Origin of the sequence: Acidisphaera sp. L21, assembly GCF_009765685.1 — a bacterium.
Lineage (GTDB): Bacteria > Pseudomonadota > Alphaproteobacteria > Acetobacterales > Acetobacteraceae > LMUY01.
Map to the genome: position 1 here is coordinate 26,201 of NZ_LMUY01000158.1, position 57,327 is coordinate 83,527.

Genomic DNA, 57,327 nt, shown 5'->3' on the forward strand with positions numbered 1-57,327 from the left:
GTTGAGGCTGGCCATCACGCAATCCCCGCCCGCCTGCGCGACCAGGTCGGCGTGGCGGCGCATGGCGTCGGTTTCGTCGGTGATGTTGAACGCGACCATCACCCGGCGCCCCGTGCGGTCGGCGTAGCGCCGCACCTGGCGCATCACGGCGGGGATGCGTTGCGCCAGCGGGGCGTAGTCGGGGTCGGCGCTGATCTCGTCATCCTTGATGAAATCCAGCCCGGTCTCGCATAGGCGGCCAACGAGACCGGCCGTTTCCTCCGACGACAAACCCACGTTCGGCTTGATGATCGAGCCGATGAGCGGGCCGTTCGCCACCCCCGTCAGCCGCCGGGTGCCCGCCACGCCCTGTACCGGCATTGGGAAACGGGCGCGGTAGGTTGCGGGCAGGCGAATGCGTTCCAGGCGCATCCCGGTGACCTCGCCGAGGTCGTACAGGTTGCCAGCCAGGGTCGCGGCCAGGGTCGACAAATTGGCGCCGACATTGGCCACCGGGAACGCCAGCGTCACCAGCGCCCGGTGCCATGGGCCACCGATGCCGCGGCGGTCCAGCCAGGCATTTGGCAGGCTCGGCGCCGCGGCGTCCGGCAGCGCGGTGATGCGTTCGATCGTGGCGCGGGCACGCTCGCGCAGCGCATCGGTCTCACCCTCGACGCGGGTGAAAGTGCCGCAGGATTGTTCCCCGGCCATGATCTCGGCGATCGCGGCCACATCCAGCGGCGTCTCGATCAAATAGTCTGCCTCGATCCGGTCCATCAGATCTTGCTGAGGTCGGGGAACGGGCGCACCGGTTCGCTGCCGTCCCAATTGGCGGCGGCCTCGCGGATCAGGCGGAACATGGTGCCTTTCGGCCCCTCCACTTCCGATAGCTCCACCACGGCGCCGGGATGGTATTCGGTGTCGAAATAGACGAAGCGACCGCGCGCACCGACTTCCCCGCTCATCACCGGGTCCAGGCCCTGCGCGGTCAGCCGGGCCAGGTCCGCTTCGTAATTCTCGGTCCAGCAGGCGACGTGCTGCAGCCCGGTGCGCCCGGCGCGCAGGAAGTCGCGGTACATCGAGGGCACGTCGTTGCGCGGCTGGATCAGCTCCACCTGCACGTCGCCGGAATTGGCCAATGCCACAGAGTTGTGTGGCTCGTAATTCTGGCCGCGATAGCGATAGTTCACGATGGGAACGCGTGGGTTGTAGAAGAACGGCCCCACGCCCAGCGTGCCGCTCCAATACGCCATCGCGGCCTCGATATCCGGCACGACGTAGCCCAATTGGCGAATGGGTCCGAAAAAGCGGCTCATGCTGCGGTCCTAGAAATTGGTGGTGAGAAAGCCGGTCGACAGCCAGGGTATTGCGGCCACGATCACCAGCCCGACGAGCAGGACGGCGACGTAGACGGCCATGTGCCGCAGCCCCTCATCGGGGTGGATCTTGCTGATGGCGCAGGCGCCGTAATAGCCGACGCCGAATGGGGGCGAGAACAGGCCGATGCCCATGGCGAACACCACGACCATGGCGTAATGCACCTCGTTCACGCCCATGGCGCGGGCGATGGGGAACAGCAGCGGGCCGAATAGCACGATGGCGGGAATGCCTTCCAGCACGCTGCCGAGCACGATGAACACGACGATGGAAATGGCCAGGAAGCCGAAATGGCCGCCGGGCACCCGCGCCATCCAATGCGCCAGGTCCTGCGAGAAGCCCGACTGCGTCAGCCCCCAGGCCATGCCGGTGGCGGCGCCGATGATGAAGCTGATCGTGCCGGTGAGCGAGGCAGTTTCCACCAGCATCGCCGGCAGGCGGCGCCATTGGAACCGGCGATACACCAGCAGGCCCATCAGCACGGAATAGGCGATACCTATGGTGGAGACCTCGGTCGCGGTCGCCACGCCTTCGATGACGGCGGTGCGGATGACGAAGGGCAGCAGCAGGGCCGGCAGCGCCACCAGGCCGGCCTTGGCGACGGCGCGGCCGGGTTGGCGGAAGACGGCGCTGATGTCTTCCCCCCGGGCGCGCCACCAGACGACGAGGCATAGCCCGGCGCCCAGCACTGCTGCCGGCAGCAATCCCCCGGTGAACAGCGCCGCGATGGACACGCCCGTGACGGAGCCGATGGTGATAAGCACGATGCTGGGCGGGATGGTTTCGGTCTGTGCGCCGGTGGCGGCCAGCAGGGCCAGCAGGTCGCCGGGCCGGGCACCACGCTGGCGCATTTCGGGGAACAGCACCGGGGCGATCGCCGCCATGTCCGCGACCTTGGACCCGGAAATGCCGGAGACGAGATACATCGCCCCGACCAGCACGTAGGACAAACCACCGCGCACCCGGCCCAGCAGGCTGGCGAGGAACGCGATCATCGCGCGCGCCATTCCCGTCATCTCCAGCAGCGCGCCCAGGAAGATGAATAGCGGGATGGCGAGCAGGATCTCGTGCGACATGCCCTCGTCCAGGCGGCCGACCATGACGACGAGCGGTGTCTGCGTGGTCAGCGCCAGGTAGCCGTAGGTGGCGAGCGCGAAGGCGAACGCGATGGGCACGCCGGCGAACACGTTCACGCCGACGACGCCGACGAAGAAGATCAGCAAATTGATGTTGTCCAGGTCGGCGAGCGCCGGGCCAGCGAGCCAGAAGCCGAGCACCAAGGCGGCGACCAGGCCGATTGCCGCAATGGTGGTGCGCCAGGATGGCAGCTGCGCCAGGCGGAACAGGGCGGCGAGGGTCATCAGCACCACGCCGGTCGGCAAGGCACTGGCGCGCCAGGCGCTGCTGACCTCCAGCGCCGGGGTGACGACGAAGGATTCGTCCTGCGCATGGTCGATCGATGGGGCCAGGATCATCAGCAGCAGCGCCAGGGAGGCCGCGAGGGCAAATGCCTCCAGGAACACCTGCGCCCGGGGGCTGACGCGGTTGACCAGCCCGGTCATCCGCATGTGCTCGCCCCGGCGCAGCGCCAGCACGGCGCCGAGCATGGACAGCCAGAGGAACAGGATGGAGGCGAGTTCGTCCGACCAGACCAGCGGCACCTGCAGCACGTAGCGCGCGAACACGCCGCTGCCGAGGATGCCGATTTCGGCCAGCAGCAGCACCGCGGCGGCGAAGGCAACGACGCCGCCGATCGCACGATCGGCCTGCATCGCGAGCCGGCCCAGCGGCGTTGCGGCCGGATGCAGTGCCACGGGAAGCGTTGCCGTGCCCATCGCCGAGTTAGGCGAGCTTGCCAACCGCGCCCTCCAGCAATCCCCAGGCCTCCGCCCCGAAGCGCGTCTTCCAATCGGCGTAGAACCCGGCGTCGCGCAGCTTGGTGCGAAAGCTCTCGGGGTCGGCGGCGTTGAAGGCGAGGCCTTTGGATTTCAGATCCGCCACGATGCCGTCGTTCAGCGCCTTGATGTCGCCGCGCTGCTGCATGCCGGACTCGTTGATGGCGGTGCCGACGATACCCTGCAGATCCGGCGGCAGGCTGTTCCAGGCGCGTCCGTTGGCGATGAACCAGAACCCGTCCCAGATGTGGTTCGACAGGGTGCAGGATTTCTGCACCTCGTACAACTTCGCCACCTGGATGATCGGCAGCGGATTTTCCTGCGCGTCGACGATCTTGGTCTGCAGCGACGAATAGACCTCGCTGAATTGCAGGCTGACCGGGGACGAACCCAGCCCCTTGAACATCGAGATGCTGAGCGGGCTGACGGGCACGCGGATCTTGAGCCCGGCCATGTCGGCCGCGGCCTGGATCGGCTTGCCGCTGGTGGTCATCTGGCGGAAGCCGTTGTCCCAAATCTTTTCGAACGTGTGCAGGCCGACCTTGGCAATGGCGTCCCGCACATGCGCGCCCAGGGCGCCGTCCATCGCCGGCCATACCTGGTCGTACCCGCTGAAGGCGAACCCCACGGCGCTGATCGCCGCCACCGGCACCAGCGTCGCGATGACCAGGGCAGAGGGCGTGAAGAAGGTGATGCCGCCATTGCGCACCTGCGCCAGCATGTCGGTATCGCCGCCGAGCTGGTTGTCCGGGAAGATCTTGATCTCCACCCGGCCGCCCGAATCCTTGGCAATCCGCTCGGCGAATTCTTGCGAGCGTTTGTTCAGCGGATGGCTCAGCGGCAGGTTGTTGCCGTATTTGAACTGGAACTGCGCTGCCCGTGCGATGTGGGGCGTGCCAAGCACGGCACCAGCGACCGGGGCGGCAGCCATGGCCTGCAACACTGCCCGGCGGGAAATGGTTCGCATCGACGTATCCTCCTGCCACGCTTGACGCCATCTGACGTGTTATGCGTGTGTTGCGCTCAGCTAACGAGGTGGAGCGCGAGGTGTCAAACGCTAAGGATGATGCGATCTGATGGATTCTGAGGCTCCTCGACTAGCCCGCCTCGCCGACGTGGCGCGGCGTGCCGGCGTGTCCCCGGCCAGCGCCGACCGTGCCCTACACCGCCGCCCCGGCGTGCGCGCCGCCACAGCCGAACGGGTGCTGAAGGCGGCGGCAGAGTTGCGGTATATCTCGCAAACCGAATTCGCGGCGGCGGCGGCCCCGCTGCCAATGCGACTGGTGTTTCTGCTGCCTGCCGGGACGAACCAGTTCCTGGTCATGCTGGCGCGCCTGATCGTTGCCGGGCACAGCCAGGCGCTGGCCCATGCCGCGATCTGCCGGGTCGAGACGATCAAAAGCTTCGACCCGGCGGTGCTGGCCCGGCAGTTGCTCCGCCACGGCAAGCAGGCGGACGGCATCGCCTTCATGGCCATCGAGCACCCGGCCGTGCGCGACGCGGTGAACCAATTGGCCGGGCGCGGCGTGCCGGTCATCACCCTGATTTCGGACGTGGCGAATAGCCGCCGGGTTGCCTATGTCGGGCTGGATAACCGGTCCGCCGGCCGCACCGCGGGCTATTTGATGGCCCGTTTCATCCGCGAGCGGCCGGTGAAGGTCGCCGTGATCGCCGGCAGCCTCAGCTACAGCGCGCACGGGGAGCGGGAGTTGGGCCTGCGCAGCATACTGGCCGAGATGGCGCCGGACATGGAGATCGTCGGCATTCGGGAGGGGCATGACGAGGACAGCCTCAATCACCGGCAGACGCGCCTCCTGCTCGCGGCGCACCCGGACCTGGCCGGCATCTACAATGTCGGCGGCGCCTCCGGCGGGATTGCCCGCGCCCTGGCGGAGACGCGGCGGGAGGGTAAAATCGTGCTGATCGGCCATGGGCGGACCCCGGATACGCGCCGTTTGCTGGTGGATGGCGTCATGGACGCGGTCATCACGCAGAACCCGCAATCGGCCTTCCTCGACTGCCTGAGTATTTTCGCGAACCTACGCGCGGGGCACGAGCCGATGCAGGGCATGGGCAGCGCCCGCAGCGAGATCGTGTTTCGCGAAAATCTGACGTCGTGAGCCATAACCCGACGACGCGCAGGCGTTGCTAGTCTGGCTTGAACCGTTCGAGGATTTCTGCGGTATGCTCACCCAAGCGGGGCGCGGGACTATGCACTTGCCCGGCGGTTTCCGACAGCTTCACCGGTACGCCCAGGGTTTTGAACGGTCCGGTGATCGGGTGTGTGGTGGCCACAACCATGTCGCGGGCCAGGATCTGAGGATCGGTCAGCACTTCGTCGTAGTTGAGCACGGGGCCGCAGGGGATCCCGGCCTTCTCCAACTCGGCCAGCCAATAGGCGGCGGGCCTGGTCTGCAGGCGAGCCTGCACGATCTCGATCAACGCGTCGTTATGGGCGACACGGTCGGCATTGGTGCGGAAGCGGGCGTCGTCGCGCAATTCCGGCATGTCGATGATGCGGCAGAATCGGTCCCAGAAATTCTCCTGCGATGCGCCGAAACTGATGTATCCGTCAGCGGTCGCGAAGATGCGATAGGGGGAACTACCGCGATGCTTCTGACCGATCCGGGGCGGCCGCTCGCCGGTGGCGAAATAATGCGCGGCCTCGTAGACGCCGAGCGAGGTGGCGGCTTCCAGTAGCGAGGTTTCGACGAACTGCCCCTGCCCGGTTTTATGACGTGCCTGGATTGCGGCTAGCACGCCGAATGCCAGAAACATCCCCGCCGTCACGTCGGAGATTGCGATCGGCAACCGGTATGGCTCGCCGTCTTCCGGGCCGTTGATGCTTGCCAGGCCGGACATACCTTGGGTGATGAGATCGAAGCCGCCGCGATTGCGGTATGGGCCGGTTTGACCGAAGCCGGAGATGGCGGCGTAGATGAGGCGCGGATTGCGCGCGTGGAGCACCTCCCAGCCAATTCCAAGCTTGTCGAGCGTGCCGGGGCGGAAGTTCTCGATCAGAATATCGGCCTGGTCGACCATCGTCAGCAATGTGTCGCGGTCGGCAGCAAGTTTGAAATCCAGCACGACCGATTTCTTGTTGCGGTTCCAAATCATGAACGGGGCGCTTTCGCCATTCACGAAGGGCGGCATCTTACGGGCATCGTCGCCCTTGCCGGGGCGCTCGATCTTGATCACTTCGGCGCCGTGATCGGCGAGCATCATCGTGCAATAGGGACCGGACAAATGACTGGTGAGATCGAGAACGAGGAGGCCATCTAGCGATCCAGTCATGGTTGGGACTCTCCCTTGGCGAAATTGCGCACGTGTCGGCGATGCGAGGCTTGCCGTCCCCGAACCAGACGCGATCCGCCCCGGTTGCCCGGGGCGGATGCATTTGAGGCAGCGTCAGAGCGTGGCGAGGGCGGCGTTCAGGGTCTCGCTCGGGCGCATCGCCGCCGAGGTCTTCGCGGCGTCGGGCAGGTAATAGCCGCCGGTGTCCATGGGCTTGCCCTGCGCCGCGATCAGTTCGGCGTTGATCTTGGCCTCCTGGGCCGCAAGCGTTTCGGCCAGCGGCCGGAAGCGGGCTGCCAGCGCCGTGCTGTTGTCCCGCGCGGCCAGCGCCTGGGCCCAATAGAGCGCCAGATAGAAATGCGTGCCACGATTGTCGAGTTCGCCGACCTTGCGCGCGGGCGAGCGGTTGTATTCGAGGATCTTGCCGTTCGCCTCATCGAGCGTTTCCGCGAGCACCTGCACGTCCGCATTCCCATGGGTTTGCGCCAGATGTTCGAGTGAGGCGCCAAGTGCCAGGAACTCGCCAAGCGAGTCCCAGCGCAGATAGCCCTCCTGCTGAAACTGCTCCACATGCTTGGGCGCCGATCCGCCCGCGCCGGTCTCGAACAGTCCGCCGCCGGACAGCAGCGGCACGATCGATAGCATCTTGGCGGAGGTGCCGAGTTCCATGATCGGGAAGAGATCGGTGAGGTAGTCGCGCAGGACGTTGCCGGTGACGGAGATCGTGTCCTTGCCTTCGCGAATGCGCGCGAGCGAGACCTTCATCGCCTCGACCGACGGCATGATGCGAATGTCGAGGCCCGCGGTATCCTGCTCCTTCAGGTAGGTCTCGACCTTGGCAATGAGCTGGGCGTCGTGTGCGCGATTGGCGTCGAGCCAGAACACCGCCGGGGTGTTGGAGAGCCGGGCGCGGCGCACGCCGAGCTTGACCCAATCCTGGATCGGTTCGTCCTTGACCTGGCACATGCGGAAGATGTCGCCGGTTTCGACCGGTAGGGAGAGCAGCACCGTCCCGTCGTCGCCAACGACGCGGATTGTGCCGTTGGCCGCGATTTCGAACGTCTTATCGTGCGAGCCGTATTCCTCGGCCTGTTGCGCCATCAGACCCACGTTCGGCACGGAGCCCATCGTCTTCGGGTCGAACGCCCCGTGCGCCTTGCAATCCTCGATCACGGTTTGGAACAGTCGCGCGTAGCTGCGGTCCGGGATGGCGGCGATCACGTCGTGTAGCTTGCCGTCCGGACCCCACATGCGGCCGGACTCGCGGATCATCGCCGGCATCGAGGCATCGATGATCACGTCGCTCGGCACATGCAGGTTGGTGATGCCGCGGTCGGAATTGACCATGGCGAGGGGCGGCTGCTTGGCGTAGACGGCGGCGGTGTCGGCCTTGATCGCTGCCTTTTCGGCGTCCGGCAAAGCCTCGATCCGGGTGAGCAGGTCGCCGACGCCGTTATCGGGATCGACGCCCAGGCGCGCCAGCGTGGCGGCGTGTTTTTCGTATACATCGGCGAAGTACACCGACACGGCGTGACCGAAGATGATGGGATCGGAGATCTTCATCATGGTGGTCTTCACATGCAGCGAGAACAGCACGCCTTCCCGCTTTGCGGCATCGATCTGCGCGGCGAGGAAGCTGCGCAACGCCTTGCGGCTCATGGCCGAGGCGTCGATGATCTCGCCAGCCTTGAGCGCCGTCTTGGCCTTCAGTACCGTGACCGCGCCGTCGGCGCCGACCAGCTCGATCCGGGCGTTGGTGGCCGAGGGAACGGTGGTTGCGACCTCCGACCCGTAGAAGTCGTTACCCGGCATATAGGCCACGTGGGTTTTGGACTTCGGGTCCCAGGCACCCATCTTGTGCGGATTGTTGCGGGCATATTGCTTGACCGCCCCGGCGGCGCGGCGGTCGGAGTTCCCTTCACGCAACACCGGGTTGACGGCGCTGCCGAGCACCTTGCCGTAGCGGGCGCGGATTTCCTTGTCGGCCGGCGTCGCGTCGCTGTCCGGATAATCCGGCACGTCATAGCCCTTGGCCTGCAATTCCTTGATCGCGCCCTTGAGCTGCGGGATGGAAGCCGAGATGTTGGGCAGCTTGATGATGTTGGCGTCGGGCTGCAGCGTGAGCTTGCCGAGTTCGGCGAGTTCGTCGTTGATCCGCTGCCCGGCGGTCAGTTTGTCCGGGAAGTTCGCGATGATGCGCCCGGTGAGCGAGATGTCCTTCAGCTTGACCGCCACGCCGGCCGCGCCGACGAAGGCTTCGACGACTGGCAGGAGGGAGAACGTCGCAAGCCCTGGCGCTTCGTCGACCTTCGTCCAAACGATTTCAAGATCTGACATGCTTGCACCTCTGCGCGCCGTTTGGGGTTCGGCTGGTTGAACGATCGATGATGACCGGCTGCCTTTTCGCACCGGCGTGTGGAAAGGGCAATTGTCAGGCGGGCCGGGGTCGATGGGAACATTATTTGAACACAAGGGGAACGCGGGTTTGCGCCGGTAGCCGCGGGGCGTTGGCCGAGTTAAAAGCCACATCATGACGTTGGACGAGCTTGGGCCGCGCATCTGCATCATGGGACCGTCCAACAGCGGCAAGTCCACGCTGGCGGACGCGATCTCGCGGGGACGCGGGCTGATGCCGATCCACCTCGACCAGTTCTACCACCTGCCGCATACCGATTGGGTTCCCCGACCGGCAAACGAGTTTGGCGCCCTGCATGACGCGGCGATCATGGGGGAACACTGGGTCATCGACGGCAATTACTCCCGGCTTCTGCCTCAAAGGCTGCAGCGCGCTACCGGGTTTGTCCTGCTTGATGTTTCGACCGTGGTGGGCCTTTACCGCTACACCCGGCGCTGCTGGTTCGAGCGTGATCGCCGAGGGACACTCGAGGGCGGTCGCGACAGCGTGAAGTGGGATGTCATTCACCACATGACCGTCGCCACCAGGGCGAATCGCAGTCGCTATGAGAGGATGTTCGACGATATCCGTTTGCCGAAACTACGACTCGACTCTGCACGCGCGGTGGCCGAGTTCTATGGCGCGAACGGCTTGCGCCGCTAGGCCGCGCCGTCCGTCGATAGTTGATCAGATTTAGGCTGTTGGCATTACGACGGAATGGGAGGCACATCCAACCGAACGACCAAGCCCTCGAGCCCGGGGCGGGGCGCGGGATAGCGTGACATCAGCTGGGGATCGTGGCTCGGCACGATGTGGTCCGGTGAAGTGGCAAGCTGCATGATGCGATCATGGGCCAGCATCATATCCGCAATGCTGTGTGCGACGGCAAAGGGAATGGATTTGTCCAATTCCTCGTAATAGTGCAGTGCGTCCGAGGCGAGTACGACCCAACCGCGCCGGGTGCGAACGCGAACGACTTCCTGGCCGGCACAGTGGCCGCCGACGAGGTGGACCGTCATCCCCGGCGCGATCTCCGCCTCTGGCGCATGGAGGTCCAGCCGGCCTTCGTGCAGGTATGCGACGCATCGTTGAATTTCGTCCACCTCGTAGGCTAGGCGGAACCATGGCTTCGCCATGAGCGGGCTGACGGCATAGGCCATCTCGGCCGACTGCAGGTGAAAGCGGGCGTGGGGGAAAGCGTCCAGGTTGCCGATATGGTCGTAATGCATATGGGTGAGGATCACGGTTTTGACGGCGGCCGGGTCGACGCCCAGTGACGGCAGAATTGCGTGGGGGGGCCGAACGTAGTCATAGCCGCGCTGCAACGCCTTTTCCCGGCGGAGTCCCGTGTCGATGACGATTGCGCCCGATGGGCCGACCGCCACCCAGCTGAAATAGTCCATTGGCTCCAGCCGTTCCGGATCGTCCGCCATGATATAGTTGTGCCCACGGTGGCGCCGCGGATTGCCCGCATAGCGGATGGCGTAGAGTTCGTAGATCGTTGCATCTTCCGTCATCGGTCGCCTCCCCTTCCCGCGACTACTCGGGTTCCAGCCCGGCTTGCTTGGTTAGGGTCGCCCATAATGCGACCTCGTCGGCGACCCGTTGGCCGAACACGTCAGGCGGGCTGGGTTCCGCTTCGAAGCCGATGGCCTCCATCTGCTTTTTCAGATCCGGCTGCGACAGGACTTGTGTCAAGGCCGCGGACAGCTTGTCGATGATGGGCCTGGGTGTTTTGGCCGGGGCGAACAAGCCGTTCCAGGCCTCGACCCTCGGGCCGCCCAGACCGGCCTCGGCCATGGTTGGAACGTTCGGCAGCAGGTCGGTGCGATGTTCGGTCGTCACGGCGAGGGCCTTGACGGTGCCGGCCTGGATTTGCGCGGTGGCTGGGGTGGTGTCGACGAACATCATCGTCACGCGGCCGCCAATGATGTCGGTAATCGCTTGCGGGCTGCCACGGTATGCCACGGCGGTGAGGTCGATGCCGGCACGTTGCTTTAGCATCTCGCCCGAGAGCTGGCCCAGGGCGTTGGCGTAGCCGAACGATAGCGCGCCGGGCTTCGCCTTCGCAGCGGCAACCAATTGCGCCATCGTCGTGTAGTTGCTTTTGCCAGAGACCAGCAGCGCGTAGGGGTAGACGCCCAATTGCCCGATAGGCGCAAAATCGGTGACCGGATTGTAGGTGATGTGCTTCATCAGGTTGGGGTTCCCGGCATGGGTCGTCGTGCCGCCAACCAGCAGCGTGTAGCCGTCCGGTGCGGCGCGGGCCGCCGCAGTGGTGCCGATTGCGCCATTCGCCCCCACCTTGTTCTCGACGACGATTTGGGTGCCGAGTACATCGCCTAGTTTGGCCGCAACCAGGCGCGCGATGGCGTCCGTGCCGCTGCCGGGGGCGAGCGGCACGATGAGGGTGATGTAGTGCCTAGGGTATTCCTGCGCCCGCGTGGTCAGCGGTGACAGCAGCGCCAGGGCCGCGACCAGAATGCCCAGCAATCTCATCTTCGTTTCCTCCGTCTTTTGGGTCGGCTTTGAAAGCATTGCGTGCGGCGAAGGCGGTCTGGCCGATCACCAGCAGGCAGGTGAACCCGACCAGCGTGGCGCTGATCGGCTGTTGCACGAACGTCAACAGGTCGCCATGGCTGAGAACCATGGCGCGCCGGAAGTATTCTTCCAGCATCGGGCCGAGGATGAAGCCGAGCATCAGCGGCGCCGGGTCGAACCGCACGCGCATCAGCACGTAGCCGAGCAGGCCGAAGGCGGCCGTGGTGACGACGTCGTCCAGGTTGTTGTTGATGCTGAACGTGCCGATGCAGCAGAAGAATAGGATCGCGGGAAAGAGCACGCCGTACGACACCTTGAAGATCGACAGCCAGATGCGTACGAGCGGAACGTTCAACAACAACAGGAAGCAGTTGCCGATCCACATGCTGGCGACCAATCCCCAGAACAGGTCCGGGTGGTCGCCGATCATGTTGGGGCCGGGTTGCACGCCCTTGATCATGAAGGCGGCCATCATGAGGGCCATGACCGGGTTCTCCGGGATGCCGATCGCCATCAGCGGGATGAAGCTGGTGCGGGCGGCGGCTTCGTCGGCCGCGGCCTGCCCGGCGACGCCCTCGATCGCGCCCTTGCCGATCTCGTGCCGGTAGCGGCTGACCTTCTTGTCCAGCCCGTAGGCGGCGAATTGCGCGATCACCGGGCCACCGCCGGGTAGGATGCCGAGCAGCGAGCCTACGATGCTGCCGCGGAGCGCGCTGGGTATGATGCGCTTGAACTCCGGCCAACTCGGCATCAGGCGGATGGTGCCACCGAACGGTGTGCGCTGCTCGCCGGCGTCGAGATTCTTCGTCAGTTCGGCAATGCCGAAGCAGCCCAGTGCCACGCTGACGACGCTGACGCCCTCCATGAGCGACGGGAGGCCGAAGGTGAAGCGTTGCACGCCGGTGTCGAGGTCGGTGCCGATTTGGCCGAGCAGCACGCCGAGCAAGCACATGGCGACGCCGTTGAGGACGCTGCCGGTGGTGACGACGCTGACGCAGACGAACCCCAGCAGCATGAGCGCGCAGTAATCGGCCGGGCCGAACAGGATGGCGACCTGCCCGAGGCTGGGCGCCAGCGCGGCGAGCACGATGATGGCGACGGTGCCGCCGATGAAGCTGGAGACCCCCGCGGTGAACAGGGCAAGGCCCGTGCGGCCCTGCAGTGTCATGGCGTGGCCATCGATGCAGGCCACGATGCTGCCGGCATGCGGCATCCGCATCGTGATGGCGCTGACGCTGTCGCCATATTGTGCGCCGTAATAGATGCCTGCCAGCATGATGAGGGCGCCGCTGGTGGGGATCGCGTAGGTGAGCGGCAAGAGCAGGCTGATCGTGGCCAGCGGCCCAAGGCCGGGCAGCAGGCCGATGATGGTGCCGACGACGCAGCCGATCGCGCAATAGAGCAGGTTGTCCAGGCTGAGCGCGTGGTGAAAGCCGAAGGCCAGGTTGTTCAGCATCTCCATCAGACCACCCCGAGCCGCAGGCCCAGAAGTTGTTCGAACGCCAGGGCGATGACGATGAGGCCGGCCGCGACCAGGGCGTTGCGCCTCCAGTGATAGGCGGTGCCGGCGAGCGTGGCGGTGAACACCAGCACGACGATGCCGGCGGCCATGTCAACGAATGTGGTGACCACGACGAAGCCGGCCAGGGCGGCCATGATGATGGCGATGTTGCGGATGTTGAAGTGCAACGGCGGTGACGTGATAAAACGCGACCGCACCAGCATTGCGACCGCCAAGACGAGCAGTGCGGCGCTGACCACCAGCGGGAAAAGACCGGGGCCGAACCGGGCCAATGTGCCGACGGGATAGCGCAACGCATTGAGGCCGAAGAACAGCCCGATAGCCGCCAGCAGGAGACCCTGCGCCGTGCTTTGACGAGGCATGTCTAACGCGCCCCGGCGACGCCATGCGCCGCATCGGATGGTTCCAGGCTCGTACGCTGCCTTGGGATTGGGCGGAGCATTCTTGCTGACGTTCCTCTTGGCCACGTTGGACCGTGATAAGGATGCACGTGCATACATGACCACGCAAGAAAGTTCTTTTGCTGTGAGGAAGATGCCGGCGGCCGGTTCGGGCGCTTGTGGCGGCAGAAGCGGCACTGTATCACCGGACGCTCAGCACGGGCGCAGGTAGTCAAACTCTCATGGATGCCGAACACTCCGAGACCGGCGCCGATACCCGCGGCAGCCGCGGCCGGAGTGACTGGGCCTATGACATGCTGCACGAGGCGATCCGCGAAGGCACGATCGAGCCTGGCCAGCGCCTGATGGAAGTCGAGGTTTCCAACTGGCTTGAGATGAGCCGTACGCCGGTTCGCGAGGCGCTGCGCCGTCTGCAGGCGGAAGGCCTACTGGAACACGCGCCGGGTGGCGGGATGGCGGTGGTGGTCTACGACCTGCGCGCCATCGGAGAGTTCTATACGGCGCGTGAAAGCCTGGAGGGGACGACCGCGGCGCTGGCAGCGCAGGTAGCCGAGGCAACCGAGATCCGCATCCTGGCGGCTACCTGCGACGCGATGGCCAAGTTGCCGCCGGACCCTCGCCTGCATGCGCGGGAGAACCAGACGTTTCACGACCAGTTGCAACAGGCGTCCCACAACCGGTTCGTGACGCGCAGTCTGCGGGCACTGCTGAACTTCGTGCCCTTGATGGGGCGCACGGTCTACACCGTTCCCGGCAGGATCGAGAGCGCCCTGGCCGAACATATCGCGATCGTGGATGCGATCCGCGCCCGCGACCCGGCTGGCGCGGAGGAGGCTGCGCGGGCCCATATCCGCCGGTCGCATGAGAGCCGGGTCATCGTCGTGTCGGAGGACGTTCGCAGCGCCGCACAGCGGCGATCGGTGCGAAACGCGCTGCCGGGGCTGCCCCGCCCGACGACGTCGTCATAGCGACAGGGTAGACGTTCGAGGACAAGACGCGCCGGCGCGTGCAGCGAGGTGAACGGCTGCCTTGACGGTCTGCATAACCGTGTATACATCTCCATCCAAGGACTACCGGAGCACTAGATACCGGCGTCATTCTTGGGAGGGGTTTGCATGAACCAGTTCGATGTCATCGTCGTAGGGGCCGGCAACGCTGCCCTGGCTGCCGCTGTATCGGCCAAGGAGAACGGCACCGAGCGCGTGGTCGTGCTGGAGAAGGCGCCAAAGACGATGCGGGGCGGCAATACGCATTGGAGTGGCGGGGTATTGCGCTTCGCCTTCGATGACCCGCGCGAGATAGGACCGTTGCTGCCGGGTGTCGAGGACATCTACACCGATTTTTACGAAGGCATTCAGCCCTATACCTTTGCCGATTTCCATGGCGATCTGATGCGCGTCACCTCCGGCCAGACCGACCCGGCGCTGTCCCGCATCCTCGTAGGCAATTCCAAAGACACGGTGTTCTGGATGAACCGCGTCGGTGGGATTCCGATGGAGCCCGCCATCACGCTCACCGGCGTGCGCAAGGGCGACAAGGTGATTTGGGCGCGCGGCCTGGTCGTTCGGGCGGAGCATGAGGGCGTGGGGCTGTCGACCCACTGGTTCAAGACGGTGGAGCGCATGGGGATCGAGGTGCGCTACGGCGCGGCCGCTACCGGCCTGCTGCAGGATGCGCGGGGCCATGTTTGCGGCGTGCGGGTGCGTGACGACGAGGGCGTGCAGGACCTGTCGGCGCCCACGGTGATCCTGGGCTGCGGTGGGTTCGAGGCGAACGTGCAGATGCGCACGCAGCATATCGGCCCGCTGGTCGGCGCGGCCAAGGTGCGGGGAACGCCGCATAACCAAGGCGACGGGCTGCGCATGGCGATGGCGATCGGCGCCATGCCATGGGGCCAATGGAGCGGCTGCCACGCCACGCCGATCTCCGCCGACTGGGGCAATTTCGCGCCGCGGGAACTGACCGACAAGTCGAACCGGCTGAGCTACCTGTATGGCGTGATGATCAATCGCAAGGGGCGGCGCTTCGTGGACGAAGGCGAGGACGGGGCGATGTTCACCTATGCCAAGTTCGGCCGCGCGATCCTGGCGGAGCCTGGCGCGAAGGCCTACCAGGTGTTCGATAGCCAGGTTATCGACCTGCTGGAACCGCGCTACCGCACCAGCAAGCCGCTGACGGCCGATACGCTGGAGGCGCTGGTCGAGCAGATGGACATCGACGACAAGCCGCAAGCGCTGAAGACGCTGCTGGAATTCAATGCCGCGGCGCACCCGGCGAGCGACGGTTTCGATCCTACGAAGAAGGACGGCCTGTGCAGCGCCGGGTTGTCGCCGGAGAAGACCAACTGGGCCATTCGGCTGGAGAAGCCGCCCTTCGTCGCCTACACCGCGACGGGCGGCATTACCTTCACCTTTGGCGGCCTGAAAGTGGACGAGAGCGCCCGGGTCATCGGCACCGATTGGCGCCCCATCCCAGGGTTGCTGGCCTGCGGCGAGATGATTGGCGGCCTGTTCTACGACAATTATCCAGCCGGCACCGGCCTGGTTTCCGGCGCCACGTTCGGCCGCATCGCCGGGCGGACTGCGGCGCAATACCGGTCCAACAGCAAGGCGGAGACGGCGACGCCAGACTATGCCGACGCCCCGGTAACGGCCCCGGCCGAATTGACCAGTACTGGCAACACGCTGGCCGAGACGTCCTGGGTACCATGATCTTGTGGGTACCATGATTTTGGGTATTCGCTGAGCGAAGGCTTACCCTATTTCCTTGCAACTGCCGTGGGTCGGGGCGTCATCTGCCGGGCATGGACACCCCGTTCGCTCCCAACCCTGCCCCGGGTCCCGATGCCACGCTCACCGAACTTGCCGCGCTCGGGCTGCGCGCTGCGCGCGTGGTGACGCGGATGATGGAGATCGAGCAGGCGGCGGCTGACATCACGGCAAGCTGGTTGCCCGATGTGACCAGCCCCGCCACGACGCTGGATGAATCGATCGCGACCGGCCAAGGTGTCGATGCCGTCGCCGAGGCAATGGCACAGGCCGTTCCCCGCGTCGAGATCCTTGCGCGGGCGCTGGACCGCACCTCGCGTTCGGTACGGCGCAGCATCGCATTGATGCGGCGCATGCAGGCCGGCTGGCCAGGTGCCGCTTCGGACAACCGGGCGGCGATGGTTCGGCGGCAGGTGGCCCGCGGGGTTGCCGACAGCATCCGGCAGCACGCAGATGGCGAAGCGGCGGAACGCCTGTTCGACGAACTGGCCGACCGGATGGACGATCCCGCGCTGCGGGACGAGATCCTGACCTTACCGGTGGACCAGGTCGTGCGGCGGATCTGCCGGGACCTGGCGCAGTTTCGGTCAGACATGACCGCCCTGATGGAAAACAGCGCCGACGGGGCGGCAGCGGAGGCACGCGGCAGTTGGGCCGAGCGACAAGTCCCGCGCCGCCCGCCGCCATTGCGCCCTGACACCGGCTAGCTGGGCGATCACTTTAGCCGAGCGATCACTGGGTGTCGCGCCACGCCCCATAAAGCTGCACGCCCTCCCGCAGCGACACCTGCGCCGACCAGCCGATTGCGCGCTTGGCCTTTTCCGGGCTGAAGCCGAGATGGTTGCCGCCGGCGGATTTCACCGCCCTCGTATCCGCCTTGTAGATCGGCTTCAGCGCCGTCGCGCCCTGCACGTCCAACATCGTGCGGACCAGTTCGTTATGGGTGGTGTCATGTCCTGTCACCAGGTTCAGCACGTCACCGCCACTGCCGTTCAGCATCGCCGCGATGCACCCCGCGGCCACGTCGGTGACGTAGATGTAGTCGTGCACCTCCAACCCATCGCCCACGATGACCGGCGGCTCGCCCCGCTTGATGGCATCGTGGATGGCGGCGATGCCATTGGCGTTCATCGCCCGCTCGTGCTGCCGCTCGCCATAGACGGAGGAGAAGCGCAGCGCGTTGAACTCCACCCCGAAGCGCTGCTGATAGAACCGGCCGAGCGCTTCGCCCAGCAGCTTGGTCGTGCCGTAGATCGCCGAGATCGGCGACGCGGTGGACAGTTCGGATGCGGCGTCTTCCGCCAGAACCTCTGCCGTGGTGTTGCCATAAGCCGCCACCGAGGAGGAGAACACGACCCGGCGCACCTTGGCGATGCGCGCGGCCTCCAGCGTGTTGACCATGCCGCGCGTGTTCACGTCCACGCCCAGCGAGACGTTCTGGGCCATCGGGATGGTGAGGAATCCGGCCAAGGCGAAGATGCCGTCCGCGCCGTTTGCTGCGTCCAGCAAATCGTTCAGCCGCAGGATGTCGCCACGGATCTGCTTGACGCGGCTGTCGCCGGCCAAATGGGCGATCGTGCCGGGTGTGCCGAGTGCGTAATTGTCGAGCAAGCGAACCTGCGCCGCGCCCGAGGCGAGCAATTGGTCCGCGATGTGCGAACCGATGAGGCTGGCGCCGCCGGTGATGAGGTATGTTCGGCCTTCGGTGGTGTGCGGCACGATATTTTCGTCTCCTCGATGATTGGGTGCGACGGCACCGTGGGCGCGATCATCGTGAGCTTTGCGGCGTCCGTCAACGCGCGTGTATACACCGTAATGCAGATATGCACTTGTGCGCTCTTTGAGTTATCCATACCGTGAGGCCAACAAGACGCCGCAGGATGAACGTCGTTGAGCACCGCGCACGATCTCTTCATTGGCAACCGGCATGTGGGCATCGATTGGCAGATCGCACACGGCACTGCCACGGCGCGCAGCGCCACCGGAACGACAGCGCGTGCCCAAGAGCGGACCTATGCCGCTGGCAGTCGGCACCGCCGCGGCACGACAACAAGACCGGAAAACCTGGGGAACGAGCGACAATCATGACCATCACGAAACGCGACCTGCTGACCTCCGCGCTGGCGGCCGGGATGCTACCCATCGCTGGCGGTGCGCGCGCGCAGGCGAAACCGACGATCCGTATCGGGGTGATGAACGATCAATCCAGCGCGTATCGCGACAATGGCGGTTTGGGCTCGGTCGCATGCGTGCGGATGGCCGTGAGCGAGTTCGCGCCGAAACTGGGGCTGGCGGTGGAAGTCATCTCTGCCGATCACGGTAACAAGCCCGACCTCGCTGTATCGCTTGCCCGGCAATGGCTTGACAGTGGCGTGGACGCGATCTGCGATCTGCAGAATTCGGCGATCGCCCTAGCCCTGAACGGTCTGATGCGGGAACGCGACAAGGTGATACTTGCGACGAATGTCGGGACGGCGGAGATCACGGGAAAGGCCTGTTCCCCAAACCTGGTCCACTTCGCCTATGACAGTGCCATGCTGGCGCGGGTCGCCGGCACGCAACTTGTCAAGGATGGCGGCGACACATGGTATTTCATTCGCCCCGACTATGCCTTCGGCCGGGCCATCCAGGACGATGCGACCGCTGCGATCGAGCGCGCGGGTGGAAAGGTCATCGCCAGCATTGCACAGCCGTTTCCCACCACCGACTTCTCGTCTGCGCTGTTGCAGGCGCAACAGTCGAAGGCCAAGATCATCGGCATCGCCAATGGCGGTGATGAATTGGTCAATGTGGTGAAGCAAGCAGGTGAATTCGGTATCATGCAGGGTGGGCAGCATCTGGCGGCGATGCTGGTGTTCATCAACAACGTGCATTCCATGGGGCTACAAGCCGCGCAGGGGCTTCGGCTGGTCTCGACCTTCTACTGGGATCGGAACGACCAGAGCCGCGCCTTCACGAAGCGCGCGTTCGATGCCGGGTTCGATCGCTCGATGCGGCCAAACATGAGCCACGCCGCCTGCTATGCCGGCACGGCGCACTACCTGAAGGCGGTCGCCGCCCTGGGGGCGGAGGCCGCCAAGCGCAGTGGCGCCGCAGTGGTGGCGCGCATGAAACAGATGCCAATTGAGAGCGATTTTTACGACAGCGGCGCAATCCGCGAGGATGGGCGCGCCGTGACCCCAGCCTACCTGTTTGAAATCAAGACGCCGGCCGAAAGCAAAGCGGATTGGGACTACTACAAGCTGCTGCAAACGGTGCCCGCCGACCAGGCGTGGCGCCCGCTGTCGGAAGGTGGCTGCCCGTTGATCCGTAGCTGAGTGTCGATAGGCCGGCCGAGAGAAGGAGCCCCGTATGCGGCAACACGCAATCCCCGCCGTCTTCATGCGCGGCGGCACGAGCAAGGCCCTGATGCTGCATACGCGGGACCTGCCGCCGGATCGGGACGATTGGGCGCCGCTGTTCACTGGCGCGATGGGTAGCCCCGACCCGTATGGACGGCAGTTGGACGGGATGGGTGGCGGTGTCTCCTCGCTGTCGAAGGTGTGCATCATTGGACCGTCGGCGCGCGAGGATGCCGATGTGGACTACACGTTCTGTCAGGTGCCGGTGAAGGATTCGACCGTCCAGTACAAGGGCAATTGCGGCAATATGAGTTCTGCCGTCGGGCCGTTCGCCGTCGACGAGCAATTGGTGCGACCGAATGACGACACGGCAACGGTCCGCATCTTCAATACGAATACGCAGAAGATCATCCATGGCAGCTTCCCGATTGAGGACGGCATGGCGCGGTATGACGGGGACCTGGCAATTCCCGGCGTGTCCGGGACTGGCGCGCCGATCCGCCTCGATTTCGTGCAGCCCGGGGGTGCGTCCACAGGTGCGCTGCTGCCGAGCGGAAATCTGCTCGACCTGCTCGAGGTACCGGGCTTCGGCACGATCGAGGTCAGCCTCGTGGACGCGGCCAACGCGGCAGTGTTCGTCCGCGCCAAGGATGTGGGACTGACGGGTCACGAACTGCCAGAACAGCTTGAGTCCCGGCCTGAATTGTTGGCGCTGTTGGATGCGATCCGGGTTCAGGCTTCGGTCAAGATGGGTATCGCGCCCGACGTGGAGGCTGCCAAGCGCATCACTATCGTGCCGTTCGTGGCGATCGTCAGCCCGGCCTCGGACAGCCCTACCCTGTCTGGCGAGACGGTGAAGGGGGGCGACATCGACCTCATCGCGCGTGTCATCTCCAACGGTCAACCGCACCGGGCGCTGCCGTTGACCGTCTCGCTTTGCACGGCGGTTGCCGCGCGGATGGCGGGTTCGATCGTGGCGGAGATGCTGTCGCCGTCGGCACCGGATGGACCACTTCGTCTTGGCATGCCGTCGGGGATCCTGACGGTGGGAGCCGATGTCGTGCAGGAGCGGGGACATTGGGTGGCGCGCGCTGGCTCGTTCTACCGCACTGCACGGCGGTTGTTCGATGGCCGGGTTTATGTTCCGGGGCAAGGCCGTTGATGTCGCCACGAGCTGTCGAGATCACCGGGGCGACGATTTCGCCAGCAGCCGGCAGACGGCCTGTGATTTGACAGTTCCAGCTTCGGATCTGATGCTCCCGCATCAAATGCCAGAGAGCGTCATCGACATGCAAGCGCACGACATCTCCCTCGAAGCTGGGCTCGATATCCACTATTTCCACCGCTCTGGAACCGGGCCGGTTTTGATCTTTCTGCATCCCTCCTCGGGCTACGGCAGGATGTGGCAAGAGACCACCGCGTATCTGCCGGCCGAGTATGATGTCTATGCACCCGACCAACGTGGGCATGGCGATTCCAGTCGCCCTGACGGGGAATATTCGGCCGAGGAACTGTCCCGTGACCTCAAGCTGTTCGTCGACAAGCTCGGCGTCGGGCGGGTGATCGTGGCTGGGCATTCGCTTGGCGGGCGTGTCGCCCTGTGCTTCGCGGCTGCTTACCCTGATCATACTGCCGGCTTGATCATGGTTGCCGGGCCGCACCTCAGCAATTTCTATCAGACGCGCGACGCGGTCAAAACCGTCTACACGACGGCCTACAAGACCATGGTGTCCGAAACGAAGTTTGCGTCGCGTGAGGCGGCTCTCGCATACATCAGTGCGTTTCGCCCGAACGACTCACCCACGGCCTGGAAGCACCGGGTCGACTACAACATGACGCACGCAGCCGATGGCACCGTCGTGGTCAAGTACGACCCGGTGCGCGTCGCGGAGGGGCTGACCCACCAGCTTGTCGACCTGAAATACGCCGCCGCTGCCGTTACCTGCCCCACCGCTTTCATCCGCGGCACTGGGAGTGCCGAGATGACGCCACACGCCGCCCAGGACGTCGCCAAGTTCTGGACCCGCACGACGGTCGATATTCACGCGGTCGAGGCCAAGGCCAACCTGCAGATCGAAAACCCGGAGGGCTTGGCGAAGGCTATCACTGAGTTCATTCACCAGCGGCTGTAAGGGCTGTCCCTGGTAACGGCCCTGATGAGCGGTCGCAGACGCTGTGGGCCGTTCGTGGCTTCGCCCCCCCCTACTCCTTCCACACTCCCCAGAAACGGAGATTATACCAGCCAACCAAGCCATGAAGCTGCGTGCGGTAGCCATTGATATTGGCGAAATCACCGAGCTTGATCCAGTAGGCCTGGTCGAACAGCCGATGCTGAACGTCCGTCCAAGCCTGGGCCCGATCCGCGCCCGAGAGCGAGTTCAAATACCGCTGATACATCTCGTTGAGGGCCGCATCCTTCATTTGGGGATAAACGGTGAGATACTGGCGCCATTGCGGTGGGCCCAATAGGGGTTGCGAACAATACAGGGCGGAGTCGACATTCCAACCTCCTATACCACGTTGGCGATTGGTATTGGCGGTGACGATATCGACGGTCTTGAGTGCGATCGTGATCCCGACGGCTTTCAGTTGCTCCGCAAGGACAAGAGCCGCATTCATTTGCCAGGAGTAGCTTGGGGTAACCTGCAGCACGATGGGTTCGCCGTGATAGCCCGCCTGCTGCAGCAGAGACTTTGCCCCAGCCGGATTGTTCATGTCATAGTGGAAGTCCGGGTTACCTGGCGCGTAGAATTTGCTCCCGGGATACGACAGTTGCGGATTGCGCTTCGAAACCTGGCCGACTGCATCCAAGATGTCATCGACGCCCATTGCCGCCTGTATCGCTTGTCTCACGAGGATATTATTCGTTGGCGCGATTTGTGTGTTGAGGAAGAACGCCTGCATGCAGCCCGGAAAGATCGTCTGCAGCGCGAAGCCATTCCTGCCATCAATTCGCTTCGAGAGACTCAACGGCACCTGGGATGTCACGTCGGCTCCGCCTGCCTGCAATGCGGCGATGCGGGCGTTTGGCTCGGGCAAGATGTTGTAGCGCACGGCGTCGACGTAGACGATCTTCTTGCCCGCGTAGCCGTCTATACCGCTGGCAGCCTCGTTGATCGAGTAATCGTCGAATCGGCGGAGCAGGATGTGGTCGTCACGCCGCCACTCAGCCAGTTGGAATGGACCTGTCCCGATGATTGCCATCTCGCCGGTTTTCTCGGCCTCTTCCGCAGGCATGATGGCGACTGGGAAACCCGGCGACATCATGACGTCGAGGAACACCGGCGCCGGGTCCTTCATCTGCACGATGAATATGTCGGGCGCCGGTGTCTCATACGCCTCGACATTGGAGAGCGCCTCCGCGTTCGGGCTTACGCGCTGGTAGCGTTTGAATGATGCCAAGACATCCGCGGACGTCATGATTTTGCCGTTGTGGAAGCGGACTCCGTGGCGCAGGGTGAAGGTGTACCAGCGCGCATCGGGACTCACGTCGATACGGGAGGCTAGCGAGGGGCGCGGGGTGAAGTCCTCCCCCAACGCGACAAGGGTTTCATACAGTTCACTGGCAAGTTCGATGTCGATCGTGGATGTGCTCAGCTGTGGATCGAGCGACCGCGGGCCGGCGGAAACTGCATAGACGATCGTGCCCCCACGCTTCGGATCCTGCGCGCTGGACGCCGTTGGGCTGAGGAGAAGAAGGGCCACGGCCAACCCGCCGACGCACAGCGCTCCCCGCAATCCAGAGCCAGTTTTGGACATCGACACTCTCACTCCCCCATTCTCAGGCGTGGCAAAGCAGTCCAGCGACGTGCCCAGGGCTATGCAGACTCACTTTGGATAAAGTAGTTGGGTTCGAGATCTAACCAGTTGCAGATCCCTCTGCCCATCACCTTCGCCAGGTCATCGCCTTGCAACCATGGCAGCTCCTCGGTAAACATCGTTACGCATTGCCGGTAGCTGCATGGCATACGCGTCAGGTCCGTGCCCCAAAAGAAGCGATTTGGTCCAAACGCGTCGAAGATGCGATGCAATCCATCATGCAAGTTCATGTAAGGGTAGGGCTGGGTCGAATAACCCGGCGCTCCCGTCGCCTTCACCGCCACATTCGGCAGGGTGGCCAGAGCCATCAGGTCTGGCAATGTTTCGAAGGCGGCGGCGTCCTGTTTTGGCCTGACAAGGCCGATATGATCGACGATGAAACGCAGGCCGGGATGTCGCTCCGCGATCGTCTTCAGCGCCGGCAGAAAACGCCAGGCCAACAACGCGATCGGCAGGCCCGTGCGTTCGGCTGCAGCCCAAACCCAATCCATCGTTCCATCGCTATGCCAGGTCCTCTCACTGGGTTTGAGCAAGGCAAATCTCAAACCAACCATCCCGGGGGTTTCCCGCCAATGCGCAATTCGATCGCGACTGGATGGCTGATCGATCGCGAGATGGCCGAGTATGGCGAATTTGCCCGGATATCGCTGCACCGCGTTGGATGCCACTTCGTTCGACGCGGGGTCCCAACTCGGGGGATGCAAGATTGCGCCATCGACCTTCGCCACCGCCATTTCGGCCAGGAGTTCCTCTGCCGTGTAACGGGACACCTTTCGATGCTCGCCACTTGACAAGCCCTGCGACCAGACATGCACCTGCGCATCGATGATCATTGCAGTCGTTCCGCGCCGATGTACAACAGGAAGGATCTCAGCGTCCAACGAAGCCAGGCTTGCGCTTCTCCATGAAGGCCCGCCGCCCCTCTGCAAAGTCCTCGCTATCGAAACAGCTTTGATAGAGCGCTTCCAACGCGGCAGGATCGGCGGCCTGGGCCGCACGCGACAGATCGTCGATCGTGACTTTGGCGGCGTGGACGGTCAAAGGCGCGTTCTCCGCGATCTGCCGGGCCAGCTCGGTCGTCTCCTTGACCAACATTTCGGGCGACACGACCCGATTGATCAGTCGGGCCTCATACGCCTCCTTTGCCGTGAACAGGCGCCCCGTCATCAGCATCTCCTTGGCGATTGCCGGTCCAACCAGGTGAACCAGCGGTGCCAGACCCGAACGGCTGTATGCGAGGCCTAATTTCGCGGCTGGTATCGCGAAGTGGCTGTCATCCGATGCCACGCGAATGTCGGCCTTCAGGGCAATCGCCAATCCACCGCCCACGCAGTAGCCACGGATCATGGCAATCAGGGGCTTGCCGAGCGTCAACAGGGAGTTACCAGCCTGAGCCGTTCTAGCGCGATAGGCGGCTTCGGCGGCGGCATCTGCCCGCACCTTCTCGAATTCGCTGATATCGGCGCCGGAGGCAAATGCCCGGTCGCCCGCACCGTGCAGCACAACGACCCGGACCGATGGATCCGTCGCGAAATCGGTGCAGATCCGGGCAATCGCATCCCACATGGCAAGACTGACCGCATTGCGGCGCTCGGGCTGATTAATCGTCAGCCAGCCAATGCCATCCTCCTTCCGAGACAGTATCTTTTCCGTCTGCGGCGAACCTAGTTGAGCAGCGGACATCCCCATCTCCTTGCCTAGCTTAAATCGTTCGGGCCACGCGCAGCGCCTCGATCGCACTGTCGTCAAAGCCGAGTTCGCCGAGTATAGCATGACTATCGGCACCCTTGTCCCGCGCCGCGGTCCGGATCTCGCTTGGGGTGCGCGACAGCCGAACAGCCTGCCCCACTACGGCGATGTCGCCCAGCACGGGGTGATGCACTGGTTTGGCGATCCCGAGATGGCGCACCTGCTCGTCGACAAATACCTCGTCAATCCGGTTGATCGGCCCCGATGGCACGCCGGCTTCGTTCAAAACCGCAATCCACTCCGCAGTGCTCCGCGTGGCCAATACCGCGCCAATCTCGCTATTCAGCGCATCGCGATGAGTCGATCGTAGTGTCCCGCTGGCATAATTCGGATTGTCGAGGATATGCAGTGCACCGACCGCCTTGCAAAACCGGGCAAAGATCTCCCCGCCCGTGGCAGCAAGGTTCATCACGCCGTCCGTGGTTTTGAAGACGCCGGTCGGGATGCCCGTCGGATGGTTGTTCCCCGCTTGCCCCGGCACATCGCGGTCGATCAGCCATCGCGCCGCCTGAAAGTCCAGCATCGCAATCTGTGCTTCCAAGAGCGACGTCTGGACCCATTGTCCCAAGCCAGATTTCTCTCGCTCCAGCAGCGCCAACAGTACGCCCATGGCTGCGAAGATTCCGGCCGTCAAGTCCGCCACTGGAATACCAACCCGCACCGGCCCCTGCCCCGGCAGCCCGGTGATGGACATCAGCCCACCCATCCCTTGTGCAATCTGGTCGAAACCCGGCCTGTTGGCGTACGGTCCGTCCTGGCCAAAACCCGAGATGCTGGCGTATACCAGCCTTGGATACGTGGCATGCAACGTCTCATAATCGATGCCAAGCCGGTGCTTCACATCCGGCCGGAAGTTTTCCACGACGACATCCGCATCGGTGAGGAGTTTTTTCAGAATGTCGATTCCGTCGGGTGATTTCAGGTCAAGCGTTAGGCTTCGCTTATTCCGGTGCAGATTTTGAAAGTCCGGACCGTGACGATTGCCGCCAAATCCACCACCGCCGCCGGCAACACCGTCGGGCGCCTCAATCTGAATGACGTCGGCGCCCCAATCCGCCAGTTGCCGAACGCAGGTCGGGCCAGATCGGACCCGGGTCAGGTCGATGACGCGGAAACGCTCAAGGGGGCCCGTTCGCATAGTCGGATGCTCCTTCACCTGGGGCTCGGCCAACGCGATTGGCACGCGAGGGCCGTCATGTCGCGTCGGCTTGGTGTTGATCCTGCCAACGTAGAAGATAGGATTGAAGGCGGCGGATCCCTGCGGTCAGCACGGTGCCAACGATCATCAAAACGAAGACTGCCACCATCATGCCAGCTGCCTCTCCACGTGCCTCCGACTCGATGATGAGCCGGCCAATCCCGTGTTCCGCTCCGATGAACTCGCCCACGATCACGCCGATGAGCGCAAAGGATACGGCGGGGGAAAGCGATGCAAAGACCCATGCCATCGCAGACGGCATGACGACCGTGCGGGTCACCTGCCATTCGCTGGCCCCCAGCAGGCGCGCTGCGTTGATGTGATCCGTGTTTACCGACCTGGCCCCCTCATAGGTGTTGAAGAATACCAGGAACACCACGACGATCCACGATGTCACGACCTTCGACGCATCACCAATTCCGAACGCAAGAATGATGACCGGCGCCAATGCGATGCGCGGTATCGAGTTCAGCGCGACCACGAAAGGATTGAAGATCGTCGAGAGCCGCCTAGAGCGCCCTAGGATCAGTCCGGCTACGAAGCCGCTGGCAACCCCGGTCACAAAGCCCAGGACAGTGTTGCGCATCGTTACGCCGATTGCGAGCCACAGATTATTGTCGGAGCGCGCAAGGCACTGGCCGAATTCGCCGGAGGTCCAGCTGACATAGTGCCCCTCATCTGTCCGCAGGCATCCGAGTTGAAGGAACGTCGACCAGATTTCGGAAGGCTTGGAGACGAAGTAGGGATCGAACAAGTCCGGAACGGCCCAGGGCGCGAATGCGTGCAGGCTCCACCCCCATTGCCAGATCGACAGAAATGCCAGGACGATGACAGCTTGCCAGCCCAATGTCGGCATAGCCGGCCGGGTCACGTCGCACGCCCCTTGATGAACTCTTCGCCAAGCGAATGCCAGATATGGGAGAATAGCTCCGCATACTCCGCCGTCTCCCGCAGTGCCACGCCGTCGCGGGGGCGGGCGAACGGCACCTCGAAAGTTTCTTTGATTTGACCGGGCCGTGCTGAGAACAGGATAATCCGGTCGGACAGCGTCAGCGCCTCGCCGAGATCATGAGTCACGAACAAGACGGTTTGCTTCTCACGCTCCCATATCTTTAGCAACACATCATGCATGTCGAGCTTGGTATGCGTATCCAGCGCGCCAAACGGCTCATCCATCAGCAGGATCTGGGGTTCCTTCACCAAGGTTCGCATGAGTGAGGCGCGCTGGCGCATGCCGCCGGACAGCAGAGCCGGGTATGCGTCCTCGAACCCCCGTAAGCCAACCCGCTCGATAGCCGCCGCCACACGCTCCCGCCGCTCCGCCGTTGGCATCCCCGACAGCTCGAGTGCGTAGCCGATATTCTTGGCGACAGTGCGCCATGGGAACAAGGTGTCGCGCTGAAAGACGTATCCAACATTCGGCGTTGTCTTGCCGGATATGATGGGTTGACCGTCGACCTCTACTCGCCCGGTACTCATTGGAAGCAGCGTCGCAATGATATTTAAGACGGTGCTCTTGCCCGAGCCGGATGGCCCAAGCAACGACACGAACTCCCCGTCCCGGACCTGGAACGAGACATCCTTCACGGCCTCGATACGCCGGCCGCCAAGCTGAAAGGACTTTCCAAGTCCTTCCACGTCGACCCGGGATAGACGCGTCATGGCGAACTGGGCGCTGCCATTGGCCATGTCAGACGTGATACTTTTCGTTGGCCTTACCAATGAAGTCGCCGGCATAGATGTCATCGAACGCGACCGGCTTCACACCCGTGAGGCTGTTGAACCACACGTGGCTGCCACGGTCGAAATCGGCCTTGTCGATCACTCCGGTCGGATTGACTGCCGCCTTGACAATTTTGATCCCGAAAATACTGGCGTCGCGGGACGTGCTTCCCACAAACGGTTCGATGGCATCGAAGATGTCCTCGGCCGAATTGGCGTGGATCCACTGCAAGGCTCGCAGCATGGCGTTCGTCCACGCCTGAACCAGCGCCGGGTCACGATCAACGGTGGATTGCAGGCAGTAATGCACCGTGACCGGGACACGTCCGGCAATCGTTTGGTTCCAGGTCTTCTCGTCCGAGCCGTCGAAGAGCAACTTCGCATAGCCTTGCGAGATGGATTCTTGAACCAGCGCCCAGTCAGAGACCAGAACGTCGATCTGCTTGGTCCTGAGCGACCCCAGCATCGTCGAGACGTTTCCAGCGCCTAGCCATGTCACGGCATTGGCCAGGCCAAACGTCTCCATGTAATATTGCGCCCACAGGTGGGTCGTCCCGCCGATTGAGGATACGCCGATGATTGCTTTGCTACCGTTTGGACGCTTCCATTCCGCCAGCTTCTGCACCGTATCGATGCCCGTTGCCGCAAGAGCTGCCCGCAGCATGAACGCGAGACTGGTACTGAACCGGTCGACGCCCGCCAACACCTTCGCAGGGCGGCCTTTACTGGTGAGAAGTAAGGGATGGACGAAGTCGCCCATGCCAAAGTCGCCCTGACCAGACGCAACAATCTCACGCGTCTTCACGCCATCGCCCGCAGGCAGCATCTTGCAATCGATTCCCTCGTCCTTGATGAAGTTTCGCCCCATCGCCACGAACATTGCCTCGTAGGTGACAGAGCCAATCGGATAAAAGCTCCGAACGAGGTCCTTCGCCCGTAATGACCGCGCAAACCCCGAGCTTGCCATCGCCATGGCGCAGATCGTCTTGCGGCGGGAAAGGAGGGTCACCATGCCACATACCTCCGAAGTTCAGGCAGCAATTTGATCGAGCGAGGCGAGAACCGCATCACCCATCGCGAATGTTGAGATCGGCGTATCACCGCGCCCGGCGATATCAGCGGTCCGGTGCCCGGCCTCCAATGTATGGCGCACCGCCCGCTCTAGCAGATCGGCGTCCTCGGGACGGCCAAGGGTCATCCGCAACATCATCGCCACGCTCTGGATTGACGCGAGTGGGTTGGCAATGTTTTTCCCCGCGATGTCGGGGGCAGACCCATGCACCGGCTCGTACAATGCCTTACTACGGCCGGCAGCGTCACGCGGCACGATCGCGGCAGATGGCAGCATTCCAAGCGAACCAGCCGCCATCGCCGCACAATCAGACAGAATGTCACCGAAAAGATTATCCGTAACGATGACATCGGATTGGTTCGGCTTGCGAACGATCTGCATGGCGCAGTTGTCAACGTACATATGACTCAAATCGACATCCGAAAATTCTGCCTGATGCAGCTTGTCGACCTCTTCGCGCCACAGCACACCCGATTCCATGACATTCGCCTTGTCGACTGAGCACAACCGATGCTTGCGAGTCCGGGCGAGTTCGAAGGCAACCCGAACGACACGGCGGATTTCCGACGTGGTGTAAACCTGCGTGTTCACCCCGCGGCGTTGACCGTCAGGTAAGGTTTCAATCCCGCGCGGCTGCCCAAAGTAGATAGCGCCAACGAGTTCGCGGACGATGACGAAGTCGACACCTTCCAACACCTCCGCCTTCAGTGGGGCCGATGCAAACAGTGCAGCATGGGCAATTATGGGACGAAGATTCGCAAATAACGTTAGCCCTTCCCGGATTCGGAGCAGACTCCCCTGGTGGCGAACAGGCTTGGGCAGAACGTCCAAATCAGGACCGCCGGTGGCGCCGAACAAGATGGCGTCGGCGTTCCTCACCGCCTCCATCGTTTGAGCGGGGAGGATTTGGCCAAACTCCCGATAGGCCTCGGCACCATAGGGTGCATCGTGCAATTGCAACGGTGCATGACGACGATCGATGAACCAGTTGAGCACCCGCACGGACTGATCGGTAACCTCTGGTCCAATGCCCTCGCCGCCGATCACGACGACCTTCAGAAGGTTCGTGGCTTGCGTCATGCACGTTCTCCAATCTGGTGAATCCATGGCCGAAGCAGAGAATCCCTTGCTTGAAAGGCTGCGATCTCGTCGGCGAGCTGCAGCGTGACTCCAACCTCGTCGAGCCCGGCAATCAGTGCTTGGCGACGTCGGGCCTCGACGGCGAATGGATACATCTGGCCTGATGGGGATGTGACGATGCAGTCAACCAGGCTCACGACCAAACGGCCGTTGCCTTGCGTCGCCGTGACTTCATCCGCGATACTTTTCACATCCGTTTCAGCCAAGATCACTGGCAGCACACCAATCTGGAAGCAGTTATTGAAAAAAATGTCGCCGAAGCTGGGCGCAATAACGCAGTTGATGCCCATGTCCTGTAAGGCCCAGACAGCCCCCTCACGCGACGACCCACAGCCAAAGTTACGGCCTGCGATGACGATCTCCGCTTGACGATACAGTTTCTTGTTGAGAATGAAGTCGGGATTTTCCGACCCATCGGCCCGATAGCGCATCATAGCGAAACACCATTTTCCAAGCGTGCCTCGCGTGTTCGTCCCAACGAGACGTTCGATGCGGATAATCATATCCGTGTCGATGTTGTCGCGCAGCAACGGCGCGGCGATTGCGTTCAGAGACGTAAAAGCTCGCATTGTATCAAGCACCCACTGAACGAGGATCGGCTATGACGCCAGCGATAGCTGATGCGGCAGCCATCGCCGGGCTCGCAAGATGCGTCTGCGCCTGTGGTCCCTGCCGCCCCACGAAGTTGCGGTTGGATGTCGAAACCGAACGCTCTCCCTGCGGAACTGTCTCGCCATTCGCCGCCAGACACATGGAGCAGCCCGACTCCCGCCACTCAAACCCGGCGGCACGAAAGACGCCATCCAGCCCCTCCGCCGCGGCCGCTCGCTTAACGATATCGGATCCTGGAACAACCCAAGCGTTTACCTCGACCGCGACCCTGCGGCCCCGCACGATCGCCGCTGCGTCGCGCAGGTCCGAGATCCGACCATTCGTACAAGAGCCGATAAACACCCAATCCACCTTGGTGCCGGCGATTAAAGCGCCAGGTGCAAGGCCCATATAGTGAAGGGCCGCATCCATGGATCTGCGACGCACCGGATCTGCTTCAGCCGCCGGGTCGGGGATCGCCTGGTCGATGCCAACCACATGTTCGGGACTGGTGCCCCATGTGATTTGCGGTGAGATCTTTGTGACATCAATGGTGACTTCTGCGTCGAACAGAGCGTTATCATCGCTGGGTAGCGTGCGCCACTCCGCCAATGCCCGGTCCCACATTGCTCCTCAGGGGCAAAGCGTCGGCCTTTCAGATAGTCATAGGTCACCTCATCGGGCGCGATGAAGCCCATCTTGGCTCCGACTCAATCGACAAATTGCAAATCGTCAGCCGGCCTTCGACACCGATGCCGCGGATGGAATCACCTGCGTATTCGACCGCATATCCAGTGCCACCCGCGGTGCCGATCGCGCCAATCAAGTACAGGATAAGATCTTTAGGCGTCACACCGGGCCGGGCCTTGCCGTTGAAGGTAACCCGCATCGTCTTGGGGAGGCGCTGCACCAGTGTTTGGGTTGCGAGAACATGGGTCAGTTCCGTAGCGCCAATGCCGAATGCCAAGGCGCCGATGCCGCCCTGCGTGCAGGTGTGCCTGTCGCCGCAGACAGTAAGGCTGCCAGGGAGGCTAAGTCTCTGCTCTGGCCCAATGACATGAACGATCCCCTGCCCCGATTGCTCCAGATCGAAAAGGCGAATTGCACTGGCCGCGGTCTCTTCGCGCAACACCTTCAGCAGATTGACGACGATATCGCTCGTTCCCACGCGACGATCTGCGGTGGTGACGCCGTGATCGATCGTGGCAAACGTCAAGTGTGGGCTATGGACCTTGAGACCACGGCGCTTCATGTCGAGCAACCCGCGACGCATACGAGAAAACTGCTGCTGCTGCGCCGTAAGACATTCGACAATCTACCGAACATGGCAAAGTCAAATCTGGAGCACCAGGCCATGCTTGATGCGATTATGAACCGTGATCCGAAGCGCGCCCGTCAAATGGCAGAACAGCATGGCCACGGCGGTCGGCAACGGTTCCTTTTGTCGCTTCAGGCATAGCTGAGCGGCCAATGCGTTATACAAGCCGTGGAAGACGCAGCAAGAGGTATAGCGATGACCGATAAACAGCCAGCTTCTACCAATCTTTTGGCCGGCCTACGCGATTGCTCCGACTTTCCTATACCGATCATCGATGCGCATCATCACCTTTGGGACTTGTCTACAGGCCGCTATCCCTCGAAACAGGGTCACTACGACAAGTCGTTCTTCCTGGGTGACTACCGGAAGGTCTGTCGGGACTATCAGCCAGCGGATCTGGCCCAAGACCTGGCGGGGTATCACATCATTGGAACCGTTCACATTCAGGCCGGTCGCGACGAGAGCGAGCAATTGGCTGAAACAGCATGGTTGGAACGAATGCAAGCCGCGTTTGGGCTGCCATCGGTGATCGTCGGCCATGTCGTTTTCACGCAAAGGAACTGCGCCGAAATTCTGGCAGGGCATGCCGCCTCGCCGCTCGTCCGCGGCGTTCGGGCAAAACCCGTTACCTCGGCGGGCCCAGGGCAGTCTATCCGTGGCGCGCCCGGAACGATGCAGGACGAGGCCTGGCTGCGCAACTTTTCCCTATTGGAGCGACATAATCTGTCGTGGGACATGCGCGTGCCGTATTGGCACCTGGTGGAATCAGCAGCAGTTGCTGCGGCATTCCCCAGAATCAGGATGGTGCTCAATCACGCCGGCCTGCCGCTTGACCGGTCCGAGCAGGGCCTGTCGATTTGGCGCGCCGGGTTGGAGGCGCTTGCAGATCAGCCGAACGTCGTCATGAAAATATCCGAACTGGGTTTGCCCAATGGGGTCTGGGACGTGCCGAGCAATATTCAGATTGTACGCGAGGCGGTGGCGATCTTTGGTGCGGATCGGGTCATGTTCGCCAGCAACCTCCCCGTCTCAACCCTGAGCACAGATTTCGCAGGCATCATGAGCGTCATGCGAGAGGCCTTGAATAAAATGCCAGAGGCCGACTTGCACAAATTCTTTCACCAAAATGCCGTGAAGTTCTATCGTATAACGGGCCTTTCTGTCGGTCCCTGACTTGCCTGTGATAGGAAGGGACCCGGAGTGCTGGGCGCTCACATGGCACTCGATCTTAAGGTACGCGGCCAACCAGGCTGAAGCAGAAAGGCAATGTCACCCGCGATACCCAGCACCGGCTCGCCTTCTCGGAGCCGAGCCGGGACTCTTCATCACGCGCGACGGGAGAATAACACTTCGCCTTGTCATCTTCGACGAGGGGGAGCCCCTTCACCCAGCCACATGCTCCCCGGATGCGCCCACGACGGCTGTTTCTCGCTCGCTGCGTTCGTGATGGATCAGGCAAGCGCGTAGACGGGTCGTACATCACCCAAATCACCCGGCGTGATCGGGCCGCACGGCACGAACCAATAGATCGCCGCGCCGACCACCGACACCCCAGCGCCGATCAACAAGGGCGTCGTGAACGATCCCGTCGCCTGCACTGCATACCCCGTCAGCGCCGGCGCCACTGCACCGCCCAAATATCCGAAGCAATTCTGCATGCCTCCAAACGACCCGAGACAATTCTCTGGCACCGCGGCGCTGGCGGCAACCCAGGAGCAGGACCCCGAGAGTTGGCTGAAGAACATCGCGCAACTCAACCAAATTGTCGCGGTGACTAACCCACCAGAAATGGCCGTGAGCCCCGTGAAGAAGGCCATTCCAATCAGCCCTGCAACAAAGGGGATGCGTCCACCATCCAGCGGCGTCGTCCCACGCCGGACGAGCAAATCGGAGGACCAGCCGGCAAACACGCTACCAACAACGGAGCAGATATAGGGGATCGTGATAATCAGCCCGGTGTTGGTGATGCTGAGATGGTGCTCCATCTCCATATAGCCCGGCAGCCAAGTCGCATAGACGCCGCCCATGTACGACGAGGCAAACACCCCCAGGAACATGCCCCAACTCGTCCGAAAGCGGAACAGCCGGCGCCACAAGGTAAATGTCATCTGGCGAACGTCACGGATCGTCTCGCCCTCGGTCAGATGGGCATGATCGGCCACACTTAGGTTAGCATCCGCCGGGTCGCGGTAGAGCGCAAACCACACCGCGGCGCAGGCGAAGCCGACGACACCCATCGCGATGAACATCCAACGCCACCCGAGCATGACCATCAGAAGCGTCAGGAACGGGGCGGCGATCGCCTGGCCAAGATGGTTGGCACCAGTGAAAATGCCAACCGGCGTTCCACGTTCCCGCGATGCATACCAGCGACGAACCGCCTTGGTGCTGGATGGCAGGGTCGGCGCCTCCCCGACACCCAACATGAACCGCAGCGCCCACATTTGCGACGCGCTCCCCGCGAAACCAGCAAGGCACTGCGCCAGCGACCAGACGGTTAGTCCGACGCCAATGAGCAGGCGAGATCCCAAGCGGTCGATCACCAGGCCCAGCGGCAGCTGCGCCAGTGCATAGGTCAGCGGAAACGCAGAGAGCAGGAAGCCCATCTGCGTCACGGAAAGCCCCAGATCCTGGCGGATCAGTGGATTCGCAATCGAAAGCGTTGCGCGATCCATATAGTTGATCATGCCGATCGCCGATAATTGGGTGACCACCGCCCACTGAAGGCTTCGAAGCCTTCTGGATCCCGCGCTCTCTGCCATTCCCTGTTCCCTGCCGCCTCTTGCGCCCCGACGGGCATCTGGCTTGCCGGTAGCCTGCCGCAGAGTGGCCAGCTCAGCAAGCGGCCCTCAGCCACTCTCGCAAAGACGCCGGGGCCCACTCTTCGGTGAGGAAGGCGCGCCCGCTCCGGCGTCGGGCACATAAATCTCGACCCCGATCACTGCGCAGCCCTTTAAATTGGCGGCGACGACCTGATCCTGGAGCACGCGGACGAACTGGCCATGTTGGAAGTCATCGTCAACGGCAAGCCCAAGCCTGTGGCGAAGCAAGATCGCATGGCGGCCTGGAAGCTCGCCCCCGCCCTGACGACAGGCTGCACCGTCGTGCTTAAGATCGCCCAGGAAACGCCGCTCTCCGCGCTGCATCTCGGTGAACTGCTGCTTGAGGCCGGGCTGCCCAATGGCGTTGTCAAGATCATCGCAGGTTTCGGCGAGACCGCCGGGCGGCCTTCGCCAGCCATCAGAGCTGAGACCACCAATCAGAAATATAAAACCGAAAGCGTTGCTTCGATGGCTACTTTCCCAGAGTCAATGTCAACGACGCGGCCTTCCAAACGTGCCATCGTTCCGGATCCGTGGGCTTCATGCGCAACGACAACCCACTCCATCCGCATCTCACGATCAATCCGGATTGGACGGCGAAATTGAACGCGATAATCGACCCCGACCTGTCCACGAAGGTCGCTGCCTTCGTCTCCAAACCCGCTTCCTAACATCCCCGCCAGCAAAGCGGAGGTATGGGCGCCGCTCGCAATCAATTCACCGTATCGACTCGCCGCGGCTTGTGTGTCGTCGTGATGGAGGGGATTCATATCTCCGACGAATTGCGCTCCCGACTTGATCCCCGCAGCATCCAACTTCAGAAGACGTTCCAGGCGGCTACCGACGCGAGGTGCGGCCATGGCGCTAGGTCTTACCGAGCATGAGCGCTGATCGGCGGCAGCTCGCAACGATCTCGTCGCGCTGATTGATCGTCTCGTGTCGGAACTCGACGATCCCCTGGCCGGGTCTGGATTTGCTCGCGCGCTTGCCCAACACCGTCGTCCGCACCCTGACCGTATCACCATGAAACACCGGTTTTGGAAAGCGGACTTCATCCATCCCCAGGTTCGCTACGGTCGTACCATAAGTGGTGTCGTTCACACTCATTCCCACCATCAAGCCGAGCGTGAAGAGACTGTTGACGATTGGCTGGCCGAATTCCGTGGTCGCCGCATAGGCGGCGTCGAGATGCAGCTTTGCCGGGTTCATCGTCATCGTCGAGAACATGACGTTGTCGGCTTCGGTGATCGTCCGTGTCCACGGATGCTCGAAAACCTGCCCATCCTCGAACTGCTCAAAATACAACCCGGCCATTATGTCCACTTCTTCATTCAAGATTGTTCAAGCGTCGTAACCCGCCGATACATCACAGGCGTTTCGCCACCTCCTCCAACATCACCTCGGTCGCGCCGCCACCGATGGCCTGAATACGGGCATCGCGCACCATACGCTCGATCGCGCTCTCCCGCATGTAACCCATACCGCCGTGGAACTGTTGGCAATCGTACATGACGTCATTGACCAACTCGCCACACAGCGCTTTTACCATCGAGACGTCTTTGATACAGTCGCGCCCTTGCGCGTCGAGCCACGCCGCTTGATACACCAGACAGCGCGCCGCCTCGACACGGGACGCCAGCATGGATAGCCGCTGACGGATGACCTGCTTGTCCCATAGCGTGCCGCCAAAGGCCTTGCGGTTTCGGACCCAGTCGAGGGTCAACGCCAGCGCTGCTTGCGCCTCCCCCATCGCCTGGGCGCCCAACACGATCCGCTCGTTCTGGAAGTTGCGCATAATCGCGTAGAAGCCGCGGTTTTCCGACCCGAGCAAATTGATGGCAGGGATGCGGCATTCCTCAAACACCAGCTCTGCGGTGTCGGACGATCGCCAGCCCTGCTTGTCCAGCGCTCGGCCGATGGTGAAACCGGGGGTGCCTGCCTCGACGATGAAGATCGACACGCCACGCGACGCCTTCGCCGACACATCCGTCTTGGCAGCGACCAAAACCACATCGCCATGCACACCATTGGTGATGTACATCTTCGTGCCGTTCAGCACCCAATCATCGCCCTCACGTCGCGCCGTCGTGCGGATGGCGGCGACATCGGACCCCGCATCCGGCTCGGTCACCGCAACAGCGGCGATCTTCCGACCGGCGATGATATCCGGCATGTAGCGATCGAGTTGGGCCGCGTTGGCGGCATTGGCGATGTGCGGCGAGGCCATGTCGGTATGGACCAACACGGTGATTGCAAAACCGCCGAAGGTGGACCGCCCCAGTTCCTCCGCCAGCACCGCAGTGGCAATGGTATCCATCTCGCTACCGCCGTAACGTTGGGCGTAGCGGATGCCGAGGAAGCCCAACTCTCCCATGCGCCGCAGTATGCTGCGTGGCACCATCCCATCGATTTCCCACTGCCCGGCATGGGGCGCGACCTCGGTGCGGATGAACCGACGCAGCTGGTCTCGCAGCGCGATGTGTTCTTCCCGGAGAAAGGGGTTTTCGGCAATGCATCCGGTCGGTGAGGACGCGAGGACTGCGGACATGAATTACCCCGGAAAAATATAGCTTACCGAGATGAGCCATGCTCAACTCGCATAAAAGCCTAACGAACGTTAGACTGGGAAAGCTGAAAATGTCAATGAACGCGGCGGGTTCTGCACCCGGTTGCAACGGAGCACTGGTGGGGATCCGAGTGGTGGAGTTCGCCGCGATCGGCCCCATCCCATTCTGCGGCATGCTGCTGGCAGATATGGGGGCAGAGGTGATCCGGATCGAGCGGCCCGCGGGCTCCGATCTGGGTGTGCCGGTGGAGACGCGGTTCGACCATCTAAACCGCGGCAAACGATCGTTGTCGGTGGATCTGAAGCATCCGGCGGCGCACGGAGTGGTGCATGCGCTACTGGCCCGGTCGGACGTTTTACTGGAAGGATTTCGACCCGGAACCATGGAGCGGCTGGGTTTTGGGCCGGCTACCGTCTTGGCGGCGAGGCCGACATTGGTCTACGGCCGCATCACTGGATGGGGCTCGACCGGGCCGCTCGCCGCCATCGCCGGGCACGATTTGAACTTCATCGCCGCCTCCGGTGCACTGGCGGCGATGGGCGAACCGGGAGTGCCGCCGCCGGTCCCGCTGAACCTGATTGGAGATTTCGGCGGTGCAGCCATGCATCTGGCGTGTGGCATCCTGGCGGCGCTGGTCGCGGCCAAACGAGATGGATTGGGCCAGGTGGTAGAAACCAGCATCGCCGCCGGCTCGATCGCGTTGACGCCGATGCTGCAGGGTCTGCGACAAGCGGGCATATGGTCGGCCGAGCGGGCGGACAACATCCTGGATGGTGGGGCGCCGTTCTACCGCAACTACGCCACGCAAGACGCACGCTATGTTGCGGTCGGGGCGATCGAGGCCAAGTTCTATCGCGCGCTGCTGGACGGGCTGGGCCTGCTGAATCAGTTGGCGCCTGGCGACCAGATGGACCGTGCAAACTGGCCGGAAACCACCCGTATCATCGCAGAACGCTTCGCCGCGCACACGAATGCCCATTGGCTGGAGGTATTTGCTGGCAGTGACGCCTGCGTCACCCCCGTGCTGAACTGGGATGAGGCGCCCAGTTTTGCGCAGCATGTCGCGGCAGGACATTTCGAGACAGTTGCCGGGCAGGTGCATCCAGCGCCACAGCCCGTCCTGTCACGTACGCCCAGCCGGATCCGTGGCGGCGCCCCAACGCTGGGTGAGCACAACGCCGCACTGCTTGCCGACCTCGGCTACAGTCCGGAGGATGTGGTATCGCTAGAACAACAAGGCGTCACCAAGATGCTTTGAATCATCGTTCCAAGGGAAAACGATCCATGGCCACGCATGACGCATTGAGCGAGTTGATTGACCAGCCATTGCAGGCGCTCCGGTCGGAGTGGCGATCGGCGCGGCAGGACGCGCTTTTGGCCGAGGCGCGGCGGGAAGAAACGAAAGGCATCGACGATTACTGGGTCTGGGCTGCGCGGAAGTTCCGGTGGTCCAAACCCTGGGACTGCGTGCGAACCGGCGGCCTGACGGATATTCGGTATTTTGAGGGCGGCTTGCTGAACGTCGCGGATAATTGCGTCGACCGGCATGCCGAACATCCGGCGCGGGCAGATAGCCCGGCAGTGATCTGGGAGGGCGAGGACGGTTCCGTACGCCGGCTGACCTACCGCGTACTGCGTGACGAGGTGGCGAAATGCGCCAATGCGCTGAAGGAACTGGGCGTGGGGCGTGGCGACGTGGTCGCGATCTATCTGCCGAATTTGCCCGAGGCGTTCGTCGCTATCCATGCCTGTAACCGGATCGGCGCTATCTACACGGTGCTGTTCTCCGGATTTTCCGCCGATGCCGTGGGCCTGCGGCTGGTGACGTCGCGGGCGGCCTGCGTGATCACCGCGGACATGAGTTACCGCCGCGGTCGTAGCGTGCCGTTGCTGGACAATGTGCGCCGCGCCCGGGACAAGGCGACAGCGTTGCGCCACGTCGTGGTGATCGATCGGTCCGGCATGAATGCGATTTTACGGCCGGGGGAGACGGGATGGTCGGCGCTGCTGCAACGGCAATCGGCAGATTGCCCGTGCGAGCCGATGGGTGCGAACGACCCGGCCTTCCTGATTTTCACCAGTGGCACCGAGTCACGGCCGAAGGGTGTCGTGCACAGCGTCGCTGGTTTTCTGATCGGGACCTGGGCCAACGTGCAGTGGCAGGCAGGGTTGGAGGCGAATGATGTGTATTGGTGTGCGGCAGATGTCGGCTGGCTGACCTTTCCCATCCAGGCGGTGATCGGCGGGCTGGCGCATGGCGGCACCATCTTGTGCTACGAAGGCGCGCTCGACACGCCGACGCAATCGCGGTTCTACGAAATCGTGGCGCGGCACGGCGTGACCAAGATCCTGATCGCACCGACGGCATTGCGAATGTTGCGTGCGCTGGGTGACGACGTGGCAGCGCAGCACCGTTCGGACACGCTGAAGCTGGTGACCGTGCAAGGCGAACCATTGGATAGCGAGACGTTCCACTGGGCCAGCAAGCATCTGGGCGCGCATGGCATTCCCGTCGTCAACGCATATGGCCAGACAGAGACGGGATCGACCTGGACCTATCCGGTGTATGGCGTGGATGATTTGAAGGCCGGGTCGGCCGGGCGCCCGGTGCCGGGCCATCGCTACCGCGTGGTGGACGATGACGGCGACGAAGTACCCGTGGGTGTGCGGGGGAACCTGGTGCTAACCCAACCCTTCCCCACCCTGGCGCGCACGATCTGGGACGATCATCCCCGCTACCTCGCGACCTATTTTGATCGCGAAGGCACGTTCTATCGCACCTCGGACGAGGCGGTGGTGGACAGCGATGGCCATATCTGGGTACTCGGCCGCGCCGATGACGTGATCAATGTAGCGGCCCACCGGATCAGCACGATGGAGATCGAGTCTGCCGCCACTGCCGAACACGGCGTGGCCGAGGCAGCCGTGGTCGGCATCCGCAATGCAATCAAGGGCACGGTGCCGGTGGCATTCATCACCTTGCGCGCGGATGCGGATGCGGCGTCGGTCCAACGCTCGTTGATGGCGTCTGTGGAAAAAGCGATCGGCGGGATCGCACGGCTGGAACGGGTCTATGTGCTGGCGTCGATGCCAAAAACCCGCGCCGGTAAGATTATGCGCCGCCTGCTACGCGAAGCTGCGGAAACCGGCAGCATCCGCGGTGACACCAGCGGGCTGGAGGATCCCACGTCGGTCACCACGTTGCTGGAAGCGGTGCAGGCCGCCGCCTGAGGCTACTGGCCGCTGACCAGGGGACAGCCACCCTGGTTGAGCGGCCGAACCGCATCCTCTGCCGGGATGCGGCGGATGGTCTTGTAAAGGTCCCAGGGACCTTTGGATTCCGCGGGAGATTTCACCTCGAACAGATAAAAGTCGCGAAGCACCCGCCCATCCGCGCGGACGGTTGCGTGATCGGTCATGAAATCGTCGACCGGGATAGACCGGATGGCAGCCGCGACAGCCATCCCCTCATCCGTGCCGGCCTTGGCGACGGCCTTGAGGTAATGGGCAACCGCGCTGTAGACGCCGGCCTGCACCATGGTGGGGCGCTTGCCGCCATCGAGCGCCGCAAATCGGTTGGCGAACGCACGGGTCTTGTCGTTTTGATCCCAGTAGAAACTTTCGGTCAGTTGCAGGCCCTGGGCGGTTTGCAAACCCAGGCTATGCACGTCACTGAGGAACACCAGCAGGCCGGCCAATTTCTGGCCCCCGGCGACGATGCCGAACTCCGCCGATTGCTTGATGGCGTTGATCAGGTCCGAGCCGGAATTTGCCAGGCCGATGATCTTGGCATGCGAGGCCTGCGCCTGCAGCAGAAAAGACGAGAAATCGGCCGTGTTCATCGGGGCACGGACGGAGCCGACGACCCTGCCGCCATTGGCGCGCACGACGTCGCTGACATCATGCTCGGCCGCGGTGCCGAACGCATAATCGGCGGTGATGAAGAACCAGCTGTCGCCGCCGGCCTTGACGATCGCCGATCCTGTACCGTTGGCCAACGCCACGGTGTCGTAGGTCCAGGCAAAACCAGTTGGCGAACAGGCCTTCCCGGTGAGGTCCGACGTGCCAGCGCCGGAGAACAGGACGATACGGTGGCGGGTGCGTGCAATATCCTGCACAGCCAAGGCCACCGATGAAACCGGGACGTCGACGATGGCCGACACGCCTTGCGTGTCATACCATTGGGCCGCGATGCTGGCGCCGATATCGGGTTTGTTCTGGTGGTCGCCGACCAGGACTTCCACCTTGCGTCCGAGCACGCTGCCCCCGGCATCCTCGACCGCCATCCGGGCCGCGATCACCGACCCGGCGCCCGCGAGGTCGGCATACATGCCGGATTGGTCGTTGAGGACCCCGATCCTGAGCGGCGGGGCCTGGGCGAAGGCGGGCGCGGTGGAACAGATCACCGCAGCGCCAAGGGCTGCGAGGACGCTAAACAATTGAGTGCGGCGGGCCATTGGCGATTGCTCCCTGATCCGGTTTTCGCCTTCTGGCTGCCGGGTTCGTTTGGCGGAAGTGTGAGCGTGGTACGGGCCGTCGTCAATGTCGGCCAGCCTTGACCGACAAAGCGAAACCTGCCTAACACTTGTACGGTTTTGAAAGTTGTTGAGTGGCAGTTGCGACAGAAGCCAGTTCGTCCAGGCGGCTCGTTTTGGATTGCGCCGCCAGGTTGTTCCGGCGCGACGGTTACGCCGCTGTCAGCCTGCGCGACATCGCAACCGAGAGTGGGATGAAGGCTGGCAGCCTGTATCATCACTTCGAATCCAAAGACGTTATTGTCGTCGAGATCCTGAACACCGGCGTCCAACGGGTGCACGAGGCGGTGGAGCGCGCAATTGCTGCCTTGCCTGCCAACGCATCGACGGCGCAGGCCATTACCGCCGCGATCCAGGCGCATCTGCGGGCACTGCATGAATCCGGTGACTATACCTCCGCGAACATCCGGATCTTCGGCCAAGTGCCGCACGCGATCCGTGCCGGGCACATCGCGGTGCGCCGGTCGTACGAGGCGCTCTGGGCGGAGCTGCTCGGCCGGGGGGTGAAATCTGGCCAGTTGCGAGCCGACGTCAACGTCACCAGCCTGCGCGCGTTTTTGCTGGGTGCGATGAACAACACGCTGGAGTGGCTGGAACCGCGACGTGGCGTTGTCACCCGCGTCGCGAATGACCTGGCGACCGTCATCCTCGATGGCGCATCCGTCACCAGGGTCCCCCTCGCCATCGCTCGGAAGGCCTGAAGATGCCCATCCTCGCAAGTCGCACCGACCCGAACGCCGCCATGTTCGCGACGAACGCCCAGGCTTACGAAGCGCTGCTGGAAACCCTGCGCGATCGCGTCCGCATCTTGGCAAACGGCGGTGGCACCGCCATGGTCGACCGGCATCGCGACCGCAAGAAGATCGTGGTGCGGGAGCGGATTGACATGCTGGTCGACCCGCTGAGCCCATTCCTGGAGATTTGCCCGCTGGCGGCCTGGGGCTTGTATGACAACGAAGTGCCGGCCGCGGGGTTGGTGATCGGGGTCGGCGTGGTCCACGGCACGCCCTGCATGATCATCGCCAACGACGCCACGGTGAAGGGCGGCAGCTTCTTTCCCGAAACCGTGGCCAAGCACGTCCGCGCGCAGGAGATCGCATGGGAGAACCGCCTCCCCTGTCTGTATCTGGTGGATTGCGGCGGCGCCTATCTGCCGGAACAAGACCGGGTGTTCCCCGGCAAGGACCATTTCGGCACGACGTTCCTCAACCAATGCCGCATGTCGGCAAACGGCGTCCCGCAGATCGCGGCGGTGTTCGGCGGCTGCACCGCCGGGGGCGCCTACATTCCGGCCCTGGCGGACGAGGTGGTGATGGTCCGTGGCAATGCGCGCATTCATCTCGGCGGTCCCGAGATCGTCAAGGCGGCGATCAAGGAGGTGGTGGACGCAGAAACCCTGGGCGGCGCCGAAATGCACACGCTGGTGTCCGGGGTGAACGATTACCTGGTCGATACCGAGGCCGAGGCTCTCCTGACCCTGCGCGACATCGTCGCCAAGCTGAACCGCGCCACGCCGCAACACATGGCGACGCGCCCGCCCATGCCGCCCAAATCTGACCCGGCCGACCTGGGCGGCATCATTCCAGCGGACGCCAAGACACCCTACGACGTGCGGGACGTCATCGCGCGCCTGACCGACGGCAGTGATTTCCAGGAGTTTAAGCCGGCCTGGGGCGCCACCCTGGTTTGCGGCTTTGCCCACATGCACGGCCAACCCGTCGGCATCCTTGCCAATAACGGCGTCCTATTCGCGGAGTCTGCAGTCAAGGGCGCCCACTTCATCGAATTGTGCAACCAGCGCAACATCCCATTGCTGTTCCTGCAGAACATCACCGGCTTCATGGTGGGGACCGAGGCGGAGCGCGGGGGGATTGCCAAGCACAGCGCCAAACTGGTCTATGCGGTGTCCACGGCGCGCGTGCCCCGGTTCACCGTCATCATAGGCGGGTCCTATGGCGCCGGAAACTACGGCATGTGCGGCCGCGGCTTCGCCCCGCGCTTCCTGTTCGCCTGGCCGAACGCACGGATCGCGACGATGAGCCCCGAAGTTGCCACCACTGTACTCACCGAGCTGCGTGGCCGCAGCCTGAAGCGGGGCGCCGCATCGGGCGCTGAAATGGACGACCTCGCAGATCGTACCACCCGACAATTCACCGAGCAGAGCGACCCGTACTACGCCACCGCACGCCTATGGGATGACGGGATCATCGAGCCGCAGGACACAAGAGACGTGATCGGCCTATGCCTCGCCCTGGCTGCCGCGACGCCACGAGAGACCGGCCTCAGCCCCGTGTTCAGGATGTAACCGTGATATTCGAATCTGTCCTGATCGCCAATCGCGGCGAGATCGCCTGTCGCATCATTCGCACCTGTCGCCGGCTGGGCATCCGCACCATTGCCGTCTACTCCGCAGCCGATGCCGGCGCGCTGCACGTGTCGCTGGCCGATGAAAGCCATTGCATCGGCCCGGCGGAGGCGGCGCGCAGCTACTTGCTGCCCGCGGCGATCATCGCCGCCGCGCTGGCACACCGCGCCAGCGCGATCCATCCCGGCTACGGCTTCCTGTCGGAGCGGATCGAGCTTGCCGAACTATGCGCCGAGAACGCCATTACGTGGATCGGCCCGTCGCCGCGCTGCATCGCATCGATGGGCTCCAAGATCGAGTCGAAGCGATTGGCGGCGGCGCACGGTGTGCCGAGCGTGCCGGGCTACCACGGCGACGACCAGGCGCCCGAGCGACTGCTGCGGGAGGCGGTGGCGATCGGCTTCCCCGTCCTGATCAAGGCGAGTGCCGGCGGCGGCGGTCGCGGGATGCGCCGTGTGGACGAACCGGGTCGGTTCATCGACGACCTCACCACCGCGAAGGCCGAGGCGATGGCGGCGTTCGGCGACGATCGGGTATTGTTGGAACGCTTCATCACGCGGCCACGGCATCTGGAAGTGCAGCTCGCCGGCGACAAGCACGGCAACCTGATCCACGTGTTCGAGCGCGAGTGCTCGATCCAGCGCAACTATCAGAAATTGGTGGAGGAGGCGCCGGCAGCCCACCTTCCGGCAGAAACCCGCGCCAGGTTGCTGGAGGCCGCGGTTCGGCTGGGTCAAGCCATCCAGTATGACTCGCTCGGCACGGTAGAATTCATCCTGGAGGCGGGGGAGTCGCAGCCGTACTTCCTGGAGATGAATACCCGTCTGCAGGTCGAGCATCCCGTGACGGAGATGATCACCGGGCTGGACCTAGTGGAATTGCAGTTGCGGATCGCGGCAGGCGAAACCCTGCCGCTCGTGCAGGCGGATGTGCGCGAGCAGGGCCATGCGATCGAGTTGCGGTTGAATGCCGAAGACCCCGCCGCCGGGTTCGGCCCGCAACTGGGCACCATCACCCAATACCACGAGCCGAGCGGGCCTGGCTTGCGGATCGACAGCGGCGTTCGCGTCGGCAGCGAGGTCACCCCCTATTACGATTCCATGTTGCTGAAGCTGATCGCGCATGCCGGTGACCGAGCGGGTGCCGTAACGCGATTGGATGGGGCGTTGCGCCGCCTGGTCGTGCTGGGCACGGGGACGAACCAGGCTTTCCTGCGGGACATCATCCGCTCGCCGGCATTCAACGGCGTGCTGACGACGCTTTTCATTCCGGAGAATTTCCCGGGCGGCTGGGAGGCGCCCGTGCCGCCGATGTCGGTCTTGGCCGCGGTCGCCGTTGCCATGGCGCTGCAATGCCGCGCGGACATCGTGCAGGCCGCACCCGGCGCCTGGGGCACATTGGCCGGGTTCCGCACGGCCACCCGCGCCGGGTTGCAGGCGCGATGCCGCATGCAGTTGCAGCCCCCCACCGGCGACCCGGTGACGCTCGACGTCGTGGCGACGCCGGACGGCCCACGCGCAATGCTGGATGGCGCACTGCTGCCGCTGCCGAGCGAGCCGGCAATCCTGCAACTGGCCGACGGCAGCGCCCACGTGGCGAGCGATGGCGCCAGTTGGGTCATCGCCGCCCTGCCGCTGGTTCAGGCACTCGGGCGCAAGCAATCGCGTGACCAGGCCAGTGGCTCCAACATCGTCGCAGCGATGCCGGGCGTGGTAGCCAAGGTGCTGGTGGTGCTAGGACAGGTGGTCCGGCGCGGCGATGTGGTGGTGGTGCAGGAGGCGATGAAGCTGATGATGCCGCTCGCCGCCTCCCTCGATGGCACCGTGCGCGCGGTGCATTGCGTCCCAGGCCAGATCGTGGCGGGCGGCGCGCTCCTGGTCGAGATCGAACCTCAGGCCGCGTAGGCCGGCGGGCCGGGCGTGCGACGCATCAGCAGGCGGCAAGTCCCGGCCTGCGTCGTCTCGCCCTTCTGGTTCATCATCGCGAATCGCAGGCCAACCACGCCGCGGTCGTCCTTCTTGGACGGGCGCGCCTCGGTCACGGCAATTTCAGCGTGCAAGGTGTCACCGGCGCGAACCGGCGCCTTGAACTCCCATTGCACCGACAGCAGGGCGATGACCGTGCCGTCGATGAGGTCCAACCGGGATGCCAGGCCGAACGCCAGGCCGATGCCGAACGGGCCATGTGCGATACGGGTGCCGAACTCGGTCGTTGCGGCGAACTCGGCATCCGTATGAACCGGGTTGTAGTCACCCGTCAGCCCCGCAAAGGTGCCGATATCGGCCTCCGTAATGGTGCGACCCGGCGTACGGAACGTCGCGTCTACGGCGAATTGCTCGAAATAGCGACCCATTATGCGCCTCCTAACCCGGGCTACGGCGGTTACGCAGCTCGCGCCGCATGATCTTTCCGGTGATGGTCATCGGCAGCGCGTCCAGGAACTCGATCTCGCGCGGATATTCGTGGCCGGACAGCCGGGTTTTGACGTAGGCCTGGATGTCGGCGACCAGTTCGGGGCCAGGGTCGAAGCCATCGCGCGGAACGACGAAGGCCTTGACCACTTCCCCGCGCAACGCATCCGGCACGCCGATGACGGCCACCATCGCCACCGCCGGGTGGCCGGCCACGCAGCCTTCGACTTCATCTGGCCCGATGCGGTAGCCGGCGCTGATGATCACGTCGTCATCGCGACCGTGGAACCAGAAATACCCGGCGTCGTCGCAAACGCCCAAATCCCCCGTTAGCAACCAGTCGCCACGAAACTTGCGGGCCGTCGCATCGGGGTTGCGCCAGTATTGCAGGAACATCACCGGGTCGGGCGCACGCACGGCGATCGACCCGGCCTGCCCCGCAGGTAGGACGGCCCCATCCTCGCCGATGACGGCAACCCGATGGCCGGGCACGGCGCGGCCCATCGATCCGTCCCGCGTGGGCATCAGAGTGGCGCAATTGCCGATGACGAGATTGACCTCGGTTTGGCCGTAGAATTCGTTGATCGTTACGCCGAACGTGGCCCGCCCCCAATCGAGCATGTCGGCACCCATGCGTTCCCCACCGCTGGCCACACTGCGCATCTGCACCGGGGACCGGGGCGCGGCCTGCTGACGCATGATCTTCAGCGCGGTGGGCGGCATGAAGGCGTTGCGGATTTCGTGTCGGCGCAGCAGGTCGAACGCGATGTCCGCGTCGAATTTCGGCAGCCGGCAGGCCACTACCGGGATGGCGTGATACAGGGCCGGGAGCAACACATCCAACAACCCACCAGCCCACGCCCAATCCGCCGGCGTCCAGATGCGGTCGCCCTGTTGCGGGAAGAAATCATGCGGAAACTCCACCCCCGGCAGGATGCCAAGCAGCACGCGATGGGCGTGCAACACGCCCTTAGGCTGCCCAGTCGTGCCGGAGGTATATAGAATCAGCGCCGGGTCATCGGCCAGCGTGTCGACACAGGCATGACTCGACGACGCGCGGGACATCAGGTCCTGGAACCCGAGCACGTTCGGACCGCGGCCCCCCTCGATGTCGATCACCGTGCGTAGCGTCGGCAGCCCCGCCCAGATCGGCTGGATTTTCGCGAGGCCGACATCGGCGGTCACCACGACGCAGGCCTCGCTGTCCCGCAGGCGATACTCGATTGCCTCCGGGCCAAAGAGGCTGAACAGGGGCAGCGCGATCGCGCCCATACGATAGGCGGCCAGATGCGCCACCAGGGTTTCCGGCCCCTGTGGCAACAGGATCGCGACGCGGTCGCCTCGCTGGACGCCAAGCGCGATGAGCGCGTTGGCAAAGCGACGGGATAGGTCCAGCAGATCCTCAAACGAGTAACGGGTCACCGCGCCATTGGCGTCCTGGTAGATCAACGCCTCGCGCCCTGCCCCGACATGGCGCTCGCATACCGCGTAGGCGATGTTGAAACGCGGCGGTACATCCCAGACGAAGCGGGCAACGGTGTCCTCGTAGCTGCTTCCGCGTATCAACATCGTGCGCTTCCTCGTGATCGGCCTGCCGATCTTCGTCGGCCTAACAAACGTTTGACAGCAACACGCTAGGGCATACCGCGAATGCGCGCAATTCGGACACGGCGATGCACAGCATCGATGTCAGAGAATCGCTGTCACCAAAGCGGCATACCCGCACCAGAGCGGTAGGCCGCAACTATTTTGTCAGCCAGCTTCAAATCCGGATTTCTGGCAAGTGGCTCGCAGGTAGCAATCGGGGCGGCGGCGGCGAAGTTTTCCAGTGCTTCGTCTTCGGCATAGGACATCGCAGCCCCTATCCTGTCTCGTTGTCGCGCCTCGGGCAGGCCGGGTTCCGAAGATGCACCACGAGACCCCAACGCCTGGATTTCCGCTTGGCGGAGATCAGCCGCCCAACGGTCGTCACGCAGACCACAAAGCGGGCTGGTTGTCGCAATCGATCCGAAGCGAACGGCATAGTCTAGTTGCGACTGCGTCTGGGCAGATCCAATGTCCGGCCAGACCAAAGGCAAAAAACAGATCAGACACGGCACGAACTTCATGGTCGTTTTCTCCCCCGGTTTCATCCCTACGGCTATCGCACCGGACAAAAAAGCCAAATGCGGAATAGCCGGTCTTGACAAGGCGCGCCGGTCGTCCCCCTCATCAGGCCAGCGGCCGCAGAGCCGTGGGTTGTTCCGGGAGACCAGATCATGCGGCGTCTGATGGCAATCTTGCTGTTCCTGCCCCTTTCGGCTTTGGCGCAAACGCCGGTTGTCCCGGAAATCCCGTTTGACTCGGTCCCAGACTTCATCAAGCTACCACCAGACATGTTCTTGGGCGAAGCGGCGGGCGTTGCCGTGAACAAAGCGGGAAATGTGTTCATCTTCTCCCGCGGCAATACCACGGGCCCGGCATATGCTGCTGCCGCGGCCCAGTTGCTGGAATTTAAACCCGACGGCACGTACCTGCGCGAAGTCGGCCACAATCTCTACGCCTGGTCCTTCGCCCATTCAGTCAAGATCGACCCTCAGGACAACATTTGGGCGGCCGACAAAGGCTCGGATATGGTGATCAAGTTTACACCAGCTGGACGGGTCGCAATGGTCTTCGGACGCAAGCAGGAGGCGTCGGACGAGGACACTGGGCCTGTCAAACATCCAAAGCCACCAGCTGCTCCCATCGACGGTTGGTTTCGACAAGTAACCGATGTCGCATGGGACGCTGCAGGTAACGGCTATATCAGCGACGGTTATATCAACTCTCGCGTGGCCAAGGTATCGCCCGACGGCACATGGCTCGGGTCCTTCGGCACTCCGGGCAACGGTCCGCTGCAATTCAATACGCCGCATAGCATTGCCGTCGATCAGCAAGACAATATCTACGTCGCCGATCGCGGCAATGGCCGGATTCAAGTCTTGGACACCAGTGGCAAGTTTTTGCGCCAAATCGTCATCAACGTGCCCGTACCGCCAGGCTCGCACGCTGCCATCGGTCCAACGCCAGACATCAATGGCATTGCAGCAGGTTATGGCGGGACGACAAAGACGATGGCTCCGGGATCACCATGGGCGATTTGCATCACGCCCGGGCCACATCAAGTGATGTATGCCTCAGACGCCTACCCCGGCCGCATTTATAAACTGGCGCTCGATGGAACAGTGCTGGGCGTACTTGGCCGGGCAGGAAAGCAGCTCAAGGAGTTTGGCTGGATCCACCAGATCGCATGCCCATCTGAAAACGAGATCTATGTGGCTGAGCTGCTGAACTGGCGGATCCAAAAGCTCGAACTGCACCCCGCGCCCTGAAGCGGCCGAATTTTGCACGAGTGAACAAGCCACCTGCTTCGAATTGCGGCAGCGGCTTCGGTTGGCGTTTGACGAGCCTCAGGGCTCCGGTGTGTTCGCCGCTCGCTTGGGCTTCGGACCATGAGCAGCGATTGAAACCGCCGGAAGCTCCGTATTGACGCTGGCACTCCCGCCAGCGATCACGGCGGCGCTATGATCCCCTCTGGTGCGCGCGGCGCCGTGCGGGACGCCTGGGCCGCCCCCCTTCCTCGCCGGGGTCGCGCCCGCGGGGGCATTCACCCCGACATTCCCACCTGCGACGATAGCGGGTGAGGAGTCCCCGGTGCTACTCGCCGAAATGCCCCTCGACCAGCTTCCAATCACCCAAACGACTAATCCGAGCGCACCAATGCCGAACAGGCCGATTGTGATCAGATGCACCGCGGCCGCCTGGTCTGCGGCAGGCATTTTACCGACTGTACCGATCAGTTTGTCACCGAGCAGCACGACGGCGCCCAATGCGATTCCTCCCACGCCCGCAATCTTACCGAGCGTTGCCAAGCCACCGATGCTCATGTGGGCGCCCCTTCATACTGTGCCACCGCAGCCTTCGCCCGCTCCACCCAGGCAATCATGCCCTCAGCCGTAAACAGCGTTACCGCCTCACCGGCTCGCCGGGCCGCCGCCGCCTTGTCGCCCGACGCTGCCAACGCTTCCGCAAGATTGAGGCGGGTTCCGGCCGCGTCCGCCCGCATACCTGCGTGGTCCCAAACATCGAGGGCCACCTGCAGCCGGATTTGAGCCTCGCGCGCCTGTTGAAGAATCCCGCCGAGGTCGAAGGACGCGAGTAGCGCCGTGCCGAGATTGGTTTGTCCAGTCGCATGTTGGATCGGCATGCTTTCGAGCGGCCACTCTGCCAAGGCATCGCGCAACGCATCGACCGCAAGCCGGATGTCCTCTCGATTTTTCTTGGATTTGCCTCGGAGTTGCAACGCAATTCCCAGACTGGAGGAACACGATGCCCAAAGCAGCGGGTAGCTCGCGCGCGAAATGCCCTGACGAGCCGCTGAGTACGTGGCGATTGCCTTGTCTAGAAGTAGTCCATCCCGAAGAAAACTGCTCCGCTGCGACAGCACATTCGCCAAATTGATGGATGCATGGCCCCAGGACTGCGGATCCCGTTCCGGCGTGAATACCTCGAGTGCGGCGCGGAAAGCGACTTCGGCTTGCTGTAGCACCGAATCGTCTTCCAATAGTCCGCCCCGCCTCGCCAAGGCCGTGCCCAGACCGTTCGTCGACTCGGCCCAATCGATTGGAACGCGGTCGCGCCTGCGCTCCTCAAGCGCCCGGTCGAAGCGTTTTTCGGCCTCGTCCAGATCAGCCGTGCCGCCTTTTCGCCCGGCGATTTCGACCAGCAGGTTGCCCGTATTATGCTGGACCAAGGCCCAGGCGAGCGGCCACTTGGCGCGGGTCAGCCGCTCCCCGGCCATTTCATTTGCCTGCAACGCTCTGTCTAGTGTCGTGGAACCCTGCTCGCGTTCGCCTAAACTTTTCAGGACCGTCGCAAAATTCGCCAATACGCCAGCGACGCGCCGCGGCTCCTTATCAGTGTCTATCTTGCTCAGCGCTTGCGCATAAGCAGACGCCGCAGCATTCAAAATGGCAGTGTTTCTGCTTCGGCGGCCAATTTGGCCGAAGGCAATGCCTATCGAGGTCTGGATGGTGATCCAGTTGTCGTTGTCTGACTCACCCGGGCAATATTTGAGCGCAAGTTCGAAGGTCCCAATTGCCTCAAATAAGCGCTTGGGATCCGATTCCCGTGTACCCAGTGCAGTACGTGCACGCCCGAGGGCGAGCAGCACCGTCAGCCTCGCACTTTGCGCGACAGCATCGTCTCCGATTAGGCCATCATAAGTCTTGATCGCTTGCAGAAGCGCGCCATTGTCACCTTGGTCGATCCCCTGCCGCTCCAACGCCTCGCCCCGCAGCATCGTCAGATTGAACCACATGTTGGATCGGCCTTTGGGCAAGGCTTCCAGCGCTGAGTCAAACAGTTGGGCCGCATCGCCGAACCGCAAGGCCGCCAGCGCCAACAACCCGCGGCCGGCGCGCACCTCCGCAACCTTCGCCAGGCGTTCTTCCGCTTGCGCTTGCAGGGCATCAGCAGCCCTCATCTCAGCTTGTTCCGCCTGTGCCAGCAGCCTATCCGCGGTCGCGTAATCGCCGAGTTCGTTGGCAGCCTTCGCGTCGTCGAGTAGCCTCTGGGTGTCTTCATCGGCAGAGGCGAGGCTTGCGATCCGCTCGCCGGCAGCCCGATACTTCTCGCCAAGCTCGCTCAATGTCTCCAGAAGATGATCCGGACCAACCCGTTTCTCGCCCATGATGCGCAGGAAATTGAGTATGGCTTCCTTGGTCGCTCCAATCTGCGCCGCAAGGTCAGCGACTGCTTTGGCGTGGGATGCGGTAGCACCGGTGACGGCTGCCGCGACCAGTATCTGCACCTCATCGGCACTATAGCCCTGGACGACCGAGACATCGCCACCAGCATTAATGGCCGGACTGTAGGCGCCGGTAGTCCGCGCGTCCTGGGCTGGCTTCCCAAAAAGGCTCACGTTACGGTCCCCCGACACGGTGCCATATCTTATCTCAAGTCCGTATCGGTTGTGAAACGCAATCGTCGGGACGTCCGGATCTGGCTCCATTGGATCCGCCGAGCCAGTCTGGGCTATTGAATGGGATAGTCCTTCCACAGCCATTCAAGCGCAGTTGGCAAGGTTTGCGCCACGACCGGGCGGTCGACGTGCTTGGCATTGCGCGCGAAGACGAATTGATAGTGGTAGCCCTTCGCAGCCAGCACCTTCGCCATGCCCTCGTTGGCCAGCACCCAGTCGTGCATACCGTCGGCCATGCCGGCAACAGGGTAGAACAAGTCCTGGTCGCCGACCTCGAACCAAAAGCGGATGGGCTTGGTTACGCTGTTGGGGATCAGCGGAGCGCCGGCGGGTGCCTCGGTCGGCGTCACGGTATTGACGGTCACCGTTAGCCTGGGGATGGCTGGCCCGGGCCATCCGGCATGATATTCCCATGCGCCGCCCGGTAGGGCCGTGTCATGTGGCCATTGCTGGTTCACCATGGTTGGTGAGTAGGCGAGCACCTTGTGGTAGAGTTCGGGGTGGAACCAGGCCATGGTGAAAGCGGCCGCACCGCTCGAGCTGACGCCCATCGTCGCCCGGCCCTCCGGATCTTTGGTGAGCTTGGCACCGGAATGCTGCTCCACCAGCGGAAGTACTTCCCGCTCCACCCACTCCGCATATGCGCCGGAAACGGTGTCATACTCACGCCCGCGCTCGCTGCCTTGTGCATCCTGCCCCCCTGCAGCAATACCGATGGCGATCATCGCAGGGACGCGGTGTTGCTGGATCAGGCTATCAAGCGTGGTGAACAAGTCGCGGCCGGGATAAGAGCCAGTCGCCCCGCCATCGCCGAAGACAATGAACGGCGCAGTCGTGCCACGGACATATTGGGCGGGGACATAGACGTCGATGGTGCGCGTCCAAGCGCCGGGGTGGCTGGTCGGGACGATCATGTTCGACCGGTCGCCGGGGGCAGTTTGCGCAGCATTGACCGAGCCGTTGCGACAATCCAGCGGGTCGTCACGGATCATGCCGGGATTGTAGATCACGCTGTCGCTGGACGAGACGGTAAAGGACACGATAGTGCCGTGTGGGACTGCGTCCTGTGCAACGGTTTCGGGCGCAGGTCGATGGGTCGGCCCGATGATAAAGTTACCCTCGGCCCCACTGGGCGGCAAGGTTTCATCGGCCAGCGTGGTCGCGCGCGCATAGTTGGGATTGGCCGGGTCTCGCGTCGGGGGTGCCGTGGCCAGGTCCAACCCAGTCGTGTCGATGAAAAACGGAGATGACCGGTCGGTGATGTTTGCACCCGGCGGAACCGCCCCGTTATTCGGGGTACAGGCTGGTTGCGCAATCGCACATGGAACGATCCATATCGCGGCCAGCATTATCCCACCGATGACCGCTTTACGATGGATCATTTCTGGCCACTCCCTTTTCGGCAAGTTTTATATGCCCTGGGCGGAGGCTATCGCCGGAGCGCCCAGCCGGTCAAATCAGCCGCGACGCAGCCAGGAGCATGCGACCTGGGAGGCAACATCTGGGCAGTCGCCTAAGGCCTTTCCTTCGGACGGCGTGACGGCGCTCCGTGACGGCGTCGCTCCCCCCTCGGCTGGGCTGCAGCCGAAGTGGCACCATCCATCGATCACCTGCTCGGGGGGGATCCCCTGCTGATCCCCAGTTGCAGTCGGCCGCCGCCAGCGCCTCGGCAGCGACAGCGAGGTCGATTGATTGCAGGCGCGCGTCGGCGGCCGAAGGCGTCTGCGACTGCTGCGAGGATGTCCAGTGCCCGAACGAGAGGAAGCCAATCTTTTTTATGGGCCGCAGACTACCGCCCTTCCGGCTCCCCGGCAGCAAGCCCCAGCAACAAGGGCCAGCAACAAGCCCCAGGAACAAGCGAGGCTGGGGATTGCTCATGGCAGCGCTTTCGATCCATCCTGCATGCTGCACTGCGATATGGATAGACGCCGATGCCGCTGACCCGCCGGACTACTCTGGCCGCACTGCCCGCCCTGATTGCGGTGGCAGGCAACAAAGCACGCGCCCAGGGTAGCCAGAATCCGGGTGGACAGAATCCGGGTGGACAGAATCCGGGTAGCCCGAACCTGGGTGGCCCAGATCCGGGCGACCCAAAGCGAGGCGGCACGCTGACGGTGGTGCTGCAATCCGAACCCACGGCGCTGGTGTCGGCGTTCACGGTGCTGACCTGGTCGCTCTCCGTCAGTGCCAAAGTGGTGGAAGGGTTGCTGGACTATGACAACGACCTGAACCCACTGCCACAGCTGGCGATGAAATGGGACGTGGCGGCGGACGGATTATCCTACCATTTCAGCCTGCGCCCCGGCGTGAAATGGCATGACGGACAGGATTTCACTTCGGCCGACGTCGCGTTCAGCATCCTGCTGCTGAAGCGGCTACACCCACGCGGGCGCAGCACCTTCGCCAACGTCACCGCCGTGGAAACGCCCGATCCGCTGACGGCAGTGTTCCGCCTGTCCAAACCCGCGCCGTATATGATCAAGGCGCTCGTTGCCGCAGAAACACCGATCCTGCCGAAGCATATCTACGAACAAGGCGACCCGGTTGCCAATCCGGCGAATAATGCCCCAATCGGCACCGGGCCGTTCCGGTTCAAGGAATGGTCACGCGGCAATTACGCACTATACGAGCGCAATGCGGCGTATTGGGACGCACCAAAGCCCTACCTCGACCAGCTTATCGTCAAGTTCGTGCCCGACCCGGCAGCACGTTCGGTGCTATTCGAAACCGGGCAGGCCGACCTGGGTTATCGCACCCCCGTGGCACTGAACGATGTGGAGCGATTGAAGGCCAATCCGAAACTGCGCTTCGACCCGCGCGGCAATACCTACTCATTCAATGTCACCCGGTTGGAATTCAACCTGGACAACAAGTATTTCGCCAAACCCGAAGTCCGCCAGGCCATCGCGCATCTGATGGACCGGACCCTGATCTGCAAGGCCGCCTATTACGGGCTAGCAGTGCCTTGCGCCTCCCCCATCGCACCGGGCCTGAAGGCGTTCTATGACCCGGCGCCCTCGCCCTATCCGTTCGATGTCAAGGCGGCGGAGGCCTTGCTGGACAAAGCCGGTTTCCCGCGGGGGCCCGATCGCACACGCTTCCACGTCACGCTCGACTACAACCCATCGGGCGAGGACCAGAAGCGAACCGGCGATATCGTGCGTGCATTGCTCGGGCGGGCCGGCATTGCCGTGGATATCCGGGCGCAGGACATGGGCAGTTTCGTGCGCCGGGTCTATAGCGACCGGGAGTTCGAGTTCACCATCAACGGCGCCAGCAATCTGTTCGACCCGACGGTCGGTGTGCAGCGTTTGTATTGGTCGAAGAACTTCATCAAGGGCGTCCCCTTCTCCAACTGCACGCACTACAGCAGCCCGGAGGTCGACAAGCTGCTGGAGGACGCGGCGGTGGAAAACGACCCGGCGAAACGCGTGGCGCTGTTCAAACAGTTCCAACAAACCGTGGCCAAGGATGTGCCGGACCTGAACCTGTGTTCTCCCGTATTCCTGACGCTGTCCAACACGCGAGTACATAATGAGTTGCTGACGGCGGAGGGCGTCGAATCCAACCTTGGCAGCGTGTTTGTCGACGCCTAGCCGCGTCTGGACCACGCTGCGCCGCGCAGCGGTTCACGCCATCCCAACCATCATCGGCATTCTGGTGCTGGATTTCCTGCTGCTGCAACTGATGCCCGGCGATGCGGCGGACGTGCTGGCGGGCGAGTCCGGCGGGGCCACCAGCGAAGGCATGGCCGCGCTGCGCAGCCGTTTCGGGCTGGACCAGCCGGTGCTGATCCAACTAGGCACCTATTTGTGGCATCTGGTGCATCTGGACCTGGGCATGTCGGCGCGGTTCAACGTGCCCGTGGCCCGTCTGGTGCTGGACCGGCTGCCAAACACGCTTCTGCTGATGGTGAGCGCAATGGTGATCGCGCTGGTCGTTGGCGTTGTGGTGGGGTGCGTCATGGCAGCGTTCGCCGGCCGTTGGGTCGACAGGGTGCTGCAGGTGGTGGTGCTGCTATGCTACTCCACGCCGGGCTTCTGGATCGGGCTGATGGCAATCGTGCTGTTCTCGGTCAAGCTCCGTTGGCTGCCGGGCAATGGCAACGAAACGGTGGCGGCCAACCTGCATGGTCTGGCCTGGATGTTCGACCGGATGCGATATCTGGTGCTGCCTGCGGCCAGCCTGTCGTTGTTCTTCGTTGCCGTCTATGCGCGGCTCATACGGGCCAGCCTGCTAGAGGTGCAGCGGCTGGACTTCATCCGGGCCGCCGCGGCCAAGGGGCTGCACCCGATCGTGCTGCAATTGCGCCACGCCCTGCCGAATGCGCTCATCCCCATCACCACGGTGGCCGGGCTGCATCTGGGCAATCTGCTGGGCGGCGCGGTGGTGGTGGAGACCGTCTATGGCTGGCCGGGCATGGGCCGCCTGGCGCTAGAGGCGGTATTGGGCCGCGATTATGGCCTGCTGCTCGGCGTGCTGCTGCTGTCCAGCCTGTTGG

General features: G+C 63.2%; 50 protein-coding genes and 1 pseudogene. 19 read left to right on the forward strand and 32 right to left on the reverse strand.

The window, feature by feature from the left end:
- The 4 genes from GSQ76_RS32300 to GSQ76_RS30480 all read right to left on the reverse strand — a co-directional run.
- On the reverse strand, positions 1-756 hold a 756-nt coding region (locus tag GSQ76_RS32300; RefSeq protein WP_254070728.1), incomplete at its 3' end, for a RuBisCO large subunit C-terminal-like domain-containing protein.
- Positions 756-1,295, reverse strand: a complete 540-nt coding sequence (locus tag GSQ76_RS30470) for a VOC family protein (RefSeq protein ID WP_158747833.1) — start codon at positions 1,293-1,295, stop codon at positions 756-758. The genes GSQ76_RS32300 and GSQ76_RS30470, both read right to left, overlap by 1 nt.
- 9 nt (positions 1,296-1,304) lie before the next feature.
- Positions 1,305-3,215 (reverse strand): TRAP transporter large permease subunit, encoded by a 1,911-nt coding sequence (locus GSQ76_RS30475; protein WP_254070729.1) that lies wholly within the window; start codon positions 3,213-3,215, stop codon positions 1,305-1,307.
- Positions 3,199-4,218, reverse strand: a complete 1,020-nt coding sequence (locus GSQ76_RS30480) for a TRAP transporter substrate-binding protein (protein WP_158747834.1) — start codon at positions 4,216-4,218, stop codon at positions 3,199-3,201. Before GSQ76_RS30480 ends, GSQ76_RS30475 begins: the two co-directional genes overlap by 17 nt.
- A gap of 109 nt (positions 4,219-4,327) precedes the next feature.
- On the opposite strand from GSQ76_RS30480, the gene GSQ76_RS30485 reads away from it, so the two are divergent.
- Positions 4,328-5,371: a LacI family DNA-binding transcriptional regulator gene (locus tag GSQ76_RS30485; RefSeq protein WP_158747835.1), complete on the forward strand. Its 1,044-nt coding sequence runs from the start codon at positions 4,328-4,330 to the stop codon at positions 5,369-5,371.
- A 28-nt stretch (positions 5,372-5,399) separates the two neighbouring features.
- Here GSQ76_RS30485 and GSQ76_RS30490 read toward each other — a convergent pair whose 3' ends face one another.
- Both GSQ76_RS30490 and GSQ76_RS30495 read right to left on the reverse strand, forming a co-directional pair.
- On the reverse strand, positions 5,400-6,545 hold the full coding sequence (locus tag GSQ76_RS30490; protein ID WP_158747836.1) for a CaiB/BaiF CoA-transferase family protein: 1,146 nt from the start codon (positions 6,543-6,545) through the stop codon (positions 5,400-5,402).
- Positions 6,546-6,659: 114 nt separating this feature from the next.
- The gene (locus GSQ76_RS30495; RefSeq protein ID WP_158747837.1) at positions 6,660-8,882 is read right to left on the reverse strand and encodes an NADP-dependent isocitrate dehydrogenase; all 2,223 of its coding nucleotides are present in this window, start codon (positions 8,880-8,882) and stop codon (positions 6,660-6,662) included.
- A 193-nt stretch (positions 8,883-9,075) separates the two neighbouring features.
- Between GSQ76_RS30495 and GSQ76_RS30500 the strand changes: the two genes are divergently transcribed.
- Entirely contained in the window at positions 9,076-9,603 is a 528-nt protein-coding gene (locus GSQ76_RS30500; RefSeq protein ID WP_158747838.1) for an AAA family ATPase, read from the forward strand.
- 44 nt (positions 9,604-9,647) lie between these two features.
- Here the strand turns inward: GSQ76_RS30500 and GSQ76_RS30505 are convergent, their stop codons facing one another.
- Genes GSQ76_RS30505 through GSQ76_RS30520 form a run of 4 tightly spaced genes read right to left on the reverse strand, consistent with a single transcriptional unit; the run spans position 9,648 to position 13,581 of the window.
- Complete coding sequence (locus tag GSQ76_RS30505) at positions 9,648-10,457, reverse strand: N-acyl homoserine lactonase family protein (protein ID WP_158747839.1); 810 nt, start codon at positions 10,455-10,457, stop codon at positions 9,648-9,650.
- A gap of 22 nt (positions 10,458-10,479) precedes the next feature.
- Complete coding sequence (locus GSQ76_RS30510; RefSeq protein WP_158747840.1) at positions 10,480-11,439, reverse strand: tripartite tricarboxylate transporter substrate binding protein; 960 nt, start codon at positions 11,437-11,439, stop codon at positions 10,480-10,482.
- Positions 11,363-12,943, reverse strand: coding sequence for a tripartite tricarboxylate transporter permease (locus GSQ76_RS30515; RefSeq protein ID WP_158747841.1), 1,581 nt, complete (start codon positions 12,941-12,943; stop codon positions 11,363-11,365). Before GSQ76_RS30515 ends, GSQ76_RS30510 begins: the two co-directional genes overlap by 77 nt.
- Positions 12,943-13,581, reverse strand: a complete 639-nt coding sequence (locus GSQ76_RS30520) for a tripartite tricarboxylate transporter TctB family protein (RefSeq protein WP_216851371.1) — start codon at positions 13,579-13,581, stop codon at positions 12,943-12,945. The genes GSQ76_RS30515 and GSQ76_RS30520 overlap by 1 nt, the downstream gene beginning before the upstream one ends.
- Positions 13,582-13,625: 44 nt before the next feature.
- On the opposite strand from GSQ76_RS30520, the gene GSQ76_RS30525 reads away from it, so the two are divergent.
- The 3 genes from GSQ76_RS30525 to GSQ76_RS30535 all read left to right on the forward strand — a co-directional run bounded on the left by GSQ76_RS30525 (position 13,626) and on the right by GSQ76_RS30535 (position 16,879).
- Positions 13,626-14,372: a GntR family transcriptional regulator gene (locus GSQ76_RS30525; RefSeq protein WP_158747843.1), complete on the forward strand. Its 747-nt coding sequence runs from the start codon at positions 13,626-13,628 to the stop codon at positions 14,370-14,372.
- 147 nt (positions 14,373-14,519) lie between these two features.
- On the forward strand, positions 14,520-16,115 hold the full coding sequence (gene tcuA, locus GSQ76_RS30530) for an FAD-dependent tricarballylate dehydrogenase TcuA (protein ID WP_158747844.1): 1,596 nt from the start codon (positions 14,520-14,522) through the stop codon (positions 16,113-16,115).
- A gap of 92 nt (positions 16,116-16,207) precedes the next feature.
- Positions 16,208-16,879: a hypothetical protein gene (locus tag GSQ76_RS30535; protein ID WP_158747845.1), complete on the forward strand. Its 672-nt coding sequence runs from the start codon at positions 16,208-16,210 to the stop codon at positions 16,877-16,879.
- A 25-nt stretch (positions 16,880-16,904) separates the two neighbouring features.
- On the opposite strand, the gene GSQ76_RS30540 is transcribed toward GSQ76_RS30535, so the two are convergent.
- The gene (locus GSQ76_RS30540; protein ID WP_158747846.1) at positions 16,905-17,891 is read right to left on the reverse strand and encodes an NAD(P)-dependent oxidoreductase; all 987 of its coding nucleotides are present in this window, start codon (positions 17,889-17,891) and stop codon (positions 16,905-16,907) included.
- Positions 17,892-18,256: 365 nt separating this feature from the next.
- On the opposite strand from GSQ76_RS30540, the gene GSQ76_RS30545 reads away from it, so the two are divergent.
- Genes GSQ76_RS30545 through GSQ76_RS30555 form a run of 3 tightly spaced genes read left to right on the forward strand, consistent with a single transcriptional unit; the run spans position 18,257 to position 21,645 of the window.
- Positions 18,257-19,489 (forward strand): ABC transporter substrate-binding protein, encoded by a 1,233-nt coding sequence (locus GSQ76_RS30545; protein WP_158747847.1) that lies wholly within the window; start codon positions 18,257-18,259, stop codon positions 19,487-19,489.
- A gap of 34 nt (positions 19,490-19,523) precedes the next feature.
- Positions 19,524-20,675, forward strand: a complete 1,152-nt coding sequence (locus GSQ76_RS30550) for a 2-methylaconitate cis-trans isomerase PrpF family protein (protein WP_158747848.1) — start codon at positions 19,524-19,526, stop codon at positions 20,673-20,675.
- Complete coding sequence (locus tag GSQ76_RS30555) at positions 20,641-21,645, forward strand: alpha/beta fold hydrolase (RefSeq protein WP_158747849.1); 1,005 nt, start codon at positions 20,641-20,643, stop codon at positions 21,643-21,645. Before GSQ76_RS30550 ends, GSQ76_RS30555 begins: the two co-directional genes overlap by 35 nt.
- 70 nt (positions 21,646-21,715) lie before the next feature.
- On the opposite strand, the gene GSQ76_RS30560 is transcribed toward GSQ76_RS30555, so the two are convergent.
- Genes GSQ76_RS30560 through GSQ76_RS31530 form a run of 11 tightly spaced genes read right to left on the reverse strand, consistent with a single transcriptional unit; the run spans position 21,716 to position 32,020 of the window.
- Positions 21,716-23,272, reverse strand: coding sequence for an ABC transporter substrate-binding protein (locus tag GSQ76_RS30560; RefSeq protein ID WP_158747850.1), 1,557 nt, complete (start codon positions 23,270-23,272; stop codon positions 21,716-21,718).
- Between the two features lie 59 nt (positions 23,273-23,331).
- Positions 23,332-24,165 (reverse strand): amidohydrolase, encoded by an 834-nt coding sequence (locus GSQ76_RS30565; protein WP_158747851.1) that lies wholly within the window; start codon positions 24,163-24,165, stop codon positions 23,332-23,334.
- Between the two features lie 37 nt (positions 24,166-24,202).
- A complete protein-coding gene (locus GSQ76_RS30570) occupies positions 24,203-25,015 on the reverse strand; it encodes an enoyl-CoA hydratase (protein ID WP_158747852.1) in 813 nt (270 codons plus the stop codon).
- Positions 25,016-25,034: 19 nt separating this feature from the next.
- Positions 25,035-26,219: a CaiB/BaiF CoA-transferase family protein gene (locus tag GSQ76_RS30575; RefSeq protein ID WP_158747853.1), complete on the reverse strand. Its 1,185-nt coding sequence runs from the start codon at positions 26,217-26,219 to the stop codon at positions 25,035-25,037.
- A 55-nt stretch (positions 26,220-26,274) separates the two neighbouring features.
- Complete coding sequence (locus GSQ76_RS30580; RefSeq protein ID WP_216851372.1) at positions 26,275-27,150, reverse strand: ABC transporter permease; 876 nt, start codon at positions 27,148-27,150, stop codon at positions 26,275-26,277.
- Positions 27,147-27,941, reverse strand: coding sequence for an ABC transporter ATP-binding protein (locus GSQ76_RS30585; protein WP_216851373.1), 795 nt, complete (start codon positions 27,939-27,941; stop codon positions 27,147-27,149). Before GSQ76_RS30585 ends, GSQ76_RS30580 begins: the two co-directional genes overlap by 4 nt.
- 28 nt (positions 27,942-27,969) lie before the next feature.
- Positions 27,970-29,013, reverse strand: a complete 1,044-nt coding sequence (locus GSQ76_RS30590) for an ABC transporter substrate-binding protein (RefSeq protein WP_158747855.1) — start codon at positions 29,011-29,013, stop codon at positions 27,970-27,972.
- Positions 29,014-29,031: 18 nt separating this feature from the next.
- A complete protein-coding gene (gene leuB / locus GSQ76_RS30595; RefSeq protein WP_158747856.1) occupies positions 29,032-30,153 on the reverse strand; it encodes a 3-isopropylmalate dehydrogenase in 1,122 nt (373 codons plus the stop codon).
- Entirely contained in the window at positions 30,150-30,782 is a 633-nt protein-coding gene (leuD, locus tag GSQ76_RS30600; RefSeq protein ID WP_158747857.1) for a 3-isopropylmalate dehydratase small subunit, read from the reverse strand. The genes leuB and leuD overlap by 4 nt, the downstream gene beginning before the upstream one ends.
- 4 nt (positions 30,783-30,786) lie before the next feature.
- Positions 30,787-31,431: an aconitase family protein gene (locus tag GSQ76_RS31525; protein WP_216851374.1), complete on the reverse strand. Its 645-nt coding sequence runs from the start codon at positions 31,429-31,431 to the stop codon at positions 30,787-30,789.
- 43 nt (positions 31,432-31,474) lie between these two features.
- On the reverse strand, positions 31,475-32,020 hold the full coding sequence (locus tag GSQ76_RS31530) for an aconitase family protein (protein ID WP_254070730.1): 546 nt from the start codon (positions 32,018-32,020) through the stop codon (positions 31,475-31,477).
- Between the two features lie 9 nt (positions 32,021-32,029).
- On the opposite strand from GSQ76_RS31530, the gene GSQ76_RS30610 reads away from it, so the two are divergent.
- On the forward strand, positions 32,030-32,263 hold the full coding sequence (locus tag GSQ76_RS30610) for an FCD domain-containing protein (RefSeq protein ID WP_158747858.1): 234 nt from the start codon (positions 32,030-32,032) through the stop codon (positions 32,261-32,263).
- 54 nt (positions 32,264-32,317) lie between these two features.
- Positions 32,318-33,295, forward strand: a complete 978-nt coding sequence (locus tag GSQ76_RS30615) for an amidohydrolase (RefSeq protein WP_158747859.1) — start codon at positions 32,318-32,320, stop codon at positions 33,293-33,295.
- Between the two features lie 278 nt (positions 33,296-33,573).
- Here GSQ76_RS30615 and GSQ76_RS30620 read toward each other — a convergent pair whose 3' ends face one another.
- Positions 33,574-34,809 (reverse strand): MFS transporter, encoded by a 1,236-nt coding sequence (locus GSQ76_RS30620; RefSeq protein ID WP_158747860.1) that lies wholly within the window; start codon positions 34,807-34,809, stop codon positions 33,574-33,576.
- Between the two features lie 369 nt (positions 34,810-35,178).
- On the opposite strand from GSQ76_RS30620, the pseudogene GSQ76_RS32305 reads away from it, so the two are divergent.
- A pseudogene (locus GSQ76_RS32305) lies at positions 35,179-35,349 on the forward strand (aldehyde dehydrogenase family protein); the annotation flags it as partial.
- A 32-nt stretch (positions 35,350-35,381) separates the two neighbouring features.
- Here the strand turns inward: GSQ76_RS32305 and GSQ76_RS33010 are convergent.
- The 3 genes from GSQ76_RS33010 to GSQ76_RS30640 are packed head-to-tail and all read right to left on the reverse strand — an operon-like array spanning position 35,382 to position 37,492.
- Complete coding sequence (locus GSQ76_RS33010; protein ID WP_158747861.1) at positions 35,382-35,804, reverse strand: MaoC/PaaZ C-terminal domain-containing protein; 423 nt, start codon at positions 35,802-35,804, stop codon at positions 35,382-35,384.
- A 4-nt stretch (positions 35,805-35,808) separates the two neighbouring features.
- Positions 35,809-36,258 (reverse strand): MaoC family dehydratase, encoded by a 450-nt coding sequence (locus GSQ76_RS30635; RefSeq protein WP_158747862.1) that lies wholly within the window; start codon positions 36,256-36,258, stop codon positions 35,809-35,811.
- 52 nt (positions 36,259-36,310) lie between these two features.
- The gene (locus GSQ76_RS30640) at positions 36,311-37,492 is read right to left on the reverse strand and encodes an acyl-CoA dehydrogenase family protein (protein WP_158747863.1); all 1,182 of its coding nucleotides are present in this window, start codon (positions 37,490-37,492) and stop codon (positions 36,311-36,313) included.
- 137 nt (positions 37,493-37,629) lie between these two features.
- Between GSQ76_RS30640 and GSQ76_RS30645 the strand changes: the two genes are divergently transcribed.
- Positions 37,630-38,769 (forward strand): CaiB/BaiF CoA-transferase family protein, encoded by a 1,140-nt coding sequence (locus GSQ76_RS30645; protein WP_216851377.1) that lies wholly within the window; start codon positions 37,630-37,632, stop codon positions 38,767-38,769.
- 26 nt (positions 38,770-38,795) lie between these two features.
- Positions 38,796-40,742, forward strand: a complete 1,947-nt coding sequence (locus GSQ76_RS30650) for an acetate--CoA ligase (RefSeq protein WP_158747864.1) — start codon at positions 38,796-38,798, stop codon at positions 40,740-40,742.
- A 2-nt stretch (positions 40,743-40,744) separates the two neighbouring features.
- On the opposite strand, the gene GSQ76_RS30655 is transcribed toward GSQ76_RS30650, so the two are convergent.
- Positions 40,745-41,968, reverse strand: a complete 1,224-nt coding sequence (locus GSQ76_RS30655; RefSeq protein WP_158747865.1) for an ABC transporter substrate-binding protein — start codon at positions 41,966-41,968, stop codon at positions 40,745-40,747.
- Positions 41,969-42,120: 152 nt separating this feature from the next.
- Here GSQ76_RS30655 and GSQ76_RS30660 point away from each other — a divergent pair, with 152 nt between their 5' ends.
- The 3 genes from GSQ76_RS30660 to GSQ76_RS30670 are packed head-to-tail and all read left to right on the forward strand — an operon-like array spanning position 42,121 to position 46,315.
- Positions 42,121-42,747: a TetR/AcrR family transcriptional regulator gene (locus GSQ76_RS30660; RefSeq protein ID WP_256367038.1), complete on the forward strand. Its 627-nt coding sequence runs from the start codon at positions 42,121-42,123 to the stop codon at positions 42,745-42,747.
- Complete coding sequence (locus GSQ76_RS30665) at positions 42,744-44,351, forward strand: acyl-CoA carboxylase subunit beta (protein WP_408837557.1); 1,608 nt, start codon at positions 42,744-42,746, stop codon at positions 44,349-44,351. Before GSQ76_RS30660 ends, GSQ76_RS30665 begins: the two co-directional genes overlap by 4 nt.
- A gap of 2 nt (positions 44,352-44,353) precedes the next feature.
- A complete protein-coding gene (locus tag GSQ76_RS30670; RefSeq protein ID WP_254070731.1) occupies positions 44,354-46,315 on the forward strand; it encodes a biotin carboxylase N-terminal domain-containing protein in 1,962 nt (653 codons plus the stop codon).
- On the opposite strand, the gene GSQ76_RS30675 is transcribed toward GSQ76_RS30670, so the two are convergent.
- The 3 genes from GSQ76_RS30675 to GSQ76_RS30685 all read right to left on the reverse strand — a co-directional run bounded on the left by GSQ76_RS30675 (position 46,303) and on the right by GSQ76_RS30685 (position 48,930).
- Entirely contained in the window at positions 46,303-46,764 is a 462-nt protein-coding gene (locus GSQ76_RS30675) for a MaoC/PaaZ C-terminal domain-containing protein (protein WP_158747868.1), read from the reverse strand. The two genes, GSQ76_RS30670 and GSQ76_RS30675, sit on opposite strands and share 13 nt — an antisense overlap.
- Positions 46,765-46,774: 10 nt before the next feature.
- On the reverse strand, positions 46,775-48,391 hold the full coding sequence (locus GSQ76_RS30680) for an acyl-CoA synthetase (RefSeq protein WP_158747869.1): 1,617 nt from the start codon (positions 48,389-48,391) through the stop codon (positions 46,775-46,777).
- 134 nt (positions 48,392-48,525) lie between these two features.
- Complete coding sequence (locus GSQ76_RS30685) at positions 48,526-48,930, reverse strand: hypothetical protein (protein WP_158747870.1); 405 nt, start codon at positions 48,928-48,930, stop codon at positions 48,526-48,528.
- A gap of 150 nt (positions 48,931-49,080) precedes the next feature.
- On the opposite strand from GSQ76_RS30685, the gene GSQ76_RS30690 reads away from it, so the two are divergent.
- The gene (locus GSQ76_RS30690) at positions 49,081-50,175 is read left to right on the forward strand and encodes a peptidyl-alpha-hydroxyglycine alpha-amidating lyase family protein (RefSeq protein ID WP_158747871.1); all 1,095 of its coding nucleotides are present in this window, start codon (positions 49,081-49,083) and stop codon (positions 50,173-50,175) included.
- Positions 50,176-50,726: 551 nt separating this feature from the next.
- Here the strand turns inward: GSQ76_RS30690 and GSQ76_RS30695 are convergent.
- Positions 50,727-52,856 carry a hypothetical protein gene (locus tag GSQ76_RS30695; RefSeq protein ID WP_158747872.1) on the reverse strand — a complete coding sequence of 710 codons (2,130 nt, stop codon included), beginning with the start codon at positions 52,854-52,856 and terminating at the stop codon, positions 50,727-50,729.
- A 23-nt stretch (positions 52,857-52,879) separates the two neighbouring features.
- A complete protein-coding gene (locus GSQ76_RS30700; protein WP_158747873.1) occupies positions 52,880-54,208 on the reverse strand; it encodes an esterase family protein in 1,329 nt (442 codons plus the stop codon).
- A 549-nt stretch (positions 54,209-54,757) separates the two neighbouring features.
- Between GSQ76_RS30700 and GSQ76_RS30710 the strand changes: the two genes are divergently transcribed.
- Positions 54,758-56,422: an ABC transporter substrate-binding protein gene (locus GSQ76_RS30710; RefSeq protein ID WP_158747874.1), complete on the forward strand. Its 1,665-nt coding sequence runs from the start codon at positions 54,758-54,760 to the stop codon at positions 56,420-56,422.
- The coding region (locus GSQ76_RS30715; RefSeq protein ID WP_254070732.1) for an ABC transporter permease at positions 56,409-57,327 on the forward strand (919 nt) is incomplete at its 3' end. The genes GSQ76_RS30710 and GSQ76_RS30715, both read left to right, overlap by 14 nt.

Coding starts and splice junctions, on each gene's coding strand:
- GSQ76_RS30480 (WP_158747834.1), bottom strand. CDS start 4,218: ATGCGAACCATTTCCCGCCGGGCAGTGTTGCAGGCCATGGCTGCCGCC.
- GSQ76_RS30500 (WP_158747838.1), top strand. CDS start 9,076: ATGACGTTGGACGAGCTTGGGCCGCGCATCTGCATCATGGGACCGTCC.
- GSQ76_RS30575 (WP_158747853.1), bottom strand. CDS start 26,219: ATGCGAACGGGCCCCCTTGAGCGTTTCCGCGTCATCGACCTGACCCGG.
- GSQ76_RS30485 (WP_158747835.1), top strand. CDS start 4,328: ATGGATTCTGAGGCTCCTCGACTAGCCCGCCTCGCCGACGTGGCGCGG.
- GSQ76_RS30550 (WP_158747848.1), top strand. CDS start 19,524: ATGCGGCAACACGCAATCCCCGCCGTCTTCATGCGCGGCGGCACGAGC.
- GSQ76_RS30490 (WP_158747836.1), bottom strand. CDS start 6,545: ATGACTGGATCGCTAGATGGCCTCCTCGTTCTCGATCTCACCAGTCAT.
- tcuA (WP_158747844.1), top strand. CDS start 14,520: ATGAACCAGTTCGATGTCATCGTCGTAGGGGCCGGCAACGCTGCCCTG.
- GSQ76_RS30570 (WP_158747852.1), bottom strand. CDS start 25,015: ATGTCCGCTGCTCAACTAGGTTCGCCGCAGACGGAAAAGATACTGTCT.
- GSQ76_RS31525 (WP_216851374.1), bottom strand. CDS start 31,431: ATGTGGGACCGGGCATTGGCGGAGTGGCGCACGCTACCCAGCGATGAT.
- GSQ76_RS30620 (WP_158747860.1), bottom strand. CDS start 34,809: ATGATCAACTATATGGATCGCGCAACGCTTTCGATTGCGAATCCACTG.
- GSQ76_RS30545 (WP_158747847.1), top strand. CDS start 18,257: ATGACCATCACGAAACGCGACCTGCTGACCTCCGCGCTGGCGGCCGGG.
- GSQ76_RS30505 (WP_158747839.1), bottom strand. CDS start 10,457: ATGACGGAAGATGCAACGATCTACGAACTCTACGCCATCCGCTATGCG.
- GSQ76_RS30615 (WP_158747859.1), top strand. CDS start 32,318: ATGACCGATAAACAGCCAGCTTCTACCAATCTTTTGGCCGGCCTACGC.
- GSQ76_RS30555 (WP_158747849.1), top strand. CDS start 20,641: ATGGCCGGGTTTATGTTCCGGGGCAAGGCCGTTGATGTCGCCACGAGC.
- leuD (WP_158747857.1), bottom strand. CDS start 30,782: ATGCGAGCTTTTACGTCTCTGAACGCAATCGCCGCGCCGTTGCTGCGC.
- GSQ76_RS30610 (WP_158747858.1), top strand. CDS start 32,030: ATGGACCTTGAGACCACGGCGCTTCATGTCGAGCAACCCGCGACGCAT.
- GSQ76_RS30510 (WP_158747840.1), bottom strand. CDS start 11,439: ATGAGATTGCTGGGCATTCTGGTCGCGGCCCTGGCGCTGCTGTCACCG.
- GSQ76_RS30495 (WP_158747837.1), bottom strand. CDS start 8,882: ATGTCAGATCTTGAAATCGTTTGGACGAAGGTCGACGAAGCGCCAGGG.
- GSQ76_RS30700 (WP_158747873.1), bottom strand. CDS start 54,208: ATGATCCATCGTAAAGCGGTCATCGGTGGGATAATGCTGGCCGCGATA.
- GSQ76_RS30680 (WP_158747869.1), bottom strand. CDS start 48,391: ATGTTGATACGCGGAAGCAGCTACGAGGACACCGTTGCCCGCTTCGTC.
- GSQ76_RS30585 (WP_216851373.1), bottom strand. CDS start 27,941: ATGACGCGTCTATCCCGGGTCGACGTGGAAGGACTTGGAAAGTCCTTT.
- GSQ76_RS30535 (WP_158747845.1), top strand. CDS start 16,208: ATGGACACCCCGTTCGCTCCCAACCCTGCCCCGGGTCCCGATGCCACG.
- GSQ76_RS30635 (WP_158747862.1), bottom strand. CDS start 36,258: ATGGCCGGGTTGTATTTTGAGCAGTTCGAGGATGGGCAGGTTTTCGAG.
- GSQ76_RS30565 (WP_158747851.1), bottom strand. CDS start 24,165: ATGATCATCGATGCGCAGGTGCATGTCTGGTCGCAGGGCTTGTCAAGT.
- GSQ76_RS30650 (WP_158747864.1), top strand. CDS start 38,796: ATGGCCACGCATGACGCATTGAGCGAGTTGATTGACCAGCCATTGCAG.
- GSQ76_RS30590 (WP_158747855.1), bottom strand. CDS start 29,013: ATGGTGACCCTCCTTTCCCGCCGCAAGACGATCTGCGCCATGGCGATG.
- GSQ76_RS33010 (WP_158747861.1), bottom strand. CDS start 35,804: ATGGCCGCACCTCGCGTCGGTAGCCGCCTGGAACGTCTTCTGAAGTTG.
- GSQ76_RS30525 (WP_158747843.1), top strand. CDS start 13,626: ATGGATGCCGAACACTCCGAGACCGGCGCCGATACCCGCGGCAGCCGC.
- leuB (WP_158747856.1), bottom strand. CDS start 30,153: ATGACGCAAGCCACGAACCTTCTGAAGGTCGTCGTGATCGGCGGCGAG.
- GSQ76_RS30690 (WP_158747871.1), top strand. CDS start 49,081: ATGCGGCGTCTGATGGCAATCTTGCTGTTCCTGCCCCTTTCGGCTTTG.
- GSQ76_RS30675 (WP_158747868.1), bottom strand. CDS start 46,764: ATGGGTCGCTATTTCGAGCAATTCGCCGTAGACGCGACGTTCCGTACG.
- GSQ76_RS30640 (WP_158747863.1), bottom strand. CDS start 37,492: ATGTCCGCAGTCCTCGCGTCCTCACCGACCGGATGCATTGCCGAAAAC.
- GSQ76_RS30685 (WP_158747870.1), bottom strand. CDS start 48,930: ATGAAGTTCGTGCCGTGTCTGATCTGTTTTTTGCCTTTGGTCTGGCCG.
- GSQ76_RS30695 (WP_158747872.1), bottom strand. CDS start 52,856: ATGGAGCCAGATCCGGACGTCCCGACGATTGCGTTTCACAACCGATAC.
- GSQ76_RS30655 (WP_158747865.1), bottom strand. CDS start 41,968: ATGGCCCGCCGCACTCAATTGTTTAGCGTCCTCGCAGCCCTTGGCGCT.
- GSQ76_RS30560 (WP_158747850.1), bottom strand. CDS start 23,272: ATGTCCAAAACTGGCTCTGGATTGCGGGGAGCGCTGTGCGTCGGCGGG.
- GSQ76_RS30515 (WP_158747841.1), bottom strand. CDS start 12,943: ATGGAGATGCTGAACAACCTGGCCTTCGGCTTTCACCACGCGCTCAGC.
- GSQ76_RS30710 (WP_158747874.1), top strand. CDS start 54,758: ATGCCGCTGACCCGCCGGACTACTCTGGCCGCACTGCCCGCCCTGATT.
- GSQ76_RS30470 (WP_158747833.1), bottom strand. CDS start 1,295: ATGAGCCGCTTTTTCGGACCCATTCGCCAATTGGGCTACGTCGTGCCG.